This window comes from Pseudomonas fluorescens, from assembly GCF_001648775.1.
GTDB lineage: Bacteria > Pseudomonadota > Gammaproteobacteria > Pseudomonadales > Pseudomonadaceae > Aquipseudomonas > Aquipseudomonas fluorescens_M.
In genome coordinates this window covers 1-56,312 of record NZ_LVEJ01000016.1, presented here as the reverse complement: position 1 = coordinate 56,312, position 56,312 = coordinate 1, and the positions used below count along the sequence as shown (strand labels likewise).

Sequence of the window (56,312 nt, the reverse complement as noted above, 5' to 3'; positions counted from 1 at the left end):
CGGCGCCGGTAAAGGCGAAGGCTCGATGGACGCCGGCAACATGCTCAAGCCTGCACTGGCGCGCGGCGAGCTGCACTGCGTCGGCGCGACCACGCTTAACGAGTACCGCCAATATATAGAGAAGGACGCGGCGCTCGAACGACGCTTCCAAAAAGTCCTGGTGGATGAGCCGAGCGAAGAAGACACCATCGCCATCCTGCGTGGCCTCAAGGAGCGTTACGAGGTTCACCACAAGGTGGCGATCACTGACGGCGCGATCATCGCGGCGGCCAAGCTCAGCCATCGCTACATCACTGACCGGCAGTTGCCGGACAAGGCCATCGACCTGATCGACGAGGCCGCGAGCCGCATCCGCATGGAAATCGATTCCAAGCCGGAAGTGCTCGATCGTCTCGAGCGGCGCCTGATTCAGTTGAAGGTGGAATCCCAGGCGCTGAAGAAAGAAAGCGACGAAGCGGCGATGAAACGTCTGGAGAAACTCCAGGAAGAAATCGTCCGTCTCGAACGTGAGTACTCCGATCTGGAAGAAATCTGGAACTCGGAAAAAGCCGAGGTGCAGGGTTCTGCACAGATTCAGCAGAAGATCGAACAGTCGCGTCAGGAGCTGGAAGCCGCGCGTCGTAAAGGCGACCTGAACCGCATGGCCGAGTTGCAGTACGGGGTGATCCCGGATCTGGAGCGCAGCCTGCAAATGGTCGATCAGCACGGCAAGAGCGAAAACCAGTTGCTGCGCAGCAAGGTGACTGAAGAAGAGATCGCTGAAGTCGTGTCGAAGTGGACCGGCATTCCGGTGTCGAAAATGCTCGAAGGCGAGCGCGACAAGCTGATGAAAATGGAAAGCCTGTTGCACAAACGCGTGATCGGCCAGGAAGAAGCGGTGGTCGCTGTGGCCAACGCGGTACGCCGTTCGCGTGCCGGGTTGTCTGACCCGAATCGTCCGAGCGGTTCGTTCATGTTCCTCGGCCCGACCGGTGTCGGTAAAACCGAGCTGTGCAAGGCGCTGGCCGAATTCCTCTTTGATACCGAAGAGGCGATGGTGCGGATCGACATGTCCGAGTTCATGGAGAAACATTCCGTGGCGCGGCTGATCGGTGCGCCACCGGGATACGTCGGTTACGAAGAGGGCGGTTACCTGACCGAGGCGGTGCGTCGCAAGCCTTACTCGGTGATCCTGCTGGACGAGGTTGAGAAGGCGCACCCGGATGTGTTCAACATCTTGCTGCAAGTGCTTGAAGACGGGCGCCTGACCGACAGTCATGGCCGCACGGTGGATTTCCGCAATACCGTGATCGTCATGACCTCGAACCTCGGTTCTGTGCAGATTCAGGAACTGGTCGGTGATCGTGAAGCGCAGCGTGCTGCTGTAATGGATGCGCTGACGTCGCACTTCCGTCCGGAGTTCATTAACCGGGTCGACGAAGTGGTGATCTTCGAGCCTTTGGCGCGGGATCAGATCGCGGGCATTACCGAGATCCAGTTGGGCCGTCTGCGCAGCCGTCTGGCCGAGCGCGAGCTGAAGCTGGAACTCAGCCCGGAGGCGATGGACAAGTTGATCGCCGTGGGTTACGACCCGGTGTATGGCGCACGTCCTTTGAAACGGGCGATTCAGCGCTGGATCGAAAACCCGCTGGCGCAGTTGATCCTTTCGGGTCACTTCATGCCAGGCGACACGGCGACCGGCAAGGTCGAGAACGACGAAATCGTTTTCAACTGAGTCCAAACGCCAATGAAAAAAGGAGGGCCCCACATTGTGGGGCCTTTTTTTTCGTTAGGCTGTTGAACTCAAAGGAAAAGGCTTGTAAAGTGCGCCCCGCAGTCAGTCGCCAAGACGGTCTCAGCTCACTGAGTTGAAATCTGAAATAAGTTGCAAATCATTAACTTGAAAGCAATTTAGGGGGTTGACAGAGGTGTTCTAGGTTGTAGAATAGCGCGCCTCAGACACACGAACGCAGCGATGCGAACGAGTGACTGGAAGCAACAAGTTTCACCGTTGTAAATTGAAATATGTAGTTCCGTGATAGCTCAGTCGGTAGAGCAAATGACTGTTAATCATTGGGTCCCAGGTTCGAGTCCTGGTCACGGAGCCAATTTCAAGCCGGGGTATAGCGCAGTCCGGTAGCGCGCCTGCTTTGGGAGCAGGATGTCAGGAGTTCGAATCCCCTTACCCCGACCATTTTTGGGTCGTTAGCTCAGTTGGTAGAGCAGTTGGCTTTTAACCAATTGGTCGTAGGTTCGAATCCCACACGACCCACCATTTTTGAAACCAGTTAGCGCTGGGATCGAATCTTAAGATCAGAGGCCAAAAGCGCTGATCGAAGAAGGCGATCTTTGAAAGGTCGCCTTTTTTTTACCGGGGTATAGCGCAGTCCGGTAGCGCGCCTGCTTTGGGAGCAGGATGTCAGGAGTTCGAATCCCCTTACCCCGACCATATTAAAAATCCTCGTATCGAAAGATACGGGGATTTTTTTTGCCTGCGAAAAAGACGATTCCCTTCAAGTCATCGTACAACTTGCCGATAGCCCGCTAACACGAGGGGACTGCCATGGCTTTCGCCCCTTGAATCTGGCCAACACAAGAATAAGGGCGTGCGTCATGTTGCTTCGTCAGTTGAATATTGCTCCCCGGGCTGCTTTGGGGTTTGCCCTGATCGCAGTATTGGTCGCGTTGCTCGGCGTATTTGCGCTCGGACAGATGTCGAGTATTCGCGACAGTGAGGTCGCGGTAGAAAATCAGTGGCTGCCGAGTATTCGAGGTGGCGACGAGATTCGCGAGCTCATGCTGCGCATCCGCACCATCTCGTTGCGCATGGCGCTGGATCAGGATCCGGCCAACATTGCGACTTACCGCAGCCAGATGGATACCCGCGATAAGGAGCTGAGCGAGAAAATCGCCGCTTACGACAAACTGGTCAACACTCCGGAAGGCCAGCAGCTATACGACCAGTTCAAGAAAACCTTCGCCGCGTATCGCAACGGCATCGCTCAATCCTTCACCCTCGCCGAGCAAGGCAAGCGTGATGAGCTGACCAGGTTGCTGCTAGTCGACATGAAAACTGTCGTCGATGGCTCCGGCAAGCAACTCAACGACCTGGCGGACCTGTTCGCCAAACAGGTCGCCGCCGAAAGCCAGAAGTCCGCTGCGCACTACGAGAACTCGCGCACGATTGTCAGTTTGTTTATTGCGTTGGCCGCCCTGGCCACGGTGGCACTGGCGATGATGCTCACGCGCAGTATCGTTCGGCCGCTGAGCAGTGCCGTCAGCGCCGCAGAAAGTGTGGCGCAGGGTGATCTGACCCGGCCGATCGAAACCCATGGCAACGATGAAGTCAGTCGCTTGCTCAAAGCCTTGGCGACCATGCAACAGAACCTGCGTGAGACGCTGCAAGGCATCAGCGGTTCGGCCACGCAACTGGCGACGGCTGCCGATGAACTCAACGCGGTGACACTCGACAGTACGCAGGGGCTGCAACAGCAGAACAACGAAATCGAACAAGCCGCGACGGCCGTCAACCAGATGACGGCAGCGGTGGAGGAGGTCGCACGCAATGCCGTGTCGACCTCTGACGCGACCCGTCAGTCCAGCGAGTCGGCGCATCTGGGGCAAGTGCGCGTCAGTGAGACCGCCACGGCCATCAATGCACTGGCCAACGATGTGCAACAGACCGGTGAGCTGGTGCAATCACTGGCCAACCAGTCGCAGGATATCGGCAAGGTACTCGACGTGATTCGGGCGATCGCCGAGCAGACCAATCTGCTGGCGCTCAACGCGGCGATTGAAGCGGCGCGCGCCGGTGAGAGTGGACGAGGCTTTGCCGTGGTTGCCGATGAGGTGCGCGCGCTGGCTTATCGCACGCAGCAATCGACCCAGGAGATCGAGCAAATGGTCCAGGGCATGCGCAGCGGTTCGAGCCTGGCGCTGGACTCGATGCAGGCCAGCACGGCACGTGCCACCACCACGCTGGCGTTGGCTGAGCGCGCCGGTGAGGCGCTGCAAACCATCACCGCGTCGGTGCATGAGATCCATGAGCGCAATCTGGTGATTGCCAGCGCTGCGGAAGAACAAGCGCAGGTGGCACGCGAAGTGGATCGCAATCTGGTGAACATTCGTGATTTGTCGGTTCGCTCGGCCGCCGGTGCCGATCAGACCAGTGCCTCCAGTCATGAGTTGTCGCAATTGGCCAATGCGTTGCAAGGCATGGTGCGGCGCTTCCAGTTGTAAGCGGGCAGGCGTAAAAAAGCCGCGTTCCTCACACGAGAAACGCGGCTTGGTTTTTTCTGGCAATCAGGCGCCGTCTTGATCTTTCAGGTGTTCGAACAAACCCTTGGGCATTTTCTTGCCATTGGCTTCAAAGTTGGCCTTCACGTTGTTGTAGGCCTCTTGCTCATCAATGAAACCGTCATGGTTGGTGTCGATCTTGTCGAAGTCGGACTTCGGCGCGACTTTCAGAAACTCGGCGCGGGAGACCTTGCCGTCGCCATCGCTGTCAGTCTTGGCCATCGACGCGTCGCCACATTTGCCTTCACCGCATTTGCCTTCCGGCGCTTTTACCGAGGTTTCTGCCGAAGCGACCATGTAGCCCTGGGCCAATGGCTGCGCGGCGAATACCGAGCCGGACAACATCAGGCCGCCAGCCAGAACCGCGCCGACCAGGCCAAGGGAGTTTTTAGCGAGAGTAGAAGTACGGGACATTTACATTCTCCTGGGCTGCGCTGCGCAACCACACGTTAAGGACACTTGCCTGAGCAGGTGTTGCTCGGGTGTGGCCATTAAGCGGTGGCGGTGTATCGCGTCTGTGTCGCGCGGCAGGGGAGTTTGTAAGCGAAGGTGGGAAAAGCGGGGCGGGGATACAGTAAGAAACAGATCTTTCGATCAACACAAAACAATGTGGGAGCGAGCCTGCTCGCGAAAGCGTTCTGTCAGTCAATGATGATGCGACTGATCTGACGCATTCGCGAGCAGGCTCGCTCCCACAGGTTTTAGTGCAGTTTCAGACGCGGTTCAGTGCCGCGACCAATCTTGCTGCCGAGCATCAACATCGCCGTGCGGAACGGCCCGTACAGCGCCATCTGGTGCATGCGGTACAGCGACACGTAAAACATCCGCGCCAGCCAGCCTTCGAGCATCACGCTGCCGGTCAGGTTGCCCATCAAGTTACCCACAGCCGAAAAACGCGACAGCGAGATCAGTGAGCCGTAGTCGGTGTACTTGTACTCGGGCAGAGTCTTGCCTTCGATGCGCAGTTTCAGCGACTTGGCCAGCAGCGAGGCCTGTTGGTGCGCGGCTTGCGCGCGTGGCGGCACGTTGCGATCGGTGCCCGGTTGCGGGCACGCAGCGCAATCGCCGAAGGCAAAGATGTTCTCGTCGCGAGTGGTTTGCAGCGTCGGCAATACTTGCAGCTGATTGATGCGGTTGGTTTCCAGGCCGTCGATGTCCTTGAGGAAACCCGGCGCCCGAATACCAGCCGCCCAAACCTTGAGGCTGGCCTTGATCTCGTTGCCGTCGGCGGTGATCAGGCTGTCGGCCGTCACTTCGCTCACCGACGCGTTGGTCATCACATTGACCCCGAGTTTTTCCAGGGTCTTGTGCACCGGCCCGCTGATGCGCTCCGGCAGGGCTGGCAACACCCGTGGGCCGGCTTCGATCAGGGTGATGTGCATGTTTTCCGGTTTGATCCGGTCGAGGCCGTAAGCCGCGAGTTCATGGGCAGCGTTGTGCAGTTCTGCCGCCAGTTCAACGCCTGTGGCGCCAGCGCCAACGATCGCTACGCTGATCTGCTCGACCACATCGGTTTGCCCTGCGTGTGCACGAAGATAGTGGTTGAGCAGTTGCTGATGAAAACGCTCGGCCTGTTTGCGGGTATCGAGGAACAGACAGTGCTGCGCCGCGCCCTGAGTGCCGAAATCGTTGGTGGTGCTGCCGACACTGATCACTAGCGAGTCGTACTGCACTTCACGCGCCGGTACCAGTTCGACGCCGTTTTCGTCGTAGGTCGCAGCCAGCTGGATTTTCTTCTGCGCGCGATCGAGCCCGCTCATGCGCCCCAGCTGGAACTCGAAGTGGTTCCATTTCGCCTGGGCAACATAGTTGAGTTCGTCTTCGGAAGAGTTCAGCGATCCGGCCGCCACTTCGTGCAGCAAGGGCTTCCAGATGTGCGTCAGGTTGGCGTCGACCAGCATCACACTGGCCGTGCCGCGCTTGCCCAGAGTCTTACCCAGACGGGTAGCCAACTCCAGACCGCCGGCGCCGCCGCCGACAATAACAATACGATGGGACATGGGGATAACTCGCAAGGTTTTTAAAGGAAATCGGTGCGGTTACCCAAGCGAGCGCCAGGCAGCTCATAGCGTCAGGTAACTGATAAATCGGCTCAACAGGCCCAGACCAATGGTCACTGCCAGCACCAGCACGAGGAGCATCCACGGCCGGAATGGCCGACGCTCGACTCGGTGTTGGGACAGTTGCAGGTACTCTTCGACATGTTTCTGGTCTTCGGGGTTCAGGCGGCTGGTCATATTTGCCTCGTCAGGTAGACGTTGCTGAATGGGCAGAAGCTACAAGCGGTTTTTATCCGGGGTTGAACGCAGCATAGCCGCTGTCCGGAACCGGTTCGACGCAGACCCTGTCCTCGAGGCGAATGATCCCGCTTTGTAACACTCGCGCGGTAATTCCGCCATGCCCGCGCACGGCTTGAAAGGTGCCGGGGCCAAGGTTGTTTTGCAGGCGTGCGCAGGGCTGACACCAACCCGTGGTTTCGAATATTGCCTGACCGATGCGAAAGCGCCGACCCTTCAGGCTAAACAAATTGATACCGCTGATAACGAGATTGCGCCGCAGATCTTCAGGCCTGACCGGCTGATCGTGCGGCCGGCCCATCAATGCGCCGATCACCGCGAGGTGTTCCCACTGGATGAGCGTGACTTGACGTGCATTACGCACACCGGGACGCGCGTGATCACCCGTCAGTCCCGCCTCAAGTCGCGCCTCCACGGCGTCCAGTTCGATCATCGGCCCACGGGATTCTGGGCGCACGCCGATCCAGCGTACACATCCGGTCTGTGGCACATCGGCGATCAATTGCTGAAGTGGCGTCACAGGCTGATCCCGACATCGAAAACGATGCTGCGCCCGAGGTTGCTGCGCAGAAAGTCCGGCGCATCCGGATGCGCGAACAGCACGCGGGCGAAGGTCGGGCCGACAAGTGACAGCGAGCGCCAGCCCTGGCGCAGGTATTCGGTCGGCGGTGGGAAATGGCTGTTCAGATCCAGCACCTCACGTTTAAGACTGGCGAAGGCAATGATGTCTAGCTCCCCCAGATCCATGCCGCGTTCCTTGTAGTTGTGCGCCTTTTTGCGCAAGGTCGGCGCCAGGCGCAGGAGAAATTCGTTGGCCGGAATGCGTTTCGGCTTGGCTTCGCGGCGCACCAGTTGGCTGAGGGAAAAGGCGCTTCGGCGGCGCTGCAATTCATCGCGCCATTCGTCGTTGAGCCGGCGCCCCTCATCGAGCACGAAGAACACCTCGAAGTTGGCATCGCGAAACAGCACGTCCGGCGGCTCGCCGGCCGGCGCGAATTCGTCGGCGCGGTAGGGAATGTTCAGGCCTTGCAGCAGGCGCTGGCAAACCCAACGCTCACGCTCCCATTTGCGGGCATTGGACAGGAACGCGTTGGCCTGCTCGGCCGCGATGGTCAGCAGGCGTAAATAATCTGAGTCATCCATAGGCCCAAGCTTAGCGTTCAATTGCGACAAGCAGAAAGCTTTGCTTGGGCTGATGCACGCCGGATCGCGGTGTAGACTGCGACGAGGCGGTAAACCCATGGAAAAGATGAGGGAATCATGATCGGTGCCGAACTGCTGTCATCGGCGAGCCTGTCGCTCGGCTGGCTGATTTATTTGCCAGTGCTGCTCTGGGCAATTGTGCGTGCGCCGTGGCTCGAGTTGTTCAGCGACAGTCGGCGTCAGCATTTATTGTTCGGCACCGTGTTCGCCTTGTTTCTGTTGTGGCTGGTGCGCAGGGATTTCGACACGGGCGTGTCCTATCACTTCATTGGCATGACGGCGGTGACGTTGCTGCTGGACTGGCCGCTGGCGATTGTCGGTGGGCTGGTCGCGCAAATGGGCCTGGTGCTGCTCGGTCGTCAGGATTTGCTGGCCGTCGGGGTCAATGGTTCGTTGCTGATTTTGCTGCCGGTGCTGATCACCGAGTGTGTGGCGATTGTTGTCGAGCGCGCGCAGCCGCGTAATCCGTTCGTGTACATCTTCTGTTCCGGCTTTTTTGCCGCCGCGCTTTCGGCGCTTATGTGCCTGATCCTGAGCCTGACGCTGCTGTGGTACGACGGTCTCTTCGCCATGCCGGAGTGGCTGGAGGATTTCGTCGGTTATCTGTGGCTGCTGCTGTTTCCCGAGGCGTTCATCAACGGCATGGTCATCAGCGCGCTGGTGGTGTTTTGCCCGGAATGGCTGGAGACCTTCAACCGTACCCGCTACCTTTCGGCGCCCTGGAAGGACGACGATCCGAAGTCTTGATCCACATCAAACCCGCCATGCGCGGGAAATTTCATGCTCGCGCAAATCCCTTCAGGAGCGGCGGCATGAGTGTTTACGAGTGGGCGAGGCAGGAAACCCGGCAGAGTCTGGACATGGCGCAGGAGGTGGGCTTTGACCCGGGGTTGAGTTTGCGCGCCTTGCTCAGTGCAGTGGTGCAGCAGAGCAAGGCCGTGCGCAACGCCGAAGACCTGGCCGACGAGTTGCGCTTTCTGGCGGAAAACCTCGACGACGATCAGGACTACGGCTTTATGCGGCCCTGACCGGATCAGTGACGCGGATCGAAATCGCCGGAAAACAGTTCGTCTTCAGCATCCGGTGCGACTGGAATCTTGTGTTCCTCGGACGCCCAGGCGCCGAGGTCGATCAGCTTGCAGCGATCGGAGCAGAACGGACGGAATTTGTTCTCGGGAGTGAATTCCACGGGGGCGCCACAGGTTGGGCATTCTACGGTTGGAATCTGGCTCATGCTTGGCCTCCGGATAAAGTCAGGTAAAAGTGATGCAGACGTTCGACCTCACGGTGCAGCGAGGCGAGGTCGCGGTCATTGACCACCACGTCGTCGGCACGGCTCACGCGGTCTTCGCGGCTCGACTGGGCCTTGAGAATCGCCTGAACCTGCGCTTCGCTGGTCTGGTCACGCTGCAAGGTGCGTTCGATCTGCAGTTGTTGCGGAGCGTCGATGACCAGAATGCGTTGGGTCATCGCGTATTGCCCGGATTCGATCAACAGCGGCGAAACCAGAATCGCGTAAGGCGATTTTGCCAGCGCCAAGTGATGCGCGATTTCCTCGGCGATCAACGGATGCAGCAGCGCTTCGAGCCAGCGCCGTTGCTCCGGCACTTCAAAGATCAGTTTGCGCAGCGCGGCACGGTCCACTGTGCCATCGGCTTGCAGCACGCCGGGGCCGAAATGCTCGGCAATCCTTGCCAGCGCCGGGCGGCCCGGTTCGACGACCCAGCGCGCAGCGTGATCAGCATCCACGACGTGGATACCCAGATCAATGAAGTGCTGGGCCGCCGCGCTTTTGCCGCTGCCGATGCCGCCGGTGAGGCCGAGAATCCAGGGTTTTTCCACAGGGGTATTCATTTCAAACCGACAAACTGCCAATAGAAGTCGGTTATTTGACCACCCCAGAGCAAGGCAATCCAGCCGGCAATTGCCAGATAGGGGCCGAAGGGGATCGGCGTCGAGGTTTTCTGCTCGCGCAGACGCAGTAGAATCACCCCGATGATGGCGCCAACCAGTGATGACAACAGGATCGTCAGCGGCAATATCTGCCAGCCGCCCCACGCGCCGAGTAACGCCAGCAACTTGAAATCACCGTGGCCGATGCCGTCCTTGCCGGTCAGCAGTTTGAACAGCCAGAACACCGACCACAGCGCCAGGTAACCGGCCACCGCGCCCCACAGTGCATCGTGCAAGGGTACGAACAAGCCGAAACTGTTGACGATCAACCCCAGCCACAGCAGCGGCAGCACTAGCACATCGGGCAGCAATTGATGCGCGGTGTCGATCAGGCTCATCGCCAACAGGCCCCAGGTGAGGAAGATCAGCAGGCACGCCGGCCAGCCAAAGCCGACCTGCCAGGCGACGAATGCCGAGAGCAGGCCGCAGGCCAGTTCGGTCAGTGGATAGCGTTTGCTGATCGGTGCAGTGCACGCCGAGCAGCGCCCGCGCAGCCACAGGTAGCTCAACAGCGGAATGTTTTCCCACGCACGGATGCGGTGCGCACAGTGCGGGCATTCGGAATGCGGCAGCATCAAATTATAGGTGGGCAGCGGCGCTTCGACGGGCAAGCCGAGTACGTCATGGGCCTGCTGGCGCCAATCGCGCTCGAGCATTTTCGGCAGACGCCAGACCAGCACATTGAGGAAGCTGCCGACCACCAGGCCGAGCAGCAACGCGGTGCCGACAAAGGCCAGCGGATACAGGGCAAACAGTTCGTCGATAGGCATGTCAGATCGCTGAGCCGAGTTGGAAGATCGGCAGGTACATGGCCACTACCAGTCCACCGACAATAACGCCCAGCACCACCATGATGAACGGCTCCATCAGGCTGGTGAGGTTATCGACCATGTTATCCACTTCCTCCTCGTAGAAGCCGGCAACCTTGTCGAGCATTTCATCGAGTGCGCCGGACTCTTCGCCGATCGCGGTCATCTGCACGGCCATGTTCGGAAATACACCGGTGCTGCGCATCGAGAAATTCAACTGCATACCGGTCGAGACGTCCTGACGAATGCGCAGTACGGCGCGTTTGAACACCACATTGCCGGTGGCCCCCGCCACCGAGTCGAGCGCCTCCACCAATGGCACACCGGCGGCAAACGTGGTCGACAAGGTGCGGGCGAAACGGGCGACGGCGGACTTGTACATCAACGTGCCCACCAGCGGCAGTTTCAACAGCCAGGTGTCTTTACGATCACGCAAGGCCTGGGACGTTTTCAACGCATGGCGGGTGCCGAAAATCGCCGCGACCAGCGCACCGAGAATGGCCCACCACCATTGCTGCATGAATTCCGAAAGGCTGATCACCATCAGGGTGAACGCCGGCAGTTCGGCACCGAAACCGGAAAACACCGACTGAAATTGCGGCACCACTTTCACCAGCAGGATCCCGGTCACCACCGCCGCCACCAGCACCACTGCGGCTGGATAAGTCATGGCTTTCTTGATCTTGGCCTTGAGGCGTTCGCTTTTTTCCTTATAGGTCGCGACCCGCTCCAGCAACGTGTCGAGGGCGCCGGACTGCTCACCGGCGTCGACCAGGTTGCAGTACAACTCGTCGAAGTATTGCGGCTTTTTGCGCAGGGCCGTGGCGAAGCTGTTACCCGCTGCGACTTCCTGTTTTATCTCGTCGACCAGTTTGCGCATGGCCGGGTTTTCGAAGCCCTCGCCGATGATGTCGAACGACTGCAACAGCGGTACGCCGGCCTTCATCATCGTCGCCATCTGCCGGGTGAACAGCGCGATGTCCTGCGCTTTGATACGTTTGCCAAAGCTCAACAGTGACGCGGATTTTTTGCGCACCTTGCCTGGGTTGATGCCTTGTTTGCGCAGCTGCGCCTTGACCAGTGCGGGGTTCTGCCCGCTCAACTCTCCGGTGACTTTGCTGCCTTTTCTGTCCGTACCTTCCCAGGCGTAGATGCTGATTTTCGCTGCCTTGACCGCCATGTTCAGTCCTTGGTAACCCGGTTGATTTCTTCAAGGCTGGTGATGCCTTGCATGGCCTTGTGCAGCCCGGCGGTGCGCAGGTCGGCGAAGCCGTCGCGGCGCATTTGAATGTCGATTTCCAGAGAGTTGCCTTCGGCCATGATCAATCGTTGCAGTTCTGCGGTGTTCTTCACCACTTCATAAATCCCCACGCGTCCCTTGTAGCCGCCGTTGCAGTGATCGCAGCCGACCGGCTCGTAGATCGTGAAATGGCCGATGCGTTCCTCGGGGAAACCTTCCTTGATCAGGGTTTCACGCGGGATCTCGATGGGCCTCTTGCAGTGGCTGCACAATTTTCGCGCCAGACGCTGGGCGATGATCAGGCTGACCGAGGTGGCGATGTTGAAACCGGGAATGCCCATGTTGTGCAGGCGGGTCAGGGTTTCCGCGGCGCTGTTGGTGTGCAGCGTCGAGAGCACCAGGTGACCGGTCTGCGCAGCCTTGATCGCGATCTCTGCAGTTTCCAGGTCACGAATCTCGCCGACCATGATCACGTCCGGGTCCTGACGCAGAAACGAGCGCAGCGCCTGGGCGAAGTCGAGGCCTTGCCTTGGGTTGACGTTGACCTGATTGATGCCTTCCATGTTGATCTCCACCGGGTCTTCGGCGGTGGAAATGTTGATGTCGACGGTGTTGAGAATATTCAGCCCGGTGTACAGCGACACGGTTTTACCCGAGCCGGTGGGGCCAGTGACCAGAATCATCCCTTGCGGCTGCTTGAGCGCGGCCAGGTACAACTCTTTCTGCGCCGGCTCATAGCCGAGTGCGTCGATGCCGATCTGCGCACTGGACGGGTCGAGAATCCGGATCACCACTTTTTCGCCCCACAGGGTCGGCAGGGTGTTGACCCGAAAATCGATCGACTTGCTTTTCGACAGGCGCATCTTGATGCGCCCGTCCTGCGGTTTGCGCCGTTCCGAGATATCGAGGCTGGCCATGACTTTCAGGCGTGCGGCGATGCGCCCGGCCAGTTGAATCGGTGGCTTGGCCACTTCGCGCAGGATGCCGTCGGTGCGCACCCGCACCCGGTAGTTTTTTTCGTAGGGCTCGAAGTGCAGGTCGGAAGAACCGCTCTTGATCGCGTCGAGCAGCATCTTGTGCACGAAGCGCACCACCGGCGCATCGTCGGCGTCGAGCCCGCCGATGGCGTCCTGCTTGCTGTCGTCGATGGCTTCGACATCGAGGCCGTCGAGATCGACATCGGCCATGTCTTCCAGGCCACTGGCGTGGGTGTCGAAGAATTTTTCGATGGCATCGCTGAGCTTGTCGTCCTCGACCAGAATGGCTTCGGTGCTCAGGCCGGTGCTGAACTGGATGTCGTTGATCGCTTGATGATTGCTCGGGTCGGAAATCCCCACGAACAATTTATTGCCGCGCCGCCACAAGGGCAGGGCGTGGTGCTGGCGCACGAGTTTTTCGCTGACCAGTCCCTTGGGCTGGGTTTCCTTGTCGAGGCAATTGAGATCAAGGAACGCCATGCCGAAATGCTCGGAGGCGATCTCGGCGACCTGTGAGCTTTTCACCAGTTTGTTCTGCACCAGATAGCTGACCAGCGACAGGCGATTGCGCTGGGCTTGTTGCCAGGCTTGCTGGGCAGTTTTTTCCGTGAGCAATTCGGCCTGCACCAATTGCTTGGCCAGACCGCTCAGAGCGATGTCATTCATGGGGATTCCGCACGCTTGCAGTTCATGACTTATAGCCTAGTCAAGTGACAGCGCCAAACACGGTCGGTGCAGGTGACAAAAAGTGTCAGATAGTGCGGTTGCAGGTTGTAGGAAATGGCGCCGTACACGCTTTGCGCCCAATGCACAGGGCCTGGAGGCATTGGCATGGCCTATGCTGCGTCCCTTTCAGATCATGAGATTTCGACTCATGCATGGAGCGTGTCTATGAAAAAACAACAAGGTTTTACTCTGATCGAGCTGCTGATCGTGGTGGCAATCATCGGGATCCTGGCGACCATCGCCTTGCCGCAGTATTCCAAATATCAGGCGCGTTCGAAGGTGACGGCGGGGCTGGCGGAGATCAGTGCGATGAAGGTGCCGTTCGAGGACACCATCAACCAAGGTACCGCTCCGGATATAACCGCTGTGAATGGCGGTACAACCACCACCTCCAACTGTACGTTGGCGGTTACAGGCACAGCGGCGACGGGCGCTGGCAGCATCAGTTGCACGCTGCTCAACGCTCCGGGACCGGTACTGGGTAAAACCATCACGCTCACTCGTTCCGGCGCTGCTACCGGTAATACCTCCGGTGTGTGGACCTGTGGCACTACTGTTAACGCGGATTATTCGCCAAAAGGCTGTACCGCCACCGGTACGTGATTGCTAGCGTGTGATGACCAAATGCCCTGCCACGCAGGGCATTTTTCTTTACTCGGTGAAAATAAAAGTCTCAATAATTTCAGCGTCTTAGGAACTTTCCAAAAAACCGCAACTTGCATGTGAATATTGCGCATGTCATGCAAATTGCATGATTACGGAAATTACCGTTTAAGGTAAGTTATTGATTTATAAGGATATTGTCTTGATGGAAAAGTTGGCACAACGTTCGCAACTACTTCGGTAACCCTGCTGACAAGTAATCCAGCAGACTTTCCAGAAAAACAGGAGTTACTCGTATGAAGAAGTTCGCTATCACTGCCGCTGCTGCTACCGCGCTGACCCTGACCATGACCGGCGCTTTCGCACAAACCACCCAGGCTACCCAGGCTCCAATGACTCTGGCCGCCGGTGAAATGACCAAGGCTAAAGAAACTACTTCCGATACCTGGATCACCACCAAAGTCAAAAGCGACCTGGTTACCGAAAAAGGCATCCCAGGCACTGACATCAAAGTAGAAACCAACAAAGGCGTTGTATCGCTGTCGTCGACTGTAGCTATTACCGAAGCTCAGAAAACCACCGCAGTGAACATCACCAAGAAAATCAAAGGCGTCAAAGCGGTCTCCGCTGACGGCCTGAAAGCCGAGTAAGGCATGACTTCTCGCCTGGACCGGGAGAAGGCGCGACAGACGGGCCGAGCAATACGTCTGCCGCAACTTTAGAGTTCATGCGAACGGTCACATGGATGTGACCATTACAGGCCCCGCCACTCGTGTCGGGGCCTGTTCTATTTCAGAGACGAAAGGATCAAAGGGCACCACAAAACAATTGTGGGAGCGAGCTTGCTCGCGAAAGCGGTATGCCAGTCACAATGGACTCGACTGACCAGACGCCTTCGCGAGCAAGCTCGCTCCCACAGGGGGTTGGTGTTGGTTTAGTTACCGCGTTTGCTGGTGATCTGGCGCAGGCGATTGCCTTCGAAGCGCAGGTATTGGTACATGCCGTTGCTCGGGCCGTAGGTCCATTCCTCGACCTGAAACTCCTCGCGGCGATTGGCGCTGCGTTTGTAGCCCAACGCATCGCGGCTGACCGGTTCACCACACTTTTGCAGGACTTCGCTGGAGCGGTCGCCGAGGCTGATCAATTGGCTGCCACAGCGCAGCGTGTCGGACGCCGAGGCGTGACTGGCCGCGAGCGTCATTGCGATCAAGGCCAGCCACTGTAGTTTCATCATTCGGCATCCAGATGCATTTGCGTCACCACGCGGCCATCGCTCTCGGCTTCACCGAGATTGGCGTCGATGAAGTAGACGCGGTCGTCTGCCAGTTGGCCTTTGTCGACCAGATAATCCTTGATGCTGCTGGCGCGGTCCTGCCCCAACTGACGCAGCAGCACGTCGCTGCCACTCCAGAACTGAATCACCCCTTCGCGCATCTTCGCCGTGCGTTCTTCCTTGCCCAGATCCTTCCATTCCGCCGGTGGCTGAATTTTCAGGCGGGTGCGATAGATGCCTTCGAGCAGCGGACCTTTCTCGCTGTCAGGCACTTGCAGCAACGACGCCTGAGCCGGGACTTTATCGCCACGACGCTGCAGCATCTTGTAGTAGTTGTACTGGTATTCACGTTCCAGACGCTGCTCGGCGATCAACGGACCGTCACTGCTCTTGGCCGCGGTGCCTTCGATTTCCAGGCGCAGGGCCGGACGCTCCTTCAGTGCTTGAGAGAGTTTGACCAGCGCCGCTTCGGCATCCTTGCTCAACTCGCTGGAACCTGGTGCAAACGAAACAGTGCCAAGGTCTTCGGAGCCGCCGCCACTGATCAACCCGCCAATCATTTTGAATGGTGCGGCAGCGGCTTTGACGATCAGGTTGCGCAAGGTCTGCCAGACAATCGGCATCACGCTGAACTGCGGGTTGTTCAAGTCGCCGGTCACCGGCAACTCGATGGAGATCTTGCCGTCGACGTCCTTGAGCAGGGCAATCGCCAGTTTCAGCGGCAGGCTCACGGCATCCGGGCTGTCGACCTTTTCACCGAGCTGCAACTGCTCGACCACCACTTTGTTTTCGGCTTTGAGCTGGCCCTTGGTGATCAGGTAATGCAGGTCGAGATTGAGCCGACCCTTGCGGATGCGGTACCCGGCGAATTTGCCGGAGTAGGGCGTCAGCGTGGTGAGTTCGACGCGTTTGAAACTGGTGGCGATGTCGAGGCTGGCCATCGGGTCGAACGGATTGACCGCGCCTTTGATGGTCACCGGTGCATAACGATCGACTTTGCCCTTGATGTCGACGCTGGCCGGTTTTGCCTGACGGCTGTCGATGGTGCCGATCTGGCCATTGAGCTGCTGGACCGCCGTGGCGAAGTTCGGCGTCAGGCTGAAGTCGGCGAAGTTGGCCGAGCCGTCGTTGATGGCGATGCCACCGATGTGAATGCCCAGCGGTTTGTCATTGCTGGCCGGTTTCGCAGCGGTACTTTTTGCACCACTGTCGGCGGGCTGCGGAATCAGCAGATCGTCAATGTTGGTGGTGCGGTCATCGTTGATCATGAACCGCGCGTACGGCTGGAACAGGTTGATCTTGTCGATCGACAGACTGTCGCCATGCTGATAGTTCAGGCCCTCGACCACCACTTGTTGCCACTTGAGGAAGTCGCGGGTTTTCAGGGTGTCGAGGGTGTGCAGTTGATCGATCTGCGCGCGGCCGGTGACGCTGAGCGCCAGCGGTTCGGTGCTCTTGAGGTTGACCTTCAGGTCACTGCCGAGCATGCCGCTGCGCAGTTCCAGACGAATGAACGGGTTGATGTAGGACTGCGCGACGCGCAGGTCGATGTCCGAGGTTTTCACGTTGAGCTGGGCGTTGACCGGGGCAAGATTGACCGTGCCGTCGGCACTGACTTTGCCTTGCTTGCCCAGACCGCTGTCGAGCCTGAGCTTGAAGGGCGAGCCGTTGAGGCTGTCGAAATCCTGCAGATCGATGTTCAGCGGGGTGACATCCAGTGCCACCGCAGGCGTCGCTGAGCGGTCGGCAAGATGCACGGTGTAGTCGCGCAATTGCACGTCTTTGAGCAGCACTTGCCATGGCTTGCTCGGTGCGCCCGGTTCAGGCTTCGGCGAATCGGCAGCGGCCGGTGTGCTCGCGGGTTCAGCAGCGGCTTTGGCGGCGGGTTTCGATGGTTGGCTGGCGAACAGTTTCTGCCAGTCCAGTTGGCCGTCGGCTTCGAGGGCGGCCCAGGTTTCCAGTTTCTGGCTGCGAATCTTGCCGACCACCACTTGTTGTCTGGCCAGATCCACCGAGGTTTCGCTGACGTCGAGGCGTTCGAGCTTGGCCAGCGGGCGTCCATCGGGTGCCTTGATCGCGAAAGGCGCGATGCTCACCGCCACGTTGTTCAGCAGTAGTTCGGTTTCTTTCGACAGGTTGAGTTTGTATTCGGTGCTGAGGCTGATCACGCCGTCTTCCAGTACCAGCGGCACCGAGTCACGCACGTAAGGCCAAAAGGCTTTCATCTTGCCGTCGGTGACTTTGAGGGTGCCTTCGGAGGTGAACGGGATCAGGCTGAAGTTGCCGCTCCAGTCGATGCGCCCGCCAGCGGGGCCGATGGCGACCAGGGTCATGTCGGCGCTGTCTTCGGGCAGGGTACTGAGGTTTTTCAGTTCGAAGCTGAGGTCGTCGTAGAGGAATTCGATCGGCTCGCTGGGGCGCACGTCCTGAAAGTGCACGACGCCGCCGGCCAGTTTGATGTTGTCGATGCGCAGCGGGAACGGTTTGGCATTCGGATCGGCCGGGGTGGGTTCACTGGCCGGCACATTGAACAGGCCCAGCAGGTTGAGCTTGCCGTCTTTGGCGAAGAGGATTTCGCTCTTCGGTTTGTCCAGTTCGATGTTGGCCAGATGCAGGGCCTTGGTCCACAGGCTGTCGATTTGCAAGTCGGCGTACAGACGTTCGAAGCCGATCTGCTCCTTGCCCGGCTCGCCGATGACCAGGCCCCACAGGGTGACTTCAAGGCTGAACGGGTTGAGCTCGATGCGCTGGATATGTGCCGGCACCGTCGCGTAATTGGCCAGTTGTTGATTGGCCACACGCAGGGCGATGCCCGGCAAAATCAGAAACCCCAGCAGGCTGTAGAGGGCCAGAGCAGTCAACAAGGCGCCAATCGCGCGAATCAATCCTTTGGGCATGTGCGGCTTCATCTGTCTGAATCGGAGTGCCTTGGAGTATGGCACGCGATTCTGGTTCCGAAGTAATAGCCGTGCTGCAGGATTGTTCAGATTTCTCTTTAACCACAAAACACTGTGGGAGCGAGCTTGCTCGCGAAAGCGGTCGTTCAGTTGATAAATATGCCGACTGAAACGACGCCTTCGCGAGCAAGCTCGCTCCCACATTGGATAGTTGTCCGCCGCGCGAGCGCTTCAGAGCTGCAGGATCAGGGTTTTCAGCGGCGGTTGCTGGTCCATGGACGGGAAGTCGGCGCCTGGGGTCATCACGCTCCACTCGCGCACCGGACGGCCGGCCTTCTCGGCGCAACGCAGGACCTGTTCGCGCCAGTCGTCCATGCTGACTTTCGCCAGGTTGTTGCAGCAGATCAGTACGCCATTGTCGGCGGTGGTCAGCAGGGCCGGTTTGAGCAGGCTCTGATAGTCGCGCAGCAAGTCGACGGTGCCGAACGCGCTCTTGGCCCAGGCCGGCGGATCGAGCAGGACCAGATCGAACTGGCGCTGTTCCAGACGCTGATAGCTCGGCAGTTTCTGTCCGCGACGCTGGCTGATCGGCAGACCGGCGAGTTGACGGATGGCCGGAAAATAATCGGACTGGATGAACTGCATCTCGGGCAGTTGCGGGTTGAGCAGACCGTTTTCGCGACCGACCGCCAGATTACCTTCGGCGAAGTCCAGGTTGCACACCTCGCGTGCGCCACCGGCGGCTGCACTGAGGCCGACGCCGCAGGTATAGGCGAACAGGTTGAGCACGCTTTTGCCATTGGCGTGATCCTTGACCCAGCCACGGGTGTTGCGCAGGTCGAGGAACAGCAATGGATCCTGGCCGGCGTGGCGGCCGCGCACGCGGTAGTTGAGGCCCCATTCGTGACCGATCAGATCGACCAGCGCAGCGTCGTCGGCTTTGTAGACCGTATCTTCACGGTCGATGCGCGAGTTGCCGCGGGAACGGTCGTTGTAAACCAGCAAGGTTTCCAGGCCCAGCGTCTGATTGACCAAGGCGTGCAGTTGCAGCAGGTCGTCACGCTCCAGCGTCTGGTGGAAGCTTTGCACCAGCAGTTGCGGGCCGTAGCGGTCGATGGTCAAACCGCCAGCGCCTTCCTGGCTGCCGTGGAACAGCCGATAGCAATCGGTGCCCTGGCGGTGCAGCTCAGCGAGCAAGTCCTGGCGTTGATCGAGGGCGGCGCGCAGCGCCTGATTCAAGGAAGACATGCGGGCGCCTTGCTGGTGAGAATGGGGGCGCGGGAGTTTAGCAGCTTGGCGGGTAACCGAGGTGCTGGCTTCGCGAGCAGACTCGCTCCCACATGGGAATGCATTCCAAATGTGGGAGCGAGCCTGCTCGCGAAGCTTTTAGGTCAGCAAGCCCATTCGGCGTTTGGCGCGTTGCACCGAGCCATTGCGCATCGCCCAGCGCAGCATCGGCGCGCTGCGTCTGACGCTGGCGCGAATCAGTTGGCGTTGCAACGAGCTCTGACGGACATCGAGCATGTCGCTGGCCCAGTCCGGCAGCAGGTCGATGCCGGCCTTCATCATCAGATCGCCAAATGGCCGCGCCAAAACACTCGGCGCTGGCGCGTCGAGCAGCAGGCGCAAGACTTCGCGGCTGCGCTCATCGCACAGCAACTGCGGGCGCATGCGTTGCAGATAATCCGCCACGGCTTGCCGCGATTTCGGCACATCCCGCGCGCCCAGACGCTCGGCAATCACCGCGATCTCGGCGTAATAACGATCCTGATCCGCCAGCGACAATTGCCGATTGCGGTAGCGCAAATGCGCGGCGAGGAAGTTGCTGACCTCGGCCACGTGCACCCACGTGAGCAAATCCGGGTCGCTCGCCGCGTAGGGCCGGCCATCCGGCGCAGTGCCGACCACTTGCAGGTGAATGGTGCGCACCTTCTCGATCAACCAGTCGGCATCCCGGCGTGAACCAAACGTGGTGCCGGAAACAAACTGACTGGTACGGCGCAAACGCCCGAGCATGTCTTGACGAAAGTTCGAATGATCCCAAACCCCGGCCAGTGCCAGCGGATGCAAGGCTTGCAGCAACAGGGCACTGATGCCGCCGATCAACATGCTGCTGAAATCACCGTGCACCTGCCAGCTGACCGAGTCGGGGCCGAACAGGCCGGGATCGCCCTTGGGATTTTCCAGATCGAGTTGGCCGAGCGACAGCCCGGTCAGGCTCATGAGTTGGTTTTCAATGCGACTGCGGATGAATTCCATGACCACTCAATGACGAAGGGCAGGCGCGGCCAGTTGACCGCGCCCGAAGTGTTACTGATTGAGGCGCTTGTCGATCAGGCCCTGCACCACGCTCGGGTCAGCCAGGGTCGAGGTGTCGCCGAGGCTGTCGAGTTCGTTGCAGGCGATCTTGCGCAAGATGCGCCGCATGATCTTGCCTGAGCGGGTTTTCGGCAAGGCCGGCGCCCACTGGATCAGGTCCGGTTTGGCGAAACTGCCGATTTCCTTGCTGACGTGGGCGAGCAATTCTTTCTTCAGATCATCATTCGGTTCAGCGCCGTTCATGGGCGTGACGAAGGCGTAAATGCCTTGACCTTTGACGTCGTGCGGATAACCGACCACGGCGGCTTCGGCGATGCTGTCATGCAGCACCAGTGCGCTTTCCACTTCGGCGGTGCCGATGCGGTGGCCGGAGACGTTGATCACGTCGTCGATGCGCCCGGTGATCCAGTAGTCGCCGTCCTCATCGCGACGTGCGCCGTCGCCGGTGAAGTAATAACCGGGGTAGGGTTTGAAATAGGTGTCGACCATCCGTTGCGGGTCGCCATAGACGCTGCGGATCTGCGCCGGCCAGCTTGACTTGATCGCCAGCACGCCGCTGCCGGCACCTTTGATTTCCTTGCCGTGCTCATCAAGCAACACCGGTTGCACGCCGAACATCGGCTGCGTGGCGCAGCCCGGTTTGATTCGTTGTGCGCTGACCAACGGGCTGAGCATGATGCCGCCGGTTTCGGTCTGCCACCAGGTATCGACGATCGGGCAGCGCTGTTCGCCGACCACGTTGAAATACCATTCCCACGCTTCCGGGTTGATCGGCTCACCGACGCTGCCGAGTAATCTGAGGCTGGCGCGCGAAGTTTCCTTCAACGGTTCGGCACCTTCGCGCATCAATGCGCGCAGAGCGGTCGGTGCGGTATAGAAAATGTTGACCTTGTGTTTATCGATCACCTGCCAGAAGCGCGAACTGCTCGGATAACTCGGTACGCCCTCGAACATCAGCGTGGTCGCGCCATTGGCCAGCGGGCCGTAGACAATGTAACTGTGGCCGGTGACCCAACCGACGTCGGCGGTGCACCAGAATACTTCGCCGTCGCGGTAATCGAGCACGTACTTGAAGGTCATCGCCGCTTGCAGCAGGTAGCCGCCAGTGGTGTGCAGCACGCCTTTGGGTTTGCCGGTGCTGCCGGAGGTGTAGAGGATGAACAGCGGATCTTCGGCGTCCATCGGTTCCGGCGGGCAATCGTCGCTGACCTCGCGCACGGCCTGGTGATACCAGAGGTCGCGGCCCTCGACCCAGTCAACCTGGCCTTGGCTGCGCTCGACCACCACGACGGTGCTGACGTCCGGGCAACTTTGCAGGGCTTTGTCGACGTTCTGCTTCAGTGGCACGAACTTGCCGCCGCGCACGCCTTCGTCGGCGGTAATCACCGTACGGCAATCGGCATCGAGAATGCGGTCACGCAGGGAATCCGGGGAGAAACCGCCGAACACCACCGAATGGATCGCGCCGATCCGCGCACAAGCGAGCATGGCGTAAGCGGCTTCGGGGATCATCGGCATGTAGATGCACACCCGGTCGCCTTTCTTCACGCCACGGCTTTTCAGCACGTTGGCCAGTCGGCAGACGTGGTGATGGAGTTTTTTGTAGGTGATTTGCGCCGATTCGGCCGGGTCGTCGCCTTCCCAGAGCAGGGCAGTCTGCTCGCCGCGTTGTTCCAGATGGCGGTCGATGCAGTTGTAGCTGACGTTCAGCTTGCCGCCGGCAAACCAGGCGGCTTCACCGGTTTTCAGGTCATAGCGCTGAACGGTCTGCCACGGCGTGCTCCAGTCGAGAAAACGCGTGGCCTGTTCGGCCCAGAAGGTAGTGGGGTGTTCAATGGATTCGCGGTACAGGCGCCGATAGTCTTCCTGACTCAACTGAGCAGCCCGGCGGACGGCATCGGCTTTGGGGAACGTGCTGATATCGAACATGACGGTTCCTTATTCTTGTGGTGCGACAAGGATAAAGATGCGCCGAGCGATGCAGAGGTTCAAGTCATGCGTAAAACCACTGTGGGAGCGAGCCTGCTCGCGAATGCGGTGTGTCAGTCAACAATTATGCTGAATGACACACCGCATTCGCGAGCAGGCTCGCTCCCACATTGGAAATGGGTTGCCCACTGGAATTGTGGGCAACCCATTCACATCACCCGCGGTGACGACCGCGGAAGTAGTTGATCAGGCCCTGAGTGGACGGATCATCAGCGGTGGTTTCATCGCTGCCGACCAGACGGTTGTAAACGCCCTTGCCCAACTCTTTGCCCAGTTCCACGCCCCACTGGTCGAAGGCGTTGATGCCCCAGACCACGCTCTGTACGAACACTTTGTGCTCATACATGGCAACCAGCGCGCCGAGACGACGCGGGCTGATGCGTTCAACCACAAGGGTGTTGCTCGGACGGTTGCCCGGAATCACTTTGTGCGGCGCAAGTTTATGCACTTGCTCTTCGCTCATGCCCTTGTCGCGCAGTTCGGCTTCGGCTTCCGGCAAGGTCTTGCCGAGCATCAGCGCTTGGCTCTGCGACAGGCAGTTGGCGTACAGCCACTGGTGGTGATCGGAGACCGGGTTGAAGCTGACGATCGGCACAATGAAATCGGCCGGGATCAGCTGGGTGCCTTGGTGCAGCAACTGGTGGTAGGCATGCTGACCGTTGCAGCCGACGCCGCCCCAGATCACCGGCCCCGTGTCGGTCGACACCGAAGTGCCGTCCTGACGCACGCTCTTGCCGTTGGATTCCATGTCCAGTTGTTGCAAGTGCTTGGTGATGTTGCGCAGGTAATGGTCGTACGGCAGGATCGCGTGGCTTTGCGCGCCCCAGAAGTTGCCGTACCACACGCCGAGCAGGGCCAGCAGCACCGGCATGTTCTGTTCGAACGGCGCGGTCTGGAAGTGCTGGTCCATGGTGTAGGCACCGGACAACAGCTCCTTGAAGTTGGACATGCCGATGGCCAAGGCAATCGGCAAACCAATCGCCGACCACAGCGAGTAACGCCCGCCGACCCAGTCCCACATCGGGAAGATGTTTTCTTCGCGGATACCGAACGCAACGGCCGCTGCGTTGTTGCTCGATACGGCGATGAAGTGACGATACAGCTCGGCTTCGGAACCGCCCTGCGCCAGGTACCAGGCACGGGCAGCCTGCGCATTCTTCAGGGTTTCGAGGGTGTTGAACGACTTCGACGAAACGATGAACAGCGTGGTTTCGGCGCGCAGTTTCTGCGTCAGCTCGTGGAACTCACTGCCATCGATGTTCGCCAGATAGTGGCAACGCACGCCTTTCTGCGCGTACGACAGCAGTGCTTCAGAAACCAGTTCAGGACCGAGGAACGAGCCGCCGATGCCGATGTTGACCACGTCGGTGATCGGCTTCTCGGTGTAACCGCGCCACAGACCGTCGTGGATGCGGCCGACCAGATCAGTGATCTGGTTCAAGACCTTGTGGACTTCCGGCATCACGTTGACGCCGTTGACCGAAAGTTTGTCGCCCACCGGACGGCGCAGGGCGGTGTGCAGCGCCGGGCGGCCTTCGGAAGCGTTGACGATTTCGCCGTCGAACAGCGCCTTGATCGCGCCTTTCAGATCGACTTCATTGGCCAGACCCACCAGCAGATTGCGGGTCTGGGCGTTGATCAAATTCTTCGAATAATCGAGAAACAGCCCGCAGCTGCTGAGGGTGAACTGATTGAAGCGCTGCGGATCGGCGTTGAAGGCTTCGCGCATGCTGAAATCCTGCATGGCTTGGCGGTGATCTTTCAACGCTTGCCAGGCGGGCAGAGCGGTAACGTCGTGAGGAGTGCGGTAGTACGCCATCGCTGCGGTTTTCCTTTTTACTTGAACGGCCTTTTGAACACTGAACAGACCGCCACGCCATGTTTGGGCGCGGGGTCAAACTGCGTCGACACGATTTATTGGCGCAGGGCGAATACAGTAAACCTCGCGCTGCGATCTGTCTTGACTTTGTCTGACCTGTTTCCGGTACTTTTTTAACATCGCAGTTACAAATCGTCCGACAAACGGAGCGGGGCGGGGGGATCAGGCGACTTGAACCGGGATGGCGTTGCTGGTGTGGCTCAGTTCATTGCCCGCTGCCATGTAGAGCATGCGCGGCTTGAAGTTGAGCAGTTCCGCTTCGCTGTAATGAGCGTAAGCGCAAATGATCACCCGGTCGCCGACCTTGGCTTTGTGCGCGGCGGCGCCGTTAACCGAAATCATCCGCGAGCCTTCTTCGCCACGAATCGCGTAGGTGGTGAAACGCTCGCCGTTGTCGACGTTGTAAATCTGGATCTGCTCGTACTCACGGATGCCGGACAAGTCCAGCCACTCGCCATCGATGGCGCACGAACCTTCGTAATCGAGCACCGCGTGGGTGACTTCGGCGCGGTGCAGTTTGGCCTTGAGCATGATCGCGTGCATGAGGAATTTCCCGGGTTGGAATCGAACGGCGGGCAGTGTGCCCGAAGGCTTTTAAGGCGGCAATACAGCTGAAACCAGATCTTTAAAACACAAAAAAACCTGTGGGAGCGAGCTTGCTCGCGAAGGCGTCATGTCAGTCGATATTTACGTCAGCTGACAGATTGCATTCGTGAGCAAGCTCACTCCCACAGGTTATCGGTGAGGCTTAAACCGGCGTATCGAGATTCAGGTGCAGGTTATCGATCAACCGCGTAGTGCCAAGGAACGCCGCCGCCAGAATTACCAGATCACGGTCTTCAGCCATCGCCGGACGCAGGGTCAGCGCATGGCGGATTTCCAGATAGTCCGGACGCAGCCCCGCAGCTTCCAACTGCTGCACCTGAGCACCGATCAGTGCCGGGAAGTCGCGTTCACCCTGCTTGATCGATTCGGCAATGTTGCTCAGCGAGCGATAGACCACCGGCGCCACGGCGCGTTGCTCTTCGCTGAGGAAACCGTTGCGCGACGACAGCGCCAAGCCGTCAGGGGCGCGTACGGTCGGCTCGCCAATGATCTGGATCGGCATATTGAGGTCATGCACCAGCGCGCGGATCACCGCCAGTTGCTGGTAATCCTTCTGGCCGAAAATCGCCAGATCCGGCTGGACCATGTTGAACAGCTTGCTGACGACTGTCGCGACACCTTCAAAGTGCCCCGGACGGCTGGCGCCACACAGGCCTTCGGACAATTGCGGCACGCTGACCCGGGTCTGCCCGGCCATGCCGTCGGGGTACATTTCCTCGACCGTTGGCGCGAACAGCAGGGAACACCCGGCTTCGAGAAGTTTTTCCTGGTCCGCCGCCAAGGTGCGCGGGTATTTGTCGAGGTCTTCGCCGGCGCCGAATTGCAGCGGGTTGACGAAGATACTCGCCACCACGAAATCCACGCGTTGCGTGGCTTTGGTGATCAGTGCGACGTGACCGCTGTGCAGGTTGCCCATGGTCGGCACAAAGCCGATGCGCTTGCCTTCACTGCGGGCGCGGGCGACAGCGGCGCGCAGTTCGCGTACGGTTTTAACGGTGTTCATGCAGAGAATCCGTGTTCGATGCCTGGGAACGTGGTGGCTTTGACTTCGCTGACATAAGCCTTCAGCGCGGACTGGATGCTGTCCTGACCGTGCATGAAGTTCTTCACGAACTTCGGCACGCGGCCAGTGATCGACAGGCCGAGCATGTCGTGCAGCACCAGGACCTGGCCGTCAGTGGCGTTGCCGGCGCCGATGCCGATGACCGGGATCTTCACTGCCTGGCTGATTTCTGCCGCCAGTTCGCTCGGCACGCATTCGAGCAGCAGCATCGCCGCGCCGGCCTGTTCCAGAGAGATCGCATCGGCACGCATCTGCCGCGCCTGGTTCTCGTTGCGCCCCTGCACTTTATAGCCACCGAGAATGTTCACCGCTTGCGGGGTCAGGCCCATGTGCGCACACACCGGCACACCTCGCTCGGCGAGCAGACGGATCGACTCGGCCAGCCACAGCTGACCTTCGACTTTGACCATGTGCGCACCGGCCTGCATCAGCATGGCGCTGTTGCTCAGGGTTTGTTCGAGGGTGGCGTTGGCCATGAACGGCAGATCGGCGAGGATCAGCGCGTCGGTGTTGCCGCGTTTGACGCACGCGGTGTGGTAGGCCATTTCTGCGGTGGTCACCGGCAATGTGCTGTCGTGACCTTGCAGGACCATGCCGAGGGAGTCGCCCACCAGCAGCACTTCGACACCGGCCTCGTTGCAGGCATGGGCGAAGGTCGCGTCATAGCAGGTCAGCATGGTGATCTTTTCACCTTTCTGCTTGAGGCTCTGGAGCGTGGTCAGGGTGATGGCTGGCATGTAAAAAATCCTCGTTCAGGCGCTCTGGAAACTACTGCGAGTAACGCGCGTGATTCTTCATCTACTCAGGCGCACGCTCTTTTGTCGTGCTTATAAGGCCTGGATTGCGCCCGTATGTGCCGGGTTGGCGGCAGCGGGACGCCTATAGTCGTGATGAGCCAACAGGAAGTCAATTGCGTGTGTTACCGCAATGTTACGAGGGGAGTGTTACCGGCGTTACTGATGCGATTCAGCGGCGCGGCGGGGCTGATTCGACGGTTTTTTGTCTGACAAAATTCTGGGTCTGGAATAAACCAATGTGGGAGCGAGCCTGCTCGCGAAGGCGGCGGATCAGTCAACACAGTGTTGAATGACACACCGCTTTCGCGAGCAGGCTCGCTCCCACAGGGGATTGCAATCAGTCTGTCGGGAGGCGTTCCAGGCCGACGAACGGGCAGGCTGCCAGCAGGTCGGGGAGGCTGCGGCCATCGGCCAGACGCAGATCTTGCGGCGCCAGTTCGGCAAGGGGATACAGGACGAACGCACGTTCCTGAATCTGGTAATGCGGGACTTTCAGGCGCGGTTCGTCGATCAGTCGATCACCAAACAGCAGAATGTCCAGATCCAGCGTGCGCGGGCCCCAACGCTCAAGGCGTTCGCGACCCTGGTCGTTCTCGATCGCTTGCAGCGCATCGAGCAGTTCAAGCGGTGCGAGCGAACTGTCGAGCGCCGCCACCGCGTTGGTGTAACGCGGTTGGCCTGGCAACAGAGAATCGCTTTGATAGAACGCGGAGACGCCCGCGAGTGAGGTCTGTGGCAATTGCCCCAGCGCCTCGACGGCGCTGCGCAATTGTTCGGCCGGGTCAGCGAGGTTGCTGCCCATGCCGATGTAGATGCGTTCCATGCCTTTACTCGCCTGTCGCGCTCGGGGCACCGGCACGTTTGCGCTTGGAACCGCTGCTGCGGCGACGTTTGCGCGGTGCGCCGCTGGCGTCATCACCCTTGCCGCTGAGGTCGCGGATCATGTCGCGGCGCTCGCTGTCGTTGGCGTCCTGATAGTCCGTCCACCATTCGCCGAGGCCATCAGTCTCCTCGCCTGCGCTTTCACGCAACAGCAGGAAATCGTAGCCGGCGCGGAAACGCGGATTGTCCAGCAACAGGTCGGCACGTTTGCCGCTGCGGCGTGGCAAACGTTCCTGCATGTCCCAGATCTCGCGGATCGGCATGGTGAAGCGTTTTGGAATCGCGATGCGCTGACACTGTTCGGCGATCAGCTCGTGGGCGCCTTCCTGCATCGCCGGAATCGGCGGCATGCCACGTTCCTGCAACCGCAGCACGCGAGCCGGCAGGGCAGGCCACAGCAGCGCGGCAAACAGGAACGCCGGGGTCACCGGTTTGTTCTGCTTGATGCGCAGGTCGGTGTTAGTCAGCGCTTCGCTGATCAGCGTGTGGGTGTATTCCGGATTGTGTTCCAGCGCATCGGCACTGGCCGGGAAAAGCGGGGCGAACAGTTGCAGATCGACCAGCATTTCGAAAGTGATCGCACCGTGCCCGGAGAGGAACAGCTTGAGCACTTCTTCGAACAGCCGCGCCGACGGGATCTCGCGCAGCATCGGCGCCAATTCGCGGATCGGCTGCACAGTGTGCTTCTCGATGCCAAAGTTGAGCTTGGCGGCGAAACGCACGGCACGCAGCATGCGTACCGGGTCTTCCTGGTAGCGCTGCTTCGGATCGCCGATCAGGCGGATCAAGTGATTGCGGATGTCGTGTACGCCGTTGGCGTAGTCGAGGATGCGCTCGCTGACCGGATCGTAATACAGGGCGTTGATGGTGAAGTCGCGGCGTTGCGCGTCTTCTTCCAGGGTGCCGTAAACGTTGTCACGCAGAATCCGCCCGCTCTCGTTGCGCGACGACTGGTTGCTGTCTTCGTCGTCTTCGTTGACCGGGTGATTGGCGCGGAAAGTCGCGACTTCGATGATTTCGCGACCGAAATGGATATGCACCAGTTTGAAGCGGCGACCGATAATCCGCGCATTGCGGAATTCGGCACGGACTTGCTCAGGCGTGGCGCTGGTGGCGACGTCGAAGTCCTTGGGCGTGATGCCCAGCAGCATGTCACGCACGCAACCGCCGACCAGATAAGCCTGGTAACCGGCACCTTGCAGGCGTTCGACGATATTCACCGCATAGCGGCTGAATTGCGTTTTCTGCAGCGAATGCTGGCCGCTGTTGAGCACTTCAGGGGTGCTGCGGATGTGTTGCGTACGACGCACGGGAGTTCGGAATGACTGGAACAACTTCTTCAGCATGGGATGCACTGTTTGAAGGAATGTTCGGCCATACCAAAGAATGACCGCATGATGGGCGCAGATTCTAGCATTTAGTCGGGGGATGGTGTAGGACACGGCCGATTTGAGCTGCAAGCCGCAGGCTACAGGCATCGCGCGCGATAAAAATGGGGGATTTTGCAGCGGAGGAGAAACTACAAGGGGAGCCGAAGCTCCCCAAGAAGTAGTTGCGTGCTCTTTTTATTATTGATTCGGGCTTCTTGTTTTTGTTGAGTGCCCTCGCCACGAAGCGTTTCCTTCGTGACCCTCCCAATCGGGAGCCAAGAGCAAACGGATTGCTTTGGTCGCTGAATTGCAGTGATCTCTCGATCCAACCAGTACAGGCTCTGTCTTAGGACAGTTTTTGTTGTTCTCGGCCTGGTCGTGGGGCAAGCCCCAAATACAACGCCTCTCCAAAAGAATCAGTTAGCTGCGCCTCTCGCCGTCTTGTTTTTATTGTGCGTGAGTCGATTCGTCTTATTTTTATTGTCTTGTGCATTGCTTGTTATTGTTCTTGTACCAAACATATAGCAGGGGTCGTGCCAACTTTTGCGAAACCCAGTAAAACAAAGGGTTAGGTCGATATAACCGTTCTGTCGGGGCGAAAAAAAGCCGGGGTTTCGTTACCGATAACCCCGGCTTCTGTTACGTGAATCGACTGAGGTAACAGTTTTTTCACATCTTCATGCGTTACCCGCACACTCGACAGGTAACGTTCAGCTCTCGCTGGCGACCCCGGTCTTGCGCCGGGGGATGCCCAGACGCTGACGGCGTTCCCACAGACATTTACGGCTGACGCCCAGTTTGCGCGCCAGTTCGGTCTCGGTCATGTGGTCCTGATGCTCAAGGACGAAATGCTGGAAGTAGTCCTCCAGCGACAGGTCTTCGGTCGGTTCATGGCTGCTGTTGCTGGCGTTACCCGCGGTTTGTGGCGGCAGACCGATGAACTCGTCGTCTTCCAGGTCGCTCAGCTCGATGTCGATGCCCAGCAGTTCGGCAGAAATTTCCGCGCTTTCGCTGAGAATCACCGCCCGCTCGACCGCGTTCTCCAGCTCACGCACGTTCCCCGGCCAGGAATAGTGCCGGATCGCCTGTTCGGCATCGGCAGCAAACTTCAGGTCGGTACGGTTGATGCGCGCACTCTGGCGAGCGAGGAAGGCATTGGCGATTTCATTGACGTCGGCGCCACGCTCGCGCAGAGCCGGCAGTTTCAACGCGATCACATGCAGACGGTAATAAAGATCTTCACGGAACTGACCGATTTTCGCCAGGCTCTTCAAGTCACGGTGAGTCGCGGCGATCAGGCGCACATCGACCTTCTGCGACTGCACCGAACCGACCCGGCGAATTTCGCCTTCCTGCAACACGCGCAGCAGGCGGGCCTGGGCTTCCAGTGGCAGTTCGCCGATTTCGTCGAGGAACAAGGTGCCGCCGTCCGCCGCTTCGACCAGACCGGCGCGACCAGCGCTGGCGCCAGTGAACGCACCTTTTTCGTGGCCAAACAGTTCGGACTCGATCAGGCTTTCCGGAATGGCTGCACAGTTCACCGAAATCATCGGCGCCTTGGCGCGTTTCGACAGATTGTGCAGGGCGCGGGCCACCAGTTCTTTACCGGTGCCGGACTCGCCCTGAATCAGGACATTGGAATCGGTGGGCGCGACCTTGCGGATCTTGCTGTACAGATCCTGCATCGGCGGACAGGAACCGATGATGCCGATCTCGCCATTGCTGTTGTCGACGGCAGATTTGCCGCTGCCATTGGCCGGTTTGCTGGCAACCGCTTCGCCGGCAGCCGGTGCCGATTGACGATCACGCAGGATCCGCGCGACAGCTTGAAGCATTTCATCGTGGTCGAAAGGCTTGGCGATGTAGTCCACCGCGCCCATCTTCATCGAGTCGACCGCCGAACGCAGGCTGGCGTAACTGGTCATGATCAGCACCGGCGTACCTTGGCCGAGCTTGATCAGCTCGGTGCCCGGTGCGCCCGGCAAACGCAGATCGCTGACGATCAAATCGAACGTAGGAATGGTGAAGCGTTCTTGTGCTTCCTGCACTGAACCGGCTTCGCTGACCTGGTACTGATTACGTTCCAGCAGGCGGCGCAAGGCGGAGCGGATAATTGTTTCGTCTTCGACGATCAAAATGTGCGGCATTGATTCGATACTCTCGACGGTCTCAGTTCACAGCGGACGTCGCTTCGACATGACGCGGTAAGGTCACCCGGATACGGGTGCCGCGTTGGCTTTGTACATCAGCCGGGCTGTCGATGGTGATTTGTCCATAATGCTCTTCAACGATGGAATAGACCAGTGCAAGGCCCAGACCGGTGCCTTCGCCAGGATCCTTGGTGGTGAAGAAGGGTTCGAACAATCGATCCATGATGTTCTTCGGAATACCGCTGCCTTCGTCTTCGACGATCAGATCGACCGTGTGTTCGCCGGCTTCGCTCTTGACCCGTACCGCACTGTGCGGCGGCGAGGCGTCGCGGGCGTTGGAGAGCAGATTGATCAGCACCTGGGCGAGCCGCTGCGGATCGCCTTCGACCCAGTGATCGGGATCGCACAGGTTGTAGAACTGCACTTCGAAATTGCGTCGGTTCAGCGCCAGCAGGCCGATGGCATCCTGCGCGACTTCCGCCAGACAAACGGGCTCGTCGCTATGCTGATGGCTGCCGGCGTGTGCGAAGCTCATCAGCGACTGGACGATGCGTGATACACGTTTGGTCTGTTCAAGAATCTGTCCGCTGATTTCCGTCAGCTCGCCGTCGTCTTCACGCTCTTCGCGCAGGTTCTGCGCCAGACAGGCGATGCCGGTGATCGGGTTGCCGATTTCGTGGGCCACACCCGCCGCGAGACGACCGATGCTGGCCAGTCGTTCGGAGTGCACCAGTTTGTCTTCGAGCATCTGCGTTTCGGTCAAATCTTCGACCAGCAGCACCAGGCCACTGTTACCCGGCGCCAACGGCTCATCAATCGCCGCTTTGTGCAGGTTCAGCCAACGGGTCTGCCCATCAAGGGCCAGATGTTGTTTGTGCAAATGCTCGTCGGGCAGATTGATGAAGCCTTGCAGCAATTCCTTCCACGGCTCGCCAATGGTGCTCAGGCGCGAACCGACCACGCGTTGCGCGGCGATCCCGGTGAGTTCTTCCATGGCCTTGTTCCACATCAGGATCTCTTGATCCTTGGCCAGCGAGCAGACGCCCATCGGCAGTTCCTGCAAGGTCTGCCGGTGATAGCGACGCAGGGCATCGAGTTCGGCGGCCAGACCTGTAAGGCGCGAGTGGTAATCCTCGAGGCGGCTTTCGATGAAGTGGATGTCTTCAGTCACATAGTTTTCGCCGCCGGCCTTGTATGGCAGGAAGGTTTCCACCATGTCCTGCGCCACGCTCGGGCCCATCAGGCCGGAGAGGTTGGCTTCGATGCGGTCGCGCAAACGGCGCAAGGCGTATGGACGGCGTTCATCGAACGGCAGATAAAGATCACGCAGCGCTTGTTCGACTTCTTTTTGCGCAGCCTTGGCGCCCAGCGGTTTGGCCAGTTGTGTGGCGAATTCCTGGGGTGAGGCGGCGTGCAGTTCGCGCCGCTGCGGACGACGGACGTTATCCACCGCGCAGGCCTCGGCGGCGCTGGCTTCTTCGGGGCTGGCGTTGGTGAACAGCGAGATCAGCGTGAACATCAACACGTTGGCGGCGAGCGAGGCGATGGCCGCCATGTGCCAACTGGTGTCGTCGAGCACGTAAATCATGTTCAGCAGAGGAATGTAGAAACCCTGCAGATTGCCGACCAGCGGCAGCAGCATCGTGACTACCCAGACCAGAATCCCTGCGAGCAGACCAGCGATAAAGCCACGCCGGTTGGCGGTCGGCCAGTAAAGCACCGACAGCACACCCGGGAGGAATTGCAGCGTCGCGACAAACGCGACGATGCCGAGGTTGGCCAGATCCTGTTCGGCGCCGAGCATCAGGTAGAAGCCGAAACCGGCCATGATGATCGCGACGATCAGCGCCCGACGGGTCCACTTCAGCCAGCGGTAGATATTGCCTTCGGCCGGTGGCTGATAGAGCGGCAACACCAAGTGGTTCAGCGCCATGCCCGACAGCGCCAGGGTGGTGACGATGATCAGACCGCTGGCCGCTGACAGACCGCCGACATAGGCGAGCAACGCCAGCGGTTTGCTGTTGGCGGCGATGCCGATGCCGAGGGTGAAGTATTCCGGATTGGTCGTGGCACCGAGTTTGAGGCCGGCCCAGAGAATCAGCGGCACTGCCAGGCTCATCAGCAGCAGGAACAGCGGCAAACCCCAGCTCGCGCTGACCAGCGAACGCGGGTTGAGGTTCTCGGTAAACGTCATGTGATACATGTGCGGCATCACGATCGCCGAGGCGAAGAACACCAGCAGCAGCGTGCGCCACGGGCCTTCCTGCAATGGCGTATGCAGGGCGGCGAGGGCGGTCTGATTTTGCAGCAGCCACAGTTCCAGCTGTTGCGGGCCGTCGAACACACCGTACAGCGCATACAGGCCAACGCCGCCGAGGGCGACCAGTTTGATCACCGACTCGAAGGCAATCGCGAATACCAGCCCTTCGTGCTTTTCACGCGTGGCGATATGCCGGGAGCCGAAGAAAATCGTGAACAGAATGATCAGCGCACAGAACGCCAAAGCGACGCGGCTCTGGATCGGTTCGCCCGTGAGGATGCCGATGGAGTCGGCCACAGCCTGAATCTGCAACGCCAGCAAGGGCAGCACACCGATCAGCATGAAAATCGTGGTCAGCGCGCCGGCCCAGGTGCTGCGAAAGCGGAACGCGAACAGATCCGCCAGCGACGACAGTTGATAGGTGCGGGTGATTTTCAGGATCGGATAGAGCAACACCGGCGCCAGCAGAAACGCGCCGGACACGCCGAGGTAGCTGGACAGAAAGCCATAACCGTACTGATACGCGAGGCCGACCGTGCCGTAGAACGCCCACGCACTGGCGTAAACCCCCAGCGACAAGGTGTAGGTCAGCGGGTGGCGAATGATTGCGCGCGGGATCATGCCCCGTTCGCTGACCCAGGCAACGCCGAACAGCGTCGCCAGGTACGCGGCGCTGATCAGGATCATCTGGGTCAGGCTAAAGCTCATCGGCATCTTTTTGGCTCTGCAGGATGAAGGTCACGACGATGAGGATCAGCCAAAGCAGATAGGGGCGATACCAGGCGCCCGTAGCGTCGATCCACCAATCCATGATGGCGGGGGAAAACAGGTAGATCCCCACGACTAAAAGCAGGACCAAGCGATAGATGTACATCCCGGCCTCTCTTTTTTATGCGCGTGCCCGAAAACGTGCGGCGATGGTAACGGATGGGCGCGCGACTGCAAGTGTCGTCATGGCAGTTGCGCCTCGGGCAGGGTCAGTGTGCGCGGGATCTTGCTGGCATCCCAGTGCGCGCTGCCCCACGCCAGCAACTCTTGTGGCGAGGCGTGTTCCAGTTCGGCGCCGGGGTTTTGCCCCAATGCCCGCAGGGCGCGCAGCAGCAACGGCGTCGCTTGATCGGCTTGCAGCGGCGGCGAGCGGTAGGACTTGCCGAGCTTGTTGCCGTCCGGCTGGGTGATCAGCGGCAGGTGCAGGTAGCGCGGCTGACGCAAACCCAGCAGTTCTTGCAGATATAGCTGGCGCGGGGTCGAGTCGAGCAGGTCGGCACCGCGGACAATGTCGGTGATGCCTTGCCAGGCGTCATCGAGCACCACGGCCAATTGATAAGCGTAGAGGCCGTCGCGACGGCGGATCACGAAGTCACCGACGTCACGACCCAGATGCTGGCGGTATTCACCCTGCACGCGGTCGACGAAGTGGTATTCCAGTTCCGGCACGCGCAGGCGAATGGCGGCGTCTTGCTGGTCATGGCCGAGATTGCGGCACAGGCCCGGATAAATGCCGTTGTAGGGTTCGAGCTGTTTGCGCGAGCAGGTGCAGGCATACGCGAGGCCGTGATTGAACAGGCTGTTCAGCACTTCGGCGTAGGCGTCGTGCCGATCGCTCTGACGCACCATGTCGCCGTCCCATTCGAAGCCATAGCTTTCCAGCGCCTTGAGGATCGCGGCTTGCGCACCGGGCTCTTCACGGGGCGGATCGAGGTCTTCCATGCGCACCAGCCAGCGACCGCCGACCGAGCGCGCGTCGAGGTAAGAGGCGAGGGCGGCGACCAGCGAACCGAAGTGCAGGTGGCCACTGGGGGTGGGGGCGAAGCGGCCGATGTAGGCGGGGGATGTTTTGGCAGTCATGAAGACGAAACTACTTTTCAGGCTATACGCAGGTCAACTTGTGGGAGCGAGCCTGCTCGCGAAAGCGTAGTGTCAGACGATTAAATGCTGAATGACACAGCGCTTTCGCGAGCAGGCTCGCTCCCACAAGAGCAAAAGGCAAAGGCAAACGTCAGAAACAAAAACGGAGCGTTCGCACGCTCCGTTTTTCGTTCAGGTCGAGATTACTTGCCGACCTGCTTTTCCTTGATTTCCGCCAGGGTCTTGCAGTCGATGCACAGATCCGCCGTCGGACGGGCTTCGAGGCGCTTGACGCCGATCTCGATGCCGCAGGACTCGCACCAGCCGTATTCTTCGTCCTGAATCAGCTCCAGCGTCTTGTCGATCTTCTTGATCAACTTGCGCTCGCGATCGCGGGCGCGCAGCTCCAGGGCGAATTCTTCTTCCTGACTGGCACGGTCGGCCGGGTCAGGGAAGTTGGCCGCTTCGTCTTTCATATGATCAACAGTACGGTCGACTTCCTGCATCAAGTCCTGTTTCCACTTGTTCAGGATCTTGGTGAAGTGCGCGCGCATCGGAGCGCCCATGTACTCTTCACCGGCCTTCGGAACGTAAGGTTCGAAGCCGCTGATCGTCGTTTGCTGCTGTTGCTTTGCTTGGGTGGGCATGAAATGGACCGCCTCTACTCTTGTAATCCATTGCGCAGGATTGCTCCATCACCGACACCTGCCGGCCCTGCGGCTGCAAGCGGGCGAACTTACCAGATCAATTCGGCCTGCGCTACTCCCGGATGTCGAGGCCCCGGCGGGTGGCGCTTGCAAATGTTTGGCAAGCCGTGTCTGGTGGTGTTGAAGACCTGTTCAATCACTGATTTTAGTCAATCCTGGAGCGTACGCTCATATCGTTACAGTCCAGCGTTCTTGAGGCTGTGACCGCTGCGGGTTCTCGCTCGTTCCGGCAGATGGGTAGAATCGTCTCTTTTTCCCTGCCGAAGGAAAACCAATGGCTCCCTACAGTGCGCGCAGTCGTGCGATCGAACCGTTCCATGTGATGGCGCTGCTGGCGCGGGCCAATGAATTGCAGGCTGAAGGCCACGACGTGATCCACCTGGAAATCGGCGAGCCGGACTTCACCACCGCTGAGCCGATCATTCGTGCCGGCCAGGCCGCGCTGACGGCTGGCAAGACCCGTTACACCGCCGCCCGCGGGATTCCCGAGCTGCGCGAGGCGATTGCCGGGTTTTATCAATCGCGCTATGGCCTGAACATCGATCCACGGCGGATTCTGATCACGCCGGGCGGTTCCGGTGCACTGTTGCTGGCCAGTGCGTTGCTGGTCGACCCCGGCAAACACTGGCTGTTGGCGGACCCGGGCTACCCGTGCAACCGTCACTTCCTGCGACTGGTCGAGGGCGCGGCGCAGCTGGTGCCGGTGGGGCCGGACGTACGTTATCAACTGACCCCGGATCTGGTTGCGCGGCATTGGGATCACGACAGCGTCGGTGCCCTGGTCGCCTCACCGGCCAATCCGACCGGAACGATCCTGACCCGCGACGAACTGGCCGGGTTATCCACTGCCATCAAGGCTCGCCATGGTCATCTGGTGGTGGACGAGATCTACCACGGCCTGACTTACGGCACCGATGCGGCGAGCGTATTGGAAGTCGATGACAGTGCTTTCGTGTTGAACAGTTTCTCAAAATATTTCGGCATGACCGGTTGGCGTCTGGGCTGGCTGGTGGCGCCGGATGCCGCGGTCAGCGAGCTGGAGAAACTGGCGCAGAACCTCTACATCAGTGCGCCGAGCATGGCGCAATACGCGGCATTGGCGTGTTTCGAACCGGACACTATCGCCATTCTGGAGGAGCGCCGCGCCGAATTCGGTCGTCGCCGCGACTTCCTCCTGCCAGCGTTGCGCGAGTTGGGTTTCAACATCGCCGTGGAGCCGGAGGGTGCCTTCTATCTGTACGCCGATATCAGCCAGTTCGGCGGCGATGCCTTCGCGTTCTGTCGACATTTCCTCGAAACCGAACATGTTGCTTTCACCCCGGGTCTGGATTTCGGTCGCTATCAGGCCAGCCACCATGTGCGTTTTGCCTACACGCAAAACCTCCCTCGCTTACAGCAAGCGGTGGAGCGTATTGCGCGTGGCTTGAAGAGCTGGCAAGGCTGATGCACTTTTATCCACCTCTGGAAGAGGCGCGCCTGATTCGTCGTTACAAGCGTTTTCTTGCCGATATCGAAACCGTTAGCGGCGAGTTGCTGACCATTCACTGCCCGAACACCGGCTCGATGCTCAATTGCCAGGTCGAAGGCGGGCAGGTCTGGTTCAGCCGTTCCAACGATCCGAAGCGCAAACTGCCTGGCACCTGGGAAATTGGCGAAACCCCGCAGGGCCGCTTGTTTTGCGTGAACACCGCGCGCGCCAATGGTCTGGTCGAAGAGGCCTTGCAGGCGGGTGTCATCAGCGAATTGAACGGCTTTACCGCGTTGAAGCGCGAAGTGGCGTACGGGCAGGAAAAGAGCCGTATCGATTTCCGCCTCGAATACCCCAGTGGTCCGGCGTACGTGGAAGTGAAAAGCGTCACGCTGGGCTTCGACGGTACGGCGGTGGCGGCATTTCCCGATGCGGTGACCCAGCGTGGCGCCAAACATCTGCGGGAGTTGGCGCATCTGGCGCGGGACGGGATTCGCGCGGTGCAGTTGTACTGTGTCAATCTGAGCGGGATTGAAGCGGTGCGGCCGGCAAAGGAAATCGATTCGGCCTACGCCGATGCACTGCTTGAAGCGGTCGCCTGCGGCGTTGAAGTGCTGGCGTATGGCGTACGCCTGGACCATGAGGAAATGGTCATCGACCGGCGTCTCGACGTGCTGCTCAACGGTTAAACATCGATCCACAGGCCTTGCGCGTCTTCGCGGCAAGGGATGGCGGTGAGGGCTTGCCCGGCGCAAGGCCCGGCGACGCATTCACCGTCCTCGATCAGAAACAGGGCGCCGTGGGTGGCGCACTGGATCAGGCTGTTGCTCGGGTCGAGAAACTGGTCGGGTTGCCATTCCAGTCCGACGCCCCGATGCGGGCAGCGGTTGAGGTAGACATAGGCCTGGCCGCTGCGGCGCACGGCGAACAGCTTGTTCCCGTCGACTTCAAATCCACGGCTGGCGGCTTCGGCGAGTTCAGCGCCTGCGCAGAGAAACTTCATGGCTATCCTTTAGTGTCGGCTCGTGTCCGGATATGTCCGAGCTTGACGTTTAAATGCAAACAATTATCAAATGACGGCCTTCGTCCGCAGGGCGGCTGGCTGCTGCCGAGGATACTTGGCCTGTCATCCGGATGCCCGGGAAAACCACGTTCAAGGAAGCTGCGTATGCGCCTGAGTACCCGCGTTGCTGTGCTGTGTGTCGGACTTATGGTCAGCCACCAGGCTGCAGCGGCTGATTTGCCGCAACGTTGGGTCAGTGCTGGCGGCGCGTTGTCCGAATGGGTTGCAGCATTGGGCGGTGAGGCGAAACTGGTCGGCGTCGACACCACCAGTCAGCATCCGGAGTCGCTGAAGGCGCTGCCAAGCATCGGTTATCAGCGCAGCCTTTCCGCTGAGGGCATTCTCAGTTTGCGCCCGGACCTCTTGATCGGCACCGAAGAAATGGGGCCGCCGCCGGTTCTTTCGCAAGTCAAAGCGGCCAAGGTTCAGGTGGAATTGTTCTCGGCTCAGCCGGATCTGCCGACCCTGGAAAAAAACCTCACACATCTGGGCCAGTTGCTTGGCGCCGAGCCGCAAGCGGTGCAGTTGCTGCACAGTTATCAACAGCAACTCGATGCCCAGCAGGCACGGGTTGCTCAAATGCAGACCCAACAAAAAGCGCCGGGTGTGCTGCTGTTGCTCGGGCATGCCGGTGGCAAGCCATTGATTGCCGGCAAAGACACCGCCGCCGATTGGCTGCTGCAACAGGCCGGCGGGCATAACCTCGCCACGCACACCGGTTACAAGCCGTTTTCTGTGGAATCGCTCGCCAGTCTCGATCCCGAAGTGCTGGTGTTCGCCGACCGCGCGCTGACCGGTGAAGCGGCGAAAGCGGCGCTGTTCAAGGAAAACCCGATTCTCAATTCAAGCCGTGCCGCCAAGGCGGGTCGTGTACTGGAGCTGGATCCGACCTTGTTGGTCGGCGGCCTCGGGCCACGTTTGCCTGCGGCGTTGAAAACCCTGTCTGACGGTTTCTACCCGGCCAAGAGCGGCCAATGACCACACTGGTAAAACCCCGTGCCTTGTTTATTGGCCTGACGCTTCTGTGTTTGTTGGCGATCTGGTTGTCGTTGGCGCTCGGCCCGGTCAGCTTGCCGCTGCTGGATACATTGCGCGCGGCGCTGCGCATGCTCGGCGTGCCGTTGGCGCCGGAGGGGCTGGAGCAGGCTGAGCTGATTCTTGGGCAGATTCGTTTGCCGCGAACTCTGCTCGGGCTGGCGGTTGGCGGCGTGCTGGCATTGTCCGGTGTGGCGATGCAGGGGCTGTTTCGTAATCCGCTGGCGGATCCGGGGCTGGTGGGTGTTTCCAGCGGCGCGGCGTTGGGCGCAGCGATTGCGATTGTCGGCGGTTCGTTTTTTGGCGGGTTACCGGAATGGTTCGGGCCTTATTTATTGTCGGTCTGCGCGTTTCTCGGCGGGCTTGGCGTCACGGCGCTGGTCTATCGACTCGGTCGCCGCAACGGCCAGACCAATGTCGCGACCATGTTGCTCGCGGGTATTGCCCTGACCGCACTGGCCAGTTCGGCGGTCGGGCTGTTTACGTATCTGGCGGATGACGCGACCTTGCGCACGTTGACCTTCTGGAACCTCGGCAGCCTCAACGGCGCCAGTTACGCGCGGTTGTGGCCGTTGCTGATCATCAGCGCCGGCGTCGCGTTGTGGCTACCGCGTCGGGCCAAGGCGTTGAATGCGTTGTTACTGGGCGAATCGGAAGCCGGGCATTTGGGTATCGATGTCGAAAAGCTCAAACGCGAGTTGGTGTTCTGCACGGCGCTGGGTGTCGGCGCGGCGGTGGCAGCGGCGGGCATGATCGGTTTCGTCGGCCTGGTGGTGCCGCATCTGGTGCGTTTGCTCGCAGGTCCCGATCATCGGGTGTTGCTGCCGGCGTCCGTGCTGGCCGGAGCGAGCCTGCTGCTGCTCGCCGATCTGGTGGCACGGCTGGCGCTGGCGCCGGCGGAGTTGCCGATCGGTATCGTCACGGCGTTTATCGGCGCGCCATTCTTCCTTTATCTGCTGCTGCGAGGGCGTGCCTGATGTTGCGTGCGCACAATCTGCACATCCGTCGTGGCCGCAAGGCAGTGCTCAGCGAAATCACTCTGCAGCTTGAGCCCGGTGAAGTACTCGGTGTGCTCGGGCCGAACGGTGCCGGTAAAAGCACTTTGCTCGGGGCTTTGTGCGGTGAATTGACGGCCAGTGACGGCGAGGTGTCCCTCGATGGCGAAGCATTGAGTCACTGGAGCGGCACGCAACGCGCCCAGCGCCTGGCCGTGTTGCCCCAAGTCTCAACCCTGGATTTCGCCTTTCGTGTTGAAGAAGTCGTCGGCATGGGCCGTTTGCCTTGGCAAAGCGGCCGGGTGCGCGATGACGAGATCGTCGTCGCGGCGCTGAAGGCAGCGGATGCCGGGCATCTGAGCGGGCGCAGCTATCTGGCGTTGTCCGGCGGTGAACGTCAGCGCGTGCATCTGGCGCGAGTGCTGGCGCAGCTATGGCCTGGCCAGGCCGGGCAAACATTGTTGCTCGATGAGCCGACATCCATGCTCGATCCGCTGCATCAGCACACCACCTTGCAAGCGGTGCGCGAGTTTGCCGACCGCGGTGCAGCGGTATTGGTGATCCTGCATGATCTGAATCTGGCCGCGCGCTATTGTGATCGGGTGTTGTTGCTTGAAGGGGGGCATCCGGTCGCACTGGATACACCTGAGCAAGTGTTGCGCCCGGATTTGCTGAAAGCCGTATTCGGTCTCGAAGTCTTGGTGCAGCCGCACCCGGAGCGTGGGCATCCGCTAATCATCGCCCGCTGATTTCTCATCGAGGTGATTGCATGCGTGGGATGTGGCTGTTGGCGATGTTGCTGCTTGCGGGGTGTCAGCATGTTGTGGCGCCACCACCGCCGATCAGTGGCGAGATTCGCGATCTGCGCAGCGGCGAGGTGCTGACAGCGCAGCAACTGGTGACGCGTCTTGCTCAGCCTGAGCGGCTGATCATTGGCGAGCAGCATGACAATGCCGATCATCATGCCGCCCAGTTATGGTTGTTGCAGGTACTCGCTGAACAGCGGCCGCAGGGCAGTCTGTTACTGGAGATGCTGACGCCAGAGCAACAGCCTCGCGTCGATCAAGTGCGTCGGGCCGCGACGCCTCCGGCCGATCTCCCGGGGGCACTCGCCTGGCAGGATGGCTGGGACTGGACCCTTTACGGGCCGATTGTGCGCTTCGCCCTCGCGCAACCCTGGCCGCTACTGTCGGCGAATCTGGATAACAGTGAAATCCGCCCGATCTATCGCGCTCCGCCGTTGTTGAGCGGGGAGCGTACGAACACCGCTTCCGTGAAAAGTACATTGCTCGAGCAAATCGCTGATTCCCACTGCGGCCTGCTTCCCGCAGCACAAATGCCGGCGATGCTCGCGGTTCAACAGCAGCGTGACCGGCGCATGGCCGAACGGTTGATGGCAGCGCCGATGCCGTCAACGTTGTTGGCCGGCGCGTGGCATGCGCGAAAGGATGTGGGCGTGCCGTTGCACCTACTGGATCTGGGCGCCAGCCAGCCCCCGACTGTGTTGATGCTGGCCGAGCAGGGCGGTGAGGTTACCTCAGCAATGGCCGACTACGTCTGGTACACCCCGGCCACACCCAAGCAGGACTACTGCGAGCAGATGCGCAAACAATTCGGTAAATGACTTTTCCACAGGCAAAAAAAGACCCGGTAAAAACCGGGTCAAATAACCGTGATTAGCCTGATGAGGAGATAATCTGAGAGTCCGAACCAAGGGCTTTTCAGAATATCGACTGATCTCGCGACCAGTTGTGATAATCATAGCGATTCTCATTACCGCGTCAACAACTGTTTTCTCATTTCGTTGATTTAGTCGCTGGAATGGCCGGTATGGCCCGCAAACAAAGGGCCCTGCCTCAGATTTTGTTGGCGCTCAATTGGCTGACTTGCTTGTTCAACTGGCCGATGCGCCGCGCCATGCTCTCGATCAGGCTGTGGGCAATTTTCGGATTGGTGCGGGTCATGCTCAAAAATTGCTCACCGGGGATCAGCATCACCGTGCTCGCTTCCCGCGCAATCACCGTGGCATTGCGCGGCTCGTGCGTGAACACCGCCATCGCGCCGAATATTTCGTCCCTGGGCACTTCGCCGACCTTGTGGCCATCGACAAATGCTTCCGCATGCCCGTCGATGATCACGAATACGTGATCGGCGGCGTCACCTTGATTGATCAGAACGGTCCCGGCTTCAACCCGCTTAAAACCATTGGTGCTGCGAAACTCGCGAGGTTTCAGCTCTGCCACCGCATGGGCGAGCATTGCCATTTGCCCCAGCAGGTAGGCAAGAAATTGCTCCGCCCGAGGTGCATCGGCATACACATGCTCGAACACCGCAGCGCGTCGATAGGGCGTCAGGCGCAATGGCCCGTCGCTGCACAAGCGGCAATCGCCCCAGTCATCGCCACGCTGCAGGCCGATCAAATCGCCGTCCTGCCAATAAAACAGCGGGCGGGCAGCGAGGCAGCCGGTAATCACCCCCTCAGTCAGCAGAAACAACTGATCGCCGGGTAACTGCGCGAGCAGATCATCCGGCGCGTCCAGCTGCAGTTCTGCGCCACACGGCGCCAAGCCCTGCAGCCATTGCGCAGGCAAATTCTGCAGGCGATTGATCAGTGCATCGGCCCAAGCCGATTGTTCCCCCAGTAAATACATAACGGTCAATGCCCGTTCAGTTCTTGTGGCGCGAGGAAATGGCTTCAAGTTGTTTGTTCAGGGCGTCCTTGCGTTCGGCGGGGATGTCGTTCCAGTGCACGTCCATCAGCGCGCCCTCGATCGCATACAACAACACCTTCGATGCGCGAAACCCGCGGGTACGCACGGCCCGGTAGGCGTCCACCGCGCCCAGGCGACGCAAGTCCGAGGCGCTGTGGATGCCCACGGCATGCAGCCATTGCGCCGACGTCTTGCCAAGATTCTTCAGGTGTTGCAGTTCATCATTCATCAAGCCTCCTTGCGACGGCCGAATGGTGCGTGGGCGAGCTTCTCAGGAGTGTAGCCATCAGTAGGAAAAGCGTGGTTGTTTGGTCGGATTCGACGCAAATGCTTCTAAGAAAGGGCGCTTGTAAGGCTTGCGAGCGCAGAAAGGCAGGAGGAAACACATTCCAAATGTGGGAGCGAGCCTGCTCGCGAAAGCGCTATGACTTTCACGATCAGGGTGACTGACACTCCCTCTTCGCGAGCAGGCTCGCTCCCACCAGGTGGGTGTTGTATCAGAGAGGGGTATGCATATCAGCGAGTGCGATAGCGCAGGCGCGTACCGAAATTCATCGACATCAGAATCTCGTCGGCACTCAGCTCTGGCGGGAAGTAAGCCCCGGAAATCTGCGCGTGGGCCAGGCTGGCGCCTTCCAGCGATGCATTGCGAAAATCGATCCCACGCAAATCGGCGGAACGGAAGTATGCGTCCCGGAAATCCACGCCATCGGCATTCAGTTCACGCAAATCGAGCCCACGGAAATCGCCGCCGACCATGTCGATCGGGCCGTCCTGTGGACGCTCCTTGTTGAAACCTGTGATGTCGTCTTTGTGCAGCAAGGCATACAGCGGGGTGTCGAGAAGTTTCGGCTGGCTCATGTCATATCACCGTTGGTTTTATGACGCCAGTATAGTGCCACTATTTGACGGCCGTGAAGCAAGCGAGGGCTTCACGGCCGAAATAGTTTCTTACAGGCCTGGCAGGCGCTGACGGATCTGCGCGACCACGGTGTCCAGCGTGCCGGATTCATTGGTTTGCACGCGCTTGCTGCGCAGAATTTCTTCCGGCGTCAGCGCTTCACGGTTGGCCTGCTGTGCTTCGATCACCGCCAGGGTGGCGTCGGATGGATCCTTCTGGTCGGCCTGACGGACCGCCAGCCAGCTCTCGATCACCGCTTGTGGCGCGTTGCAGTCGAGGATCAGGAACGGCGTGCCGGTGGCTTCGGCGATTTTCGCTGCGCTGTCACGCTGCTCACGCTTCAAGTAAGTGGCGTCAATCACCACCGGGAAACCGGCGTGCAGGATCACCTCCGCGATTTCATGCAGACGCGCGTAGGTCGCAGCGCTGGCGTCGGCACTGTAAATGCCGGCCTGCACGTCGTTGGCGACGGTTTGCTCTCCGAACAGACGCTTGCGTTCTACGTCCGACCGCAGGCGAATGGCGCCCAGCGCTTCGACCAGACGCATGGCCACGTGGCTTTTGCCGACTGCGGAAACGCCGTGGGTGATGGCCATGAAGCGCGAAGGAATGGTGCTGTAACTTTCCGCCAGGTTGGCGTAGTTGCGGTACTGACGCAGGGTGGTGGCGCGCTGCACCGGGGTCGCGTCCGCCGGCATGCTGAACAGCGCAACCTTGGCGCGAACCAGGGCGCGGTAGGCTTTATAGAAGTTCAGCACTTCCAGGCCTTGATAGTCGCCGGTCAGCTCCAGGTATTGGCTGATGAAGCGGCGCGCCAGGGATTTCAGGCCACGGTCTTCCAGGTCCATCGCGAGGAAACCGGTGTCGGCCCAGACGTCAGTGAAACGGAACGGTTCGTTGAACTCGATGCAGTCGAAGATCACCACTTTGCCGTCGATGACGGTGGCGTTGCCCAAGTGGATATCGCCGTGACATTCACGGGTGAAACCGTCGGTCTTGCGCTGAGCGAACAATGGCTTGAGACGCTCGAAACTGCTTTCGGCCCAGGCTTTCAGCGCGTCGAGTTGCAGCAGATCGTTTTTGTCGCTGAGGAACGGCAGGATCTGCTCGAAGTTTTGCGACACCGGCGCCATCACGCTTTCAGGTGTGCCGGCGTCGTGTTCGGCCGGGACTTTGGGGGCGTTGAGGTGGAAGCGTGCGATCTGCTCGGCCATTTCGTCGATGTGCTGGGTGGTCAGTTCGCCGTTGGCTTGCAAGGTACTGAGCATCCCGCTCTGCGGGAACTGGCGCATTTTCAGCACGTATTCGATCGCCGCGCCGTCGCCGCCCAGTTGCGGTGCTTCAACGCTGCCGGTCACCGGCAACACTTCCAGATACAAATCATCGGTCAGACGCTGGTTCAGGCGCAGCTCTTCAGCGCAGAAATGCGCACGCGATTCGAGGCCGGTGAAGTCGAGGAAGCCGAAATTCACCGGCTTCTTCACTTTATAAGCGAAGGGACCGGTGAGGATCACCCACGAGATATGGGTTTCGATGACCTGGAACCCCTCCACGGGGTGCGGGTAGAGGGCCGGGTTTTGCAGGGCAGCGATCAGTGATTGGCTCACGGGCGATCCTTCAGAGACGGGGGAAATTCGAGGCGGCCATTATGGCCGCTCGCCAGCCTTACGCAAACCTCGGAGCGCTCCTGTTGAGGATGAATAAAGTGCGTATAATCCGCCGCCATGACTCGAACTCGATCTCCCCGTACCAAGAAAAAACCACCCTCCAAGGGCCTGAGCCCATGGTTGAGCTGGGCCATTAAACTCAGTCTGGTCGGCCTCGTCGTGCTGGCTGGCTTTGCCGTTTACCTCGATGCCGTGGTGCAGGAGAAGTTCTCCGGCAAACGCTGGACCATCCCGGCCAAGGTCTACGCGCGGCCGCTCGAACTGTTCGTCGGACAAAAGCTCAGCAAAGACGATTTCCTCACCGAACTCGATGCCCTCGGCTATCGCCGCGAAGCTGTGAGCAATGGCCCCGGTGCCGCTGCGGTGAATGGCAATACAGTCGATCTGAATACCCGTGGCTTCCAGTTCTATGAAGGCCTGGAAAAACCGCAGCCGGTGCGCGTGCGTTTCTCTGGCGATTACGTCGCCGAGCTGTCGGCGACCAACGGATCGAAGTTGTCCGTGGTGCGCCTTGAGCCGCTGATGATCGGCGGCATTTATCCGAAAAATCTTGAAGACCGGATTCTGATCAAACTCGATCAGGTGCCACCGTACCTGCTCGAAACCCTCGTCGCTGTCGAAGACCGTGATTTCTACAGCCACTGGGGTGTGTCGCCGAAGTCGATTGCCCGCGCGGTCTGGGTCAACACCTCTGGCGGCAAGATGACTCAGGGCGGCAGTACGCTGACCCAGCAGTTGGTGAAAAACTTCTACCTGACCAACGAACGCAGCCTGACCCGCAAGCTCACCGAAGCGATGATGGCGCTGTTGCTGGAACTGCATTACGACAAGAAGGAAATTCTTGAGGCCTACCTCAACGAAGTCTTTGTCGGTCAGGACGGTCAGCGCGCGGTGCACGGTTTCGGTCTGGCCAGCCAGTTCTTCTTCGGTCAGCCGTTGTCCGAGCTGAAACTGCATCAAGTTGCGCTATTGGTCGGTATGGTCAAAGGCCCGTCCTACTACAACCCGCGTCGCAACCCGGAGCGCGCGCTCGAGCGGCGTAACCTGGTGCTCGACGTGCTTGAGCAACAAGGCGTGGCGACGGCCGAGCAGGTCGAAGCGGCGAAGAAAATGCCGCTGGGTGTGACCACGCGCGGCAAGCTTGCCGACAGCTCGTTCCCGGGCTTTATCGATCTGGTCAAACGTCAGCTGCGCGAAGATTACCGCGACGAAGACTTGACCGAAGAAGGCCTGCGCATCTTCACCAGTTTCGATCCGATCCTGCAGATGAAAGCCGAGGCGTCGGTCAACGACACCTTTAAACGTCTGGCCGGGCGCAAAGGCTCCGATGATGTCGAAGCGGCGATGGTCGTGACCAATCCGGAAACCGGTGAAGTCCAGGCGATGATCGGCAGCCGTCAGGCCAGCTATGCCGGGTTCAACCGTGCGCTGGACGCGGTGCGGCCAATCGGTTCGTTGATCAAGCCGGCGGTTTACCTGACTGCGCTGGAAAAACCGAGCCAGTACACCCTGACCAGTTGGCTGTCCGATGATCCGTTGTCGGTCAAAGGCGCGAACGGGCAGGTGTGGAAACCGCAGAACTATGACCGTCGCTCCCACGGTACCGTGTTCCTCTATCAGGGCCTGGCGCATTCTTACAACCTGTCGACTTCGCGTCTGGGTCTGGAAGTAGGCGTGCCGAATGTGTTGAAAACACTCGGTCGTCTCGGCGTAACGCGTGAATTCCCGGCGTTCCCGTCGATGTTGCTGGGGGCTGGCGGCATGACTCCGATCGAAGTGGCAACCATGTATCAGACCCTCGCCAACGGTGGTTTCAATACGCCGATGCGCGGGATTCGTAGTGTGCTGACTGCCGAAGGCGAGCCGCTCAAGCGTTATCCGTTCCAGATCGAGCAGCGTTTCGACCCGGCGTCCATTTATCTGATCCAGAACGCCATGCAGCGCGTGATGCGTGAAGGTACCGGCAGTTCGGTTTATAACGTGCTGCCCAAGACCCTGACGCTGGCGGGCAAGACCGGTACCAGTAACGATTCCCGTGACAGCTGGTTCGCCGGTTTCAGTCAGGATGTGCTGGCGGTGGTCTGGCTGGGGCGCGATGACAACGGCAAGACGCCGTTCACCGGTGCGACCGGTGCGTTGCAGGTCTGGACCAGTTTCATGCGCAAGGCCGATCCGCTGCCGCTGGACATGCCGCAGCCGGACAACGTCGTGCAGGCGTGGGTCGATTCGCGTACCGGGCAAGGCTCCGATGCCAACTGCCCGGGGGCGGTGCAGATGCCGTATATTCGCGGCAGCGAACCGCCACCCGGCGCTGCGTGTGCGGGCGAAACGCCTGCTTCCGGCGAGTCGGTGATGGATTGGGTCAAGGGCTGGATGAATTAAGCAAAGAGGGTTTCAAGTGAACAAGTGGTTGATTCCAGCGGTGACCGCCGTGGCTTTGCTCAGCGGCTGCTCTACCGTACAGCGTGGTTCGATTCCGGTGGTTGACTCGGGCACTGCGGTGTCCAACAGCGAACGCATCTCGGCCAATGGCGGCTTCCGTCAAACGACCGTGAAACGTCCTGCGCAGGGCCAGACTCAGGCCATTCCGCAAGGCGATACGGGTGTGGTGGTGATGGTGCCGGGCGGCGGCGCTGCCGTGTCGGCACCGATCAGCTCTTCGCCAATCGTGCCGGGCCCGGCATCCGGCGGTATCACGGCGGGGCCGTACAACCCTTCGCCGGCTGACTCCGCGCCAATCAATTCCGGCAGCTACAGCATGCCCTCGACGCCGAGCGGGATTCCTTCGGCCAGCAGTGGCGGCGGCTTGTCGGCCGACGAACAACTGGACGGCCCGGTGCTCGCTTTGCTGACCACCGCGCAACAGCAACAGGCTGGCGGCGACCTCAACGGCGCGTCGTCGAGCCTGGAGCGTGCCCAGCGCGTCGCTCCGCGTGAGCCGCAAGTGCTTTATCGCCTGGCGCAGGTGCGCATGGCGCAAGGTGATGCACCGCAGGCCGAGCAGTTCGCTCGTCGTGCGCTGACCATGGCCAACGGTCGTCCTGACCTGCAGGCCAATCTGTGGGAAGTCATTGCTCAGGCCCGCGAGAAACAAGGCGATTCCGCCGGCGCCACTCTGGCCCGTCAGAAGGCCAAGGTCTCGCTGTGATGGATGCCCGTTTCCCGAAAATCGCCGATCAGCTGTTGCTGATCGAGCGAGAGCTGCGCACGCAGGGTTGGTGGGATGAAGTTTCGCCATCGGCCGAAGCCCTGAGCAGTGTCGAGCCGTTTTCGGTCGATACGCTGGACTTCGAACAGTGGCTGCAATGGATCTTCCTGCCGCGCATGAAGATGATCCTCGAACAGGATCTGCCGCTGCCGAATGCTTCGGGTATTCAGGAGATGGCAGAAATGGTCTTTGCCCAGCGCAACGTGGGCGGCAAGGATCGTCAGCTACAGGTGCTACTCAAAGAGTTTGACCTGCTGATCACTGCCTCGCGTTGAATTGAAAACTGCCAGTCGCTACTGGCAGTTTTCACTGATCTGTTTCTGTGCCTCGACGATGCGCTCCTGCCGCTGCGCATCATCCAGCCTTCGCAACTGTCCCTCGACCTCTTCCCTCAATCGCGGATTGTTCTGCAATTGCGCAAGGTTCGTCCGTGCCTGCTCACAAAACTGTTTGAGCTGCGTCTGCTGATCAGCGACCTGTTTTTTGACCTTGGCATCGATAGCCTTCTGATCACCCAGCACGCCGCTGCCCGGCATTGCCGCCGGTTTTGGTGGGGGCGAGGAGGGCGTCTGCACGGTCGTCGACACCTGACCCGGTGGCGGCTGCGCATCGAAATGCGTGACCCCTTGGGCATCGACCCATTTGTAGATTTGAGCGGCCATGCACCATGGGCTGAGGCCGATCAGCAGAGTAAGGAGGAGCGTTCGCATGCTGATTCCTTGGCAAAATTGCGCAATTGACACTAACAGAGTAGCGGTTTTCAGGTTTTTTCTTGCGTTCTCATGTGCTTACCCACAATTAACCACACAGACGACTTGACTTGGAGAGGGCGAAACAGAAGAATCCAAAGTCCGCTGTAGAGGGACTGCCAGAAGCAGACCCACTCGGTAGATCATGAGGCGCACATCCGCGCCGACCTGTTACACCCGCAACGCGTTACCTCGCGCTGGGTGGGAAAGGCCCGCAACACTTGGGACGATCCCAATACTTGCTCAGTCAGTGCTGACGTAGTCGGCGACCACCGTCGCTCATGCTCTGCCGAGAAGTAAACCTATTAAGACCCGCCCCTTTTGTGTGGACGGTATTCTGGCGTTTTAGAGGTGAACAACGTGGATCTTTTATCTGGCGGTGAGATGCTCGTCCGCTTTTTGCGTGACGAAGGCGTCAAATATATCTACGGGTACCCGGGTGGTGCTCTCCTGCATGTTTACGATGCCCTGTTCAAAGAACCGGAAGTGACTCACATCCTGGTTCGTCACGAACAAGCGGCAACCCATATGGCTGACGGTTATGCCCGTGCCACCGGTAAAGCCGGCGTGGTATTGGTGACGTCCGGTCCTGGCGCCACAAACGCCATTACCGGTATCGCGACCGCCTATATGGACTCGATTCCAATGGTGATCATTTCCGGTCAGGTGCCAAGCACCATGGTCGGCACCGACGCGTTCCAGGAAACCGACATGATCGGTATCTCCCGGCCGATCGTGAAGCACAGCTTCATGATCAAGCACGCTTCGGAAATCCCGGAAGTCATGAAGAAGGCCTTCTACCTGGCGCAATCCGGTCGTCCGGGCCCGGTCGTGGTCGATATCCCGAAAGACATGACCAACCCGGCCGAGAAGTTCGAATACATCTTCCCGAAGAAAGCCAAGCTGCGTTCCTACAGCCCGGCCGTTCGCGGTCACTCCGGGCAAATCCGCAAGGCGGCAGAAATGCTCCTGGCGGCCAAGCGCCCGGTCATGTACTCCGGTGGCGGCGTGATTCTCGGCAACGGTTCCGCACCGCTGACCGAACTGGCGAAAATGCTCAACCTGCCCGTGACCAACACCTTGATGGGCCTGGGTGGTTTTCCGGGTACTGATCGTCAGTTCATCGGCATGCTCGGCATGCACGGCAGCTACACCGCCAACCTGGCGATGCACCATGCTGACGTGATCCTCGCGGTCGGCGCGCGTTTCGACGATCGCGTGATCAACGGCGCGGCGAAGTTCTGCCCGAACGCCAAGATCATCCACATCGACATCGACCCGGCTTCGATTTCCAAGACCATCAAGGCCGACGTGCCAATCGTTGGTCCGGTGGAGAGCGTCCTGACCGAAATGGTTGCGATCCTCAAGGAAATCGGCGAGACCCCGAACAAGGAGTCCGTGGCCAGTTGGTGGAAGCAGGTGGATGAATGGCGCGGTGATCGCGGCCTGTTCCCTTACGAAAAGGGCGACGGCAGCAAGATCAAGCCGCAGACCGTGATCGAAACCCTCTGCGAAGTGACCAAGGGCGATGCCTTCATCACTTCCGACGTGGGTCAGCACCAGATGTTCGCGGCGCAGTACTACACGTTCAACAAGCCGAATCGCTGGATCAACTCCGGTGGTCTGGGCACCATGGGCTTCGGTTTCCCGGCGGCCATGGGCATCAAGTTGAGCTTCCCGGATGACGACGTTGCCTGCGTCACCGGCGAAGGCAGTATCCAGATGAACATTCAGGAACTGTCGACCTGCCTGCAATATGGCTTGCCAGTCAAAATCGTCATCCTCAACAACGGTGTTCTGGGGATGGTGCGTCAGTGGCAGGACATGAGCTACGGCAGCCGTCACTCGCACTCCTACATGGAATCGCTGCCTGACTTCGTCAAGCTGGCTGAAGCCTACGGCCACGTCGGCGTACGCATCACCGAATCGAAAGATTTGAAGTCGAAGATGGCAGAAGCGTTCGCCATGAAGGATCGCCTGGTGGTGATCGATATTTCGGTCGACACCAGCGAGCACGTCTATCCGATGCAGATCAAAGACGGCTCCATGCGCGATATGTGGCTGAGCAAGACGGAGCGTACTTAATCATGCGGCACATTATTTCCTTGCTTCTGGAAAACGAACCCGGCGCTTTGTCTCGCGTAGTCGGCCTGTTCTCGCAGCGCAACTACAACATCGAAAGCCTGACCGTGGCCCCGACCGAAGACCCGACCCTGTCGCGTCTGACGCTGACCACCGTTGGCCACGATGAAGTTATCGAGCAGATCACCAAAAACCTGAACAAGCTGATCGAAGTGGTCAAGCTGGTGGACCTGTCGGAAAGTGCTCACATCGAGCGCGAACTGATGCTGGTCAAGGTCAAGGCCACTGGCGCCCAGCGCGCCGAGATCAAACGCACCACCGATATTTACCGTGGACAGATCGTCGACGTCAGCGCCAGCGTGTATACCGTTCAACTGACCGGTACCAGCGACAAGCTCGACAGCTTCATTCAGTCCATCGGCACCGCATCGATTCTGGAAACCGTCCGTAGCGGCGTGACCGGCATTGCCCGCGGCGACAAAGTACTCAGCATCTAAACCAAATTAGCGAATGGCCTGAACGGCCTGGATATAAAGGGGAAATTCATGAAAGTTTTCTACGATAAAGACTGCGACCTGTCGATCATCCAGGGCAAGAAAGTTGCCATCATCGGTTACGGTTCCCAGGGCCACGCCCAAGCGTGCAACCTGAAAGATTCCGGTGTCGACGTTACCGTTGGTCTGCGTAAAGGTTCGGCCACCGTTGCCAAAGCTGAAGCTCACGGCCTGAAAGTGACCGACGTTGCTTCCGCTGTTGCGGCTGCCGACCTGGTCATGATCCTGACCCCGGACGAGTTCCAGTCCTCGCTGTACAAGAACGAAATCGAGCCGAACATCAAGAAAGGCGCCACCCTGGCCTTCTCCCACGGCTTCGCGATCCACTACAACCAGGTTGTTCCGCGTGCCGACCTCGACGTGATCATGATCGCGCCGAAAGCGCCGGGCCACACCGTGCGTTCCGAGTTCGTGAAGGGCGGCGGTATCCCTGACCTGATCGCGATCTACCAGGACGCCTCGGGCAACGCCAAAAACGTTGCACTGTCCTACGCTGCTGGCGTTGGCGGTGGTCGTACCGGCATCATCGAAACCACGTTCAAGGACGAGACCGAAACCGACCTGTTCGGCGAACAAGCCGTTCTGTGCGGCGGTACCGTTGAGCTGGTCAAAGCCGGTTTCGAAACCCTGGTTGAAGCTGGCTACGCGCCAGAAATGGCCTACTTCGAGTGCCTGCACGAACTGAAGCTGATCGTTGACCTCATGTACGAAGGCGGTATCGCCAACATGAACTACTCGATCTCCAACAACGCCGAATACGGCGAGTACGTGACTGGCCCGGAAGTGATCAACGCCGAGTCCCGTCAGGCCATGCGCAACGCCCTGAAACGTATTCAGGACGGCGAATACGCCAAAATGTTCATCAGCGAAGGCGCAACCGGCTACCCTTCGATGACCGCCAAGCGTCGTAACAACGCCGCTCACGGTATCGAAATCATCGGCGAGCAACTGCGCTCCATGATGCCGTGGATCGGTGCCAACAAGATCGTCGACAAAGCCAAAAACTAAGTCGTCGTTCCTTGTACGAAAAACGCGGCCTCGGCCGCGTTTTTTCGTTTGAGCCGGTGGTTCTGGTATAAAGCTGCATCGTTTGTGGCCGAACTGTCGTCCTCAAGCTTCTGTCGAATTTTCTCCAAACCGTTGCAAGGTAATGTCCATGAGCGAACGTCCCGAAGAGCCGAACAAGGCTTCTGACGCCGAAAGCCTGCTGCCCATCGATGAGCACATCGAAGAAGGGCACGACGCAGAAGGTCGTAAAGTCCGGCATCGTGGTATCTATCTGCTGCCGAATCTGTTCACCACTGCGAACCTGTTCGCAGGGTTTTACTCCATCATCAATTCGATGAGCGCGCAGGCTGCCCTGAGCGCTGGCGACGCGGCGAATGCGAGCAAGTATTTCGCGTTTGCTGCGATCGCGATTTTCGTCGCCATGGTGCTTGATGGCCTCGACGGTCGCGTGGCGCGCATGACCAATACGCAAAGTGCCTTTGGCGCCGAGTACGACTCACTGTCGGACATGGTCGCGTTCGGAGTTGCACCGGCGTTGCTGGCCTTTGGCTGGGCATTGGGCGATATGGGCAAAGTCGGCTGGATGGTCGCCTTCATTTATGTGGCGGGCGCGGCGTTGCGTTTGGCGCGTTTCAACACGCAGGTCGGTACGGCTGATAAACGTTACTTCATTGGTCTGGCCAGCCCGGCAGCGGCAGGGGTAGTCGCGGGCATCGTCTGGGCGTTCAGCGATTACGGCATTCAGGGGTCGAAGATGTCGTTCCTGGTTGCCTTGATGGTGGCGGCCGCCGGCATGCTGATGGTCAGCAACATCAAGTACAACAGCTTTAAAGAGCTGGATCTGAAGGGGCGCGTACCGTTCGTGGCGATCCTCGCCGTGGTGCTGGTGTTTGCTGTGGTGTTCAGCGATCCACCGCGCATTCTGCTGCTGGTGTTCCTCGCCTATGCGGCTTCCGGCCCGGTGCAATACCTGTTGCATCTTCGTCGGCACAAAAAAGCCGAGTGATGTAATTTCACGCATACTCCGCAGTCTATGGGTGCATCTGTCCTCCAAAGCTGCGGAGTTGCCATGCTGATCAAAGTCCCCAAAGCGTCCGATTGTCACGAGTCGGATGTCACGCCTGAATCCATTTATCTCTCTCGTCGCCAATTGCTCGGAGCTACCGCTGCCGGTATCGCCGTGGGCAGTCTCCCGCGCTGGGCGAATGCCGACGATGCGGCGCGATATGCCGATGTCGAGCCGGGCAAGGCACCTGCCTGGTTTGCCGAGAAGCTCCCTTCTACTAAATGGGGGGCCGTCAGCGTCAAGGATGAGGCGATCACGCCTTATAAAGACGCGACTCACTACAACAACTTCTATGAGTTCGGTACCGACAAGGGCGATCCGGCGGCGAATGCAGGCTCGCTGAAAACCGAACCGTGGAGTGTGGTGATTGACGGGGAGGTGGGTAAGCCAGGGCGTTATGCGCTGGAAGATTTCATGAAGCCTTATCAACTGGAAGAGCGAATCTATCGCTTGCGCTGTGTAGAAGCGTGGTCGATGGTTATTCCGTGGATAGGTTTTCCGATTTCGGCGCTGCTCAAACAGGTCGAGCCAACCTCCAAAGCCAAATACATCCGCTTTGAAACCTTGCAGGATCCTAAAAGCATGCCCGGCCAACGTTCCGGATTTGCTTTGATCGACTGGCCTTATGTAGAGGGCTTGCGACTGGATGAGGCGATGAATCCGTTGGCTATTCTGGCGGTGGGCATGTATGGCCGCGAGTTGCCGAATCAGAATGGCGCGCCATTACGTCTGGTGGTGCCGTGGAAGTATGGCTTCAAGAGCGTTAAATCCATCGTGCGTATCAGTCTGGTCAGCGAGCAGCCGAAGACCACTTGGCAAAGCATTGCGGCAGACGAATATGGCTTTTATGCGAATGTGAACCCGACGGTCGATCACCCACGCTGGACGCAAGCCCGGGAGCGGCGATTGCCGAACAGCCTGTTCAAGCCGAATGTACGCGATACGCAAATGTTCAACGGCTACTCGGACGAAGTCGCTTCTTTATATACAGGGCTCGACCTGCGGAAGAACTACTGATGCGATTTCCGTTCTGGCGTATAGGCGTTTTCATCGCGGCGGCGATCTGGCCGATGCTCTGGTTGTATCAGGCGCTTGAGGATTTGCTTGGGCCGGACCCCGGCAAAGTGTTGGTCGATCGGCTGGGGCTGGGGACACTGGTGCTTCTGCTGATTACCTTAAGCATGACGCCTCTGCAGAAACTCACCGGCTGGGCAGGGTGGGTCGCCGTACGTCGCCAGTTGGGACTTTGGTGTTTTGCCTATGTGGTTTTGCACCTGTGCAGCTATATGGCATTTATTCTGGGTTTCGATTGGTCGCAACTGGCGGTCGAACTGCGCAAGCGGCCTTACATAATAGTCGGGGTGTTGGGTTTTCTTGGGCTGCTGGCGTTGGCGGTGACGTCCAATCGCTACAGTCAGCGTCGGTTGGGTGTGCGCTGGAAGAAATTGCATCGGTTGGTGTACGTGATTCTGGGGCTGGGTTTGCTGCATATGCTGTGGATCGTGCGCGCTGATCTGGAAGAGTGGGCGATCTATGCCTTTATAGGTGCTGTGCTTCTGGCGCTGCGTATCCCTCCTGTAATGCGTCGGATCCCGCGGTTGCTGGCTAAAAAGCAGGTTTTGCAAGAAAAGCGAAATTAACGGTTGACGGCAGATCTCAGGTGTCTATAATTCGCCCCACTT

53 protein-coding genes, 4 tRNA genes and 1 pseudogene (1 of these 58 running past the window's edge) are annotated in these 56,312 nt (G+C 59.5%); 26 read left to right on the top strand and 32 right to left on the bottom strand.

What is annotated here, in order from left to right:
* The 7 genes and pseudogenes from clpB to A8O26_RS30630 form a co-directional block, all read left to right on the top strand.
* Positions 1-1,714: the 3' portion of an ATP-dependent chaperone ClpB gene (clpB, locus tag A8O26_RS14910; protein ID WP_064118713.1), read on the top strand. It extends 851 nt beyond the left edge of the window; 1,714 of the gene's 2,565 nt are visible here — the last part of the coding sequence; the start codon falls outside the window, past its left edge; the stop codon is at positions 1,712-1,714.
* Positions 1,715-2,011: 297 nt separating this feature from the next.
* Positions 2,012-2,087 (top strand) — tRNA-Asn (locus A8O26_RS14905).
* Positions 2,088-2,096: 9 nt separating this feature from the next.
* Positions 2,097-2,173, top strand: a tRNA-Pro gene (locus A8O26_RS14900).
* Between the two features lie 5 nt (positions 2,174-2,178).
* A tRNA-Lys gene (locus tag A8O26_RS14895) sits at positions 2,179-2,254 on the top strand.
* 97 nt (positions 2,255-2,351) lie between these two features.
* Positions 2,352-2,428, top strand: a tRNA-Pro gene (locus A8O26_RS14890).
* Between the two features lie 164 nt (positions 2,429-2,592).
* A pseudogene (locus A8O26_RS30635) lies at positions 2,593-3,363 on the top strand (MCP four helix bundle domain-containing protein); the annotation flags it as partial.
* On the top strand, positions 3,355-4,218 hold the full coding sequence (locus A8O26_RS30630; protein ID WP_437339885.1) for a methyl-accepting chemotaxis protein: 864 nt from the start codon (positions 3,355-3,357) through the stop codon (positions 4,216-4,218). The pseudogene A8O26_RS30635 and the gene A8O26_RS30630, both read left to right, overlap by 9 nt.
* Before the next feature lie 63 nt (positions 4,219-4,281).
* Here the strand turns inward: A8O26_RS30630 and A8O26_RS14880 are convergent, their stop codons facing one another.
* From A8O26_RS14880 to A8O26_RS14860, 5 genes are all read right to left on the bottom strand, one after another.
* Complete coding sequence (locus A8O26_RS14880; RefSeq protein ID WP_064118711.1) at positions 4,282-4,689, bottom strand: HvfA family oxazolone/thioamide-modified RiPP metallophore; 408 nt, start codon at positions 4,687-4,689, stop codon at positions 4,282-4,284.
* A 287-nt stretch (positions 4,690-4,976) separates the two neighbouring features.
* Positions 4,977-6,275 (bottom strand): NAD(P)/FAD-dependent oxidoreductase, encoded by a 1,299-nt coding sequence (locus tag A8O26_RS14875; protein WP_016986237.1) that lies wholly within the window; start codon positions 6,273-6,275, stop codon positions 4,977-4,979.
* A gap of 63 nt (positions 6,276-6,338) precedes the next feature.
* Positions 6,339-6,512 (bottom strand): DUF3094 domain-containing protein, encoded by a 174-nt coding sequence (locus A8O26_RS14870; protein WP_007909875.1) that lies wholly within the window; start codon positions 6,510-6,512, stop codon positions 6,339-6,341.
* Between the two features lie 52 nt (positions 6,513-6,564).
* The gene (locus A8O26_RS14865) at positions 6,565-7,092 is read right to left on the bottom strand and encodes an MOSC domain-containing protein (RefSeq protein ID WP_064118710.1); all 528 of its coding nucleotides are present in this window, start codon (positions 7,090-7,092) and stop codon (positions 6,565-6,567) included.
* On the bottom strand, positions 7,089-7,715 hold the full coding sequence (locus A8O26_RS14860) for a DUF1780 domain-containing protein (protein ID WP_007909887.1): 627 nt from the start codon (positions 7,713-7,715) through the stop codon (positions 7,089-7,091). Before A8O26_RS14860 ends, A8O26_RS14865 begins: the two co-directional genes overlap by 4 nt.
* Before the next feature lie 117 nt (positions 7,716-7,832).
* On the opposite strand from A8O26_RS14860, the gene A8O26_RS14855 reads away from it, so the two are divergent.
* Entirely contained in the window at positions 7,833-8,522 is a 690-nt protein-coding gene (locus tag A8O26_RS14855) for an energy-coupling factor ABC transporter permease (protein ID WP_064118709.1), read from the top strand.
* A 65-nt stretch (positions 8,523-8,587) separates the two neighbouring features.
* Positions 8,588-8,803: a hypothetical protein gene (locus A8O26_RS14850; protein WP_007909901.1), complete on the top strand. Its 216-nt coding sequence runs from the start codon at positions 8,588-8,590 to the stop codon at positions 8,801-8,803.
* 5 nt (positions 8,804-8,808) lie between these two features.
* Here A8O26_RS14850 and yacG read toward each other — a convergent pair whose 3' ends face one another.
* The 5 genes from yacG to pilB are packed head-to-tail and all read right to left on the bottom strand — an operon-like array spanning position 8,809 to position 13,420.
* Complete coding sequence (gene yacG / locus A8O26_RS14845) at positions 8,809-9,009, bottom strand: DNA gyrase inhibitor YacG (protein ID WP_007959585.1); 201 nt, start codon at positions 9,007-9,009, stop codon at positions 8,809-8,811.
* A complete protein-coding gene (gene coaE / locus A8O26_RS14840) occupies positions 9,006-9,629 on the bottom strand; it encodes a dephospho-CoA kinase (protein WP_064118708.1) in 624 nt (207 codons plus the stop codon). The genes yacG and coaE overlap by 4 nt, the downstream gene beginning before the upstream one ends.
* Positions 9,626-10,498 (bottom strand): prepilin peptidase, encoded by an 873-nt coding sequence (locus A8O26_RS14835; RefSeq protein WP_064118707.1) that lies wholly within the window; start codon positions 10,496-10,498, stop codon positions 9,626-9,628. Before A8O26_RS14835 ends, coaE begins: the two co-directional genes overlap by 4 nt.
* Before the next feature lies 1 nt (position 10,499).
* A complete protein-coding gene (locus A8O26_RS14830; RefSeq protein WP_064118706.1) occupies positions 10,500-11,717 on the bottom strand; it encodes a type II secretion system F family protein in 1,218 nt (405 codons plus the stop codon).
* Positions 11,718-11,719: 2 nt separating this feature from the next.
* The gene (pilB, locus tag A8O26_RS14825; RefSeq protein WP_064118705.1) at positions 11,720-13,420 is read right to left on the bottom strand and encodes a type IV-A pilus assembly ATPase PilB; all 1,701 of its coding nucleotides are present in this window, start codon (positions 13,418-13,420) and stop codon (positions 11,720-11,722) included.
* Between the two features lie 225 nt (positions 13,421-13,645).
* Here pilB and A8O26_RS14820 point away from each other — a divergent pair, with 225 nt between their 5' ends.
* Both A8O26_RS14820 and A8O26_RS14815 read left to right on the top strand, forming a co-directional pair.
* Positions 13,646-14,083: a pilin gene (locus tag A8O26_RS14820; protein ID WP_064118704.1), complete on the top strand. Its 438-nt coding sequence runs from the start codon at positions 13,646-13,648 to the stop codon at positions 14,081-14,083.
* Between the two features lie 296 nt (positions 14,084-14,379).
* Complete coding sequence (locus A8O26_RS14815) at positions 14,380-14,733, top strand: BON domain-containing protein (RefSeq protein ID WP_064118703.1); 354 nt, start codon at positions 14,380-14,382, stop codon at positions 14,731-14,733.
* 284 nt (positions 14,734-15,017) lie between these two features.
* On the opposite strand, the gene A8O26_RS14810 is transcribed toward A8O26_RS14815, so the two are convergent.
* The 16 genes from A8O26_RS14810 to dksA form a co-directional block, all read right to left on the bottom strand.
* Positions 15,018-15,314: a DUF2845 domain-containing protein gene (locus tag A8O26_RS14810; RefSeq protein WP_064118702.1), complete on the bottom strand. Its 297-nt coding sequence runs from the start codon at positions 15,312-15,314 to the stop codon at positions 15,018-15,020.
* On the bottom strand, positions 15,314-18,265 hold the full coding sequence (locus A8O26_RS14805; protein ID WP_064118701.1) for a DUF748 domain-containing protein: 2,952 nt from the start codon (positions 18,263-18,265) through the stop codon (positions 15,314-15,316). The genes A8O26_RS14810 and A8O26_RS14805 overlap by 1 nt, the downstream gene beginning before the upstream one ends.
* A gap of 219 nt (positions 18,266-18,484) precedes the next feature.
* Positions 18,485-19,501 carry a class I SAM-dependent rRNA methyltransferase gene (locus A8O26_RS14800; RefSeq protein WP_064118700.1) on the bottom strand — a complete coding sequence of 339 codons (1,017 nt, stop codon included), beginning with the start codon at positions 19,499-19,501 and terminating at the stop codon, positions 18,485-18,487.
* Between the two features lie 138 nt (positions 19,502-19,639).
* Positions 19,640-20,512 carry an oxygenase MpaB family protein gene (locus A8O26_RS14795; RefSeq protein WP_064118699.1) on the bottom strand — a complete coding sequence of 291 codons (873 nt, stop codon included), beginning with the start codon at positions 20,510-20,512 and terminating at the stop codon, positions 19,640-19,642.
* A 51-nt stretch (positions 20,513-20,563) separates the two neighbouring features.
* Positions 20,564-22,501, bottom strand: a complete 1,938-nt coding sequence (acs, locus tag A8O26_RS14790; RefSeq protein WP_064118698.1) for an acetate--CoA ligase — start codon at positions 22,499-22,501, stop codon at positions 20,564-20,566.
* A gap of 214 nt (positions 22,502-22,715) precedes the next feature.
* A complete protein-coding gene (pgi, locus tag A8O26_RS14785) occupies positions 22,716-24,380 on the bottom strand; it encodes a glucose-6-phosphate isomerase (protein WP_064118697.1) in 1,665 nt (554 codons plus the stop codon).
* Positions 24,381-24,602: 222 nt separating this feature from the next.
* Complete coding sequence (gene panD, locus A8O26_RS14780; protein ID WP_064118696.1) at positions 24,603-24,983, bottom strand: aspartate 1-decarboxylase; 381 nt, start codon at positions 24,981-24,983, stop codon at positions 24,603-24,605.
* Positions 24,984-25,188: 205 nt separating this feature from the next.
* Entirely contained in the window at positions 25,189-26,049 is an 861-nt protein-coding gene (panC, locus tag A8O26_RS14775) for a pantoate--beta-alanine ligase (protein ID WP_064118695.1), read from the bottom strand.
* Positions 26,046-26,846 (bottom strand): 3-methyl-2-oxobutanoate hydroxymethyltransferase, encoded by an 801-nt coding sequence (gene panB, locus A8O26_RS14770; protein ID WP_064118694.1) that lies wholly within the window; start codon positions 26,844-26,846, stop codon positions 26,046-26,048. Before panB ends, panC begins: the two co-directional genes overlap by 4 nt.
* A gap of 397 nt (positions 26,847-27,243) precedes the next feature.
* A complete protein-coding gene (gene folK, locus A8O26_RS14765; RefSeq protein WP_064118693.1) occupies positions 27,244-27,729 on the bottom strand; it encodes a 2-amino-4-hydroxy-6-hydroxymethyldihydropteridine diphosphokinase in 486 nt (161 codons plus the stop codon).
* A 4-nt stretch (positions 27,730-27,733) separates the two neighbouring features.
* A complete protein-coding gene (locus A8O26_RS14760; protein WP_064118692.1) occupies positions 27,734-29,134 on the bottom strand; it encodes a polynucleotide adenylyltransferase PcnB in 1,401 nt (466 codons plus the stop codon).
* Positions 29,135-29,868: 734 nt separating this feature from the next.
* Positions 29,869-31,305 (bottom strand): sigma-54-dependent transcriptional regulator, encoded by a 1,437-nt coding sequence (locus A8O26_RS14755; RefSeq protein WP_064118691.1) that lies wholly within the window; start codon positions 31,303-31,305, stop codon positions 29,869-29,871.
* Between the two features lie 22 nt (positions 31,306-31,327).
* A complete protein-coding gene (locus A8O26_RS14750; protein ID WP_172828165.1) occupies positions 31,328-34,282 on the bottom strand; it encodes a sensor histidine kinase in 2,955 nt (984 codons plus the stop codon).
* Positions 34,266-34,442, bottom strand: a complete 177-nt coding sequence (locus A8O26_RS29795) for a hypothetical protein (protein WP_003176118.1) — start codon at positions 34,440-34,442, stop codon at positions 34,266-34,268. The genes A8O26_RS14750 and A8O26_RS29795 overlap by 17 nt, the downstream gene beginning before the upstream one ends.
* A gap of 77 nt (positions 34,443-34,519) precedes the next feature.
* Entirely contained in the window at positions 34,520-35,416 is an 897-nt protein-coding gene (gluQRS, locus tag A8O26_RS14745) for a tRNA glutamyl-Q(34) synthetase GluQRS (RefSeq protein ID WP_064118689.1), read from the bottom strand.
* Between the two features lie 203 nt (positions 35,417-35,619).
* Positions 35,620-36,063, bottom strand: coding sequence for an RNA polymerase-binding protein DksA (gene dksA / locus A8O26_RS14740; RefSeq protein ID WP_064118688.1), 444 nt, complete (start codon positions 36,061-36,063; stop codon positions 35,620-35,622).
* Between the two features lie 334 nt (positions 36,064-36,397).
* On the opposite strand from dksA, the gene A8O26_RS14735 reads away from it, so the two are divergent.
* Together A8O26_RS14735 and sfsA are read left to right on the top strand one after the other, a co-directional pair.
* Positions 36,398-37,567 (top strand): pyridoxal phosphate-dependent aminotransferase, encoded by a 1,170-nt coding sequence (locus tag A8O26_RS14735; RefSeq protein ID WP_064118687.1) that lies wholly within the window; start codon positions 36,398-36,400, stop codon positions 37,565-37,567.
* A complete protein-coding gene (sfsA, locus tag A8O26_RS14730; RefSeq protein ID WP_064118686.1) occupies positions 37,567-38,280 on the top strand; it encodes a DNA/RNA nuclease SfsA in 714 nt (237 codons plus the stop codon). Before A8O26_RS14735 ends, sfsA begins: the two co-directional genes overlap by 1 nt.
* Here sfsA and A8O26_RS14725 read toward each other — a convergent pair.
* On the bottom strand, positions 38,277-38,594 hold the full coding sequence (locus tag A8O26_RS14725) for a Rieske (2Fe-2S) protein (RefSeq protein ID WP_064118685.1): 318 nt from the start codon (positions 38,592-38,594) through the stop codon (positions 38,277-38,279). The genes sfsA and A8O26_RS14725 overlap by 4 nt on opposite strands.
* Before the next feature lie 165 nt (positions 38,595-38,759).
* Between A8O26_RS14725 and A8O26_RS14720 the strand changes: the two genes are divergently transcribed.
* The 4 genes from A8O26_RS14720 to A8O26_RS14705 are packed head-to-tail and all read left to right on the top strand — an operon-like array spanning position 38,760 to position 42,308.
* A complete protein-coding gene (locus A8O26_RS14720) occupies positions 38,760-39,632 on the top strand; it encodes a heme/hemin ABC transporter substrate-binding protein (RefSeq protein ID WP_064118684.1) in 873 nt (290 codons plus the stop codon).
* Positions 39,633-39,682: 50 nt separating this feature from the next.
* On the top strand, positions 39,683-40,666 hold the full coding sequence (locus tag A8O26_RS14715; RefSeq protein ID WP_172828166.1) for a FecCD family ABC transporter permease: 984 nt from the start codon (positions 39,683-39,685) through the stop codon (positions 40,664-40,666).
* The gene (locus tag A8O26_RS14710; protein WP_064118682.1) at positions 40,666-41,433 is read left to right on the top strand and encodes a heme ABC transporter ATP-binding protein; all 768 of its coding nucleotides are present in this window, start codon (positions 40,666-40,668) and stop codon (positions 41,431-41,433) included. The genes A8O26_RS14715 and A8O26_RS14710 overlap by 1 nt, the downstream gene beginning before the upstream one ends.
* Before the next feature lie 20 nt (positions 41,434-41,453).
* Entirely contained in the window at positions 41,454-42,308 is an 855-nt protein-coding gene (locus A8O26_RS14705; protein ID WP_064118681.1) for a ChaN family lipoprotein, read from the top strand.
* 232 nt (positions 42,309-42,540) lie between these two features.
* Here A8O26_RS14705 and A8O26_RS14700 read toward each other — a convergent pair whose 3' ends face one another.
* The 4 genes from A8O26_RS14700 to A8O26_RS14685 form a co-directional block, all read right to left on the bottom strand.
* On the bottom strand, positions 42,541-43,335 hold the full coding sequence (locus A8O26_RS14700; RefSeq protein WP_064118680.1) for a Crp/Fnr family transcriptional regulator: 795 nt from the start codon (positions 43,333-43,335) through the stop codon (positions 42,541-42,543).
* Positions 43,336-43,351: 16 nt separating this feature from the next.
* The gene (locus A8O26_RS14695; protein WP_003228231.1) at positions 43,352-43,624 is read right to left on the bottom strand and encodes a TfoX/Sxy family protein; all 273 of its coding nucleotides are present in this window, start codon (positions 43,622-43,624) and stop codon (positions 43,352-43,354) included.
* 287 nt (positions 43,625-43,911) lie between these two features.
* Positions 43,912-44,256 carry a pentapeptide repeat-containing protein gene (locus tag A8O26_RS14690; protein ID WP_007909940.1) on the bottom strand — a complete coding sequence of 115 codons (345 nt, stop codon included), beginning with the start codon at positions 44,254-44,256 and terminating at the stop codon, positions 43,912-43,914.
* A 90-nt stretch (positions 44,257-44,346) separates the two neighbouring features.
* Complete coding sequence (locus A8O26_RS14685) at positions 44,347-45,903, bottom strand: AAA family ATPase (protein ID WP_064118679.1); 1,557 nt, start codon at positions 45,901-45,903, stop codon at positions 44,347-44,349.
* A 117-nt stretch (positions 45,904-46,020) separates the two neighbouring features.
* On the opposite strand from A8O26_RS14685, the gene mrcB reads away from it, so the two are divergent.
* The 3 genes from mrcB to A8O26_RS14670 are packed head-to-tail and all read left to right on the top strand — an operon-like array spanning position 46,021 to position 49,446.
* Positions 46,021-48,345 (top strand): penicillin-binding protein 1B, encoded by a 2,325-nt coding sequence (gene mrcB, locus A8O26_RS14680; RefSeq protein WP_064118678.1) that lies wholly within the window; start codon positions 46,021-46,023, stop codon positions 48,343-48,345.
* Between the two features lie 16 nt (positions 48,346-48,361).
* Complete coding sequence (locus A8O26_RS14675; RefSeq protein ID WP_064118677.1) at positions 48,362-49,111, top strand: tetratricopeptide repeat protein; 750 nt, start codon at positions 48,362-48,364, stop codon at positions 49,109-49,111.
* Positions 49,111-49,446 carry a YqcC family protein gene (locus A8O26_RS14670; protein WP_064118676.1) on the top strand — a complete coding sequence of 112 codons (336 nt, stop codon included), beginning with the start codon at positions 49,111-49,113 and terminating at the stop codon, positions 49,444-49,446. Before A8O26_RS14675 ends, A8O26_RS14670 begins: the two co-directional genes overlap by 1 nt.
* Before the next feature lie 18 nt (positions 49,447-49,464).
* Here A8O26_RS14670 and A8O26_RS14665 read toward each other — a convergent pair whose 3' ends face one another.
* Positions 49,465-49,881 (bottom strand): DUF4124 domain-containing protein, encoded by a 417-nt coding sequence (locus tag A8O26_RS14665; RefSeq protein WP_064118675.1) that lies wholly within the window; start codon positions 49,879-49,881, stop codon positions 49,465-49,467.
* A 399-nt stretch (positions 49,882-50,280) separates the two neighbouring features.
* Here A8O26_RS14665 and A8O26_RS14660 point away from each other — a divergent pair, with 399 nt between their 5' ends.
* The 6 genes from A8O26_RS14660 (at position 50,281) to msrQ (ending at position 56,270) form a co-directional block, all read left to right on the top strand.
* Positions 50,281-52,005 (top strand): acetolactate synthase 3 large subunit, encoded by a 1,725-nt coding sequence (locus tag A8O26_RS14660; protein WP_064118879.1) that lies wholly within the window; start codon positions 50,281-50,283, stop codon positions 52,003-52,005.
* Between the two features lie 2 nt (positions 52,006-52,007).
* Entirely contained in the window at positions 52,008-52,499 is a 492-nt protein-coding gene (gene ilvN / locus A8O26_RS14655; RefSeq protein WP_003176102.1) for an acetolactate synthase small subunit, read from the top strand.
* 48 nt (positions 52,500-52,547) lie between these two features.
* Positions 52,548-53,564 carry a ketol-acid reductoisomerase gene (ilvC, locus tag A8O26_RS14650; RefSeq protein WP_003228216.1) on the top strand — a complete coding sequence of 339 codons (1,017 nt, stop codon included), beginning with the start codon at positions 52,548-52,550 and terminating at the stop codon, positions 53,562-53,564.
* A 148-nt stretch (positions 53,565-53,712) separates the two neighbouring features.
* On the top strand, positions 53,713-54,570 hold the full coding sequence (pssA, locus tag A8O26_RS14645; protein ID WP_064118674.1) for a CDP-diacylglycerol--serine O-phosphatidyltransferase: 858 nt from the start codon (positions 53,713-53,715) through the stop codon (positions 54,568-54,570).
* Positions 54,571-54,633: 63 nt separating this feature from the next.
* The gene (msrP, locus tag A8O26_RS14640; protein WP_064118673.1) at positions 54,634-55,647 is read left to right on the top strand and encodes a protein-methionine-sulfoxide reductase catalytic subunit MsrP; all 1,014 of its coding nucleotides are present in this window, start codon (positions 54,634-54,636) and stop codon (positions 55,645-55,647) included.
* Complete coding sequence (gene msrQ / locus A8O26_RS14635) at positions 55,647-56,270, top strand: protein-methionine-sulfoxide reductase heme-binding subunit MsrQ (RefSeq protein ID WP_064118672.1); 624 nt, start codon at positions 55,647-55,649, stop codon at positions 56,268-56,270. Before msrP ends, msrQ begins: the two co-directional genes overlap by 1 nt.
* Positions 56,271-56,312: the final 42 nt, after the last annotated feature.

Excerpts from the sequence above, each read along its gene's own strand:
- A8O26_RS29795 (WP_003176118.1), bottom strand. The coding sequence starts at position 34,442 with ATGTACATCTATCGCTTGGTCCTGCTTTTAGTCGTGGGGATCTACCTG.
- pssA (WP_064118674.1), top strand. The coding sequence starts at position 53,713 with ATGAGCGAACGTCCCGAAGAGCCGAACAAGGCTTCTGACGCCGAAAGC.
- A8O26_RS14860 (WP_007909887.1), bottom strand. The coding sequence starts at position 7,715 with ATGGATGACTCAGATTATTTACGCCTGCTGACCATCGCGGCCGAGCAG.
- ilvN (WP_003176102.1), top strand. The coding sequence starts at position 52,008 with ATGCGGCACATTATTTCCTTGCTTCTGGAAAACGAACCCGGCGCTTTG.
- A8O26_RS14720 (WP_064118684.1), top strand. The coding sequence starts at position 38,760 with ATGCGCCTGAGTACCCGCGTTGCTGTGCTGTGTGTCGGACTTATGGTC.
- coaE (WP_064118708.1), bottom strand. The coding sequence starts at position 9,629 with ATGAATACCCCTGTGGAAAAACCCTGGATTCTCGGCCTCACCGGCGGC.
- panD (WP_064118696.1), bottom strand. The coding sequence starts at position 24,983 with ATGCACGCGATCATGCTCAAGGCCAAACTGCACCGCGCCGAAGTCACC.
- A8O26_RS14795 (WP_064118699.1), bottom strand. The coding sequence starts at position 20,512 with ATGGAATTCATCCGCAGTCGCATTGAAAACCAACTCATGAGCCTGACC.
- pilB (WP_064118705.1), bottom strand. The coding sequence starts at position 13,420 with ATGAATGACATCGCTCTGAGCGGTCTGGCCAAGCAATTGGTGCAGGCC.
- msrQ (WP_064118672.1), top strand. The coding sequence starts at position 55,647 with ATGCGATTTCCGTTCTGGCGTATAGGCGTTTTCATCGCGGCGGCGATC.
- A8O26_RS14835 (WP_064118707.1), bottom strand. The coding sequence starts at position 10,498 with ATGCCTATCGACGAACTGTTTGCCCTGTATCCGCTGGCCTTTGTCGGC.
- A8O26_RS14755 (WP_064118691.1), bottom strand. The coding sequence starts at position 31,305 with ATGCCGCACATTTTGATCGTCGAAGACGAAACAATTATCCGCTCCGCC.
- yacG (WP_007959585.1), bottom strand. The coding sequence starts at position 9,009 with ATGAGCCAGATTCCAACCGTAGAATGCCCAACCTGTGGCGCCCCCGTG.
- mrcB (WP_064118678.1), top strand. The coding sequence starts at position 46,021 with ATGACTCGAACTCGATCTCCCCGTACCAAGAAAAAACCACCCTCCAAG.
- folK (WP_064118693.1), bottom strand. The coding sequence starts at position 27,729 with ATGGAACGCATCTACATCGGCATGGGCAGCAACCTCGCTGACCCGGCC.
- acs (WP_064118698.1), bottom strand. The coding sequence starts at position 22,501 with ATGTTCGATATCAGCACGTTCCCCAAAGCCGATGCCGTCCGCCGGGCT.
- A8O26_RS14710 (WP_064118682.1), top strand. The coding sequence starts at position 40,666 with ATGTTGCGTGCGCACAATCTGCACATCCGTCGTGGCCGCAAGGCAGTG.
- panC (WP_064118695.1), bottom strand. The coding sequence starts at position 26,049 with ATGAACACCGTTAAAACCGTACGCGAACTGCGCGCCGCTGTCGCCCGC.
- A8O26_RS14870 (WP_007909875.1), bottom strand. The coding sequence starts at position 6,512 with ATGACCAGCCGCCTGAACCCCGAAGACCAGAAACATGTCGAAGAGTAC.
- A8O26_RS14700 (WP_064118680.1), bottom strand. The coding sequence starts at position 43,335 with ATGTATTTACTGGGGGAACAATCGGCTTGGGCCGATGCACTGATCAAT.
- A8O26_RS14735 (WP_064118687.1), top strand. The coding sequence starts at position 36,398 with ATGGCTCCCTACAGTGCGCGCAGTCGTGCGATCGAACCGTTCCATGTG.
- msrP (WP_064118673.1), top strand. The coding sequence starts at position 54,634 with ATGCTGATCAAAGTCCCCAAAGCGTCCGATTGTCACGAGTCGGATGTC.
- A8O26_RS14875 (WP_016986237.1), bottom strand. The coding sequence starts at position 6,275 with ATGTCCCATCGTATTGTTATTGTCGGCGGCGGCGCCGGCGGTCTGGAG.
- A8O26_RS14705 (WP_064118681.1), top strand. The coding sequence starts at position 41,454 with ATGCGTGGGATGTGGCTGTTGGCGATGTTGCTGCTTGCGGGGTGTCAG.
- A8O26_RS14880 (WP_064118711.1), bottom strand. The coding sequence starts at position 4,689 with ATGTCCCGTACTTCTACTCTCGCTAAAAACTCCCTTGGCCTGGTCGGC.
- dksA (WP_064118688.1), bottom strand. The coding sequence starts at position 36,063 with ATGCCCACCCAAGCAAAGCAACAGCAGCAAACGACGATCAGCGGCTTC.
- A8O26_RS14665 (WP_064118675.1), bottom strand. The coding sequence starts at position 49,881 with ATGCGAACGCTCCTCCTTACTCTGCTGATCGGCCTCAGCCCATGGTGC.
- A8O26_RS14750 (WP_172828165.1), bottom strand. The coding sequence starts at position 34,282 with ATGCCGATGAGCTTTAGCCTGACCCAGATGATCCTGATCAGCGCCGCG.
- gluQRS (WP_064118689.1), bottom strand. The coding sequence starts at position 35,416 with ATGACTGCCAAAACATCCCCCGCCTACATCGGCCGCTTCGCCCCCACC.
- A8O26_RS14695 (WP_003228231.1), bottom strand. The coding sequence starts at position 43,624 with ATGAATGATGAACTGCAACACCTGAAGAATCTTGGCAAGACGTCGGCG.
- A8O26_RS14800 (WP_064118700.1), bottom strand. The coding sequence starts at position 19,501 with ATGTCTTCCTTGAATCAGGCGCTGCGCGCCGCCCTCGATCAACGCCAG.
- A8O26_RS14670 (WP_064118676.1), top strand. The coding sequence starts at position 49,111 with ATGGATGCCCGTTTCCCGAAAATCGCCGATCAGCTGTTGCTGATCGAG.
- ilvC (WP_003228216.1), top strand. The coding sequence starts at position 52,548 with ATGAAAGTTTTCTACGATAAAGACTGCGACCTGTCGATCATCCAGGGC.
- A8O26_RS14815 (WP_064118703.1), top strand. The coding sequence starts at position 14,380 with ATGAAGAAGTTCGCTATCACTGCCGCTGCTGCTACCGCGCTGACCCTG.
- sfsA (WP_064118686.1), top strand. The coding sequence starts at position 37,567 with ATGCACTTTTATCCACCTCTGGAAGAGGCGCGCCTGATTCGTCGTTAC.
- A8O26_RS14760 (WP_064118692.1), bottom strand. The coding sequence starts at position 29,134 with ATGCTGAAGAAGTTGTTCCAGTCATTCCGAACTCCCGTGCGTCGTACG.
- A8O26_RS14690 (WP_007909940.1), bottom strand. The coding sequence starts at position 44,256 with ATGAGCCAGCCGAAACTTCTCGACACCCCGCTGTATGCCTTGCTGCAC.
- A8O26_RS14820 (WP_064118704.1), top strand. The coding sequence starts at position 13,646 with ATGAAAAAACAACAAGGTTTTACTCTGATCGAGCTGCTGATCGTGGTG.
- A8O26_RS14855 (WP_064118709.1), top strand. The coding sequence starts at position 7,833 with ATGATCGGTGCCGAACTGCTGTCATCGGCGAGCCTGTCGCTCGGCTGG.
- A8O26_RS14850 (WP_007909901.1), top strand. The coding sequence starts at position 8,588 with ATGAGTGTTTACGAGTGGGCGAGGCAGGAAACCCGGCAGAGTCTGGAC.
- A8O26_RS14805 (WP_064118701.1), bottom strand. The coding sequence starts at position 18,265 with ATGAAGCCGCACATGCCCAAAGGATTGATTCGCGCGATTGGCGCCTTG.
- A8O26_RS14830 (WP_064118706.1), bottom strand. The coding sequence starts at position 11,717 with ATGGCGGTCAAGGCAGCGAAAATCAGCATCTACGCCTGGGAAGGTACG.
- A8O26_RS14810 (WP_064118702.1), bottom strand. The coding sequence starts at position 15,314 with ATGAAACTACAGTGGCTGGCCTTGATCGCAATGACGCTCGCGGCCAGT.
- A8O26_RS30630 (WP_437339885.1), top strand. The coding sequence starts at position 3,355 with ATGCAACAGAACCTGCGTGAGACGCTGCAAGGCATCAGCGGTTCGGCC.
- panB (WP_064118694.1), bottom strand. The coding sequence starts at position 26,846 with ATGCCAGCCATCACCCTGACCACGCTCCAGAGCCTCAAGCAGAAAGGT.
- pgi (WP_064118697.1), bottom strand. The coding sequence starts at position 24,380 with ATGGCGTACTACCGCACTCCTCACGACGTTACCGCTCTGCCCGCCTGG.
- A8O26_RS14725 (WP_064118685.1), bottom strand. The coding sequence starts at position 38,594 with ATGAAGTTTCTCTGCGCAGGCGCTGAACTCGCCGAAGCCGCCAGCCGT.